The organism is Micromonospora chalcea, from assembly GCF_002926165.1.
Taxonomy (GTDB): domain Bacteria; phylum Actinomycetota; class Actinomycetes; order Mycobacteriales; family Micromonosporaceae; genus Micromonospora; species Micromonospora chalcea.
This window is the reverse complement of sequence record NZ_MAGP01000080.1, coordinates 57177-103412: the sequence shown is the minus strand read 5'-3', so window position 1 is coordinate 103412 and position 46236 is coordinate 57177. Positions and strand designations below refer to the sequence as shown.

32 protein-coding genes, 1 tRNA gene and 1 other RNA gene (1 of these 34 cut by a window edge) are annotated in these 46236 nt (G+C 71.5%); 11 read left to right on the top strand and 23 right to left on the bottom strand.

Features of this window, described 5'->3' with window-relative positions; all coding sequences use genetic code 11:
• Positions 1 to 1060 precede the first annotated feature (1060 nt).
• Genes BAW75_RS08565 through BAW75_RS08555 form a run of 3 tightly spaced genes read right to left on the bottom strand, consistent with a single transcriptional unit; the run spans position 1061 to position 5536 of the window.
• Positions 1061 to 3016: a vWA domain-containing protein gene (locus BAW75_RS08565; protein ID WP_104113207.1), complete on the bottom strand. Its 1956-nt coding sequence runs from the start codon at positions 3014 to 3016 to the stop codon at positions 1061 to 1063.
• A 2-nt stretch (positions 3017 to 3018) separates the two neighbouring features.
• Positions 3019 to 4509 carry a magnesium chelatase ATPase subunit I gene (locus tag BAW75_RS08560; protein ID WP_104113206.1) on the bottom strand — a complete coding sequence of 497 codons (1491 nt, stop codon included), beginning with the start codon at positions 4507 to 4509 and terminating at the stop codon, positions 3019 to 3021.
• Between the two features lie 58 nt (positions 4510 to 4567).
• On the bottom strand, positions 4568 to 5536 hold the full coding sequence (locus BAW75_RS08555) for an aldo/keto reductase (protein WP_104113205.1): 969 nt from the start codon (positions 5534 to 5536) through the stop codon (positions 4568 to 4570).
• A gap of 57 nt (positions 5537 to 5593) precedes the next feature.
• Here BAW75_RS08555 and mgrA point away from each other — a divergent pair, with 57 nt between their 5' ends.
• Entirely contained in the window at positions 5594 to 6583 is a 990-nt protein-coding gene (gene mgrA, locus BAW75_RS08550; protein ID WP_064447745.1) for an L-glyceraldehyde 3-phosphate reductase, read from the top strand.
• A gap of 1 nt (position 6584) precedes the next feature.
• Here the strand turns inward: mgrA and BAW75_RS08545 are convergent, their stop codons facing one another.
• A complete protein-coding gene (locus BAW75_RS08545; RefSeq protein ID WP_104113204.1) occupies positions 6585 to 7490 on the bottom strand; it encodes a lytic polysaccharide monooxygenase auxiliary activity family 9 protein in 906 nt (301 codons plus the stop codon).
• A 155-nt stretch (positions 7491 to 7645) separates the two neighbouring features.
• On the opposite strand from BAW75_RS08545, the gene BAW75_RS08540 reads away from it, so the two are divergent.
• Positions 7646 to 10054, top strand: coding sequence for a DUF4153 domain-containing protein (locus BAW75_RS08540; RefSeq protein WP_104113213.1), 2409 nt, complete (start codon positions 7646 to 7648; stop codon positions 10052 to 10054).
• Between the two features lie 35 nt (positions 10055 to 10089).
• On the opposite strand, the gene BAW75_RS08535 is transcribed toward BAW75_RS08540, so the two are convergent.
• The gene (locus BAW75_RS08535; protein WP_104113203.1) at positions 10090 to 10431 is read right to left on the bottom strand and encodes a VOC family protein; all 342 of its coding nucleotides are present in this window, start codon (positions 10429 to 10431) and stop codon (positions 10090 to 10092) included.
• Positions 10428 to 11372 carry an AraC family transcriptional regulator gene (locus BAW75_RS08530; protein WP_104113202.1) on the bottom strand — a complete coding sequence of 315 codons (945 nt, stop codon included), beginning with the start codon at positions 11370 to 11372 and terminating at the stop codon, positions 10428 to 10430. The genes BAW75_RS08535 and BAW75_RS08530 overlap by 4 nt, the downstream gene beginning before the upstream one ends.
• A gap of 70 nt (positions 11373 to 11442) precedes the next feature.
• On the opposite strand from BAW75_RS08530, the gene BAW75_RS08525 reads away from it, so the two are divergent.
• Complete coding sequence (locus tag BAW75_RS08525) at positions 11443 to 11931, top strand: anthrone oxygenase family protein (RefSeq protein WP_167435537.1); 489 nt, start codon at positions 11443 to 11445, stop codon at positions 11929 to 11931.
• A 78-nt stretch (positions 11932 to 12009) separates the two neighbouring features.
• On the opposite strand, the gene BAW75_RS08520 is transcribed toward BAW75_RS08525, so the two are convergent.
• The 3 genes from BAW75_RS08520 to BAW75_RS08510 all read right to left on the bottom strand — a co-directional run bounded on the left by BAW75_RS08520 (position 12010) and on the right by BAW75_RS08510 (position 24298).
• Entirely contained in the window at positions 12010 to 13137 is a 1128-nt protein-coding gene (locus BAW75_RS08520; RefSeq protein ID WP_146074811.1) for a hypothetical protein, read from the bottom strand.
• 63 nt (positions 13138 to 13200) lie between these two features.
• Complete coding sequence (locus BAW75_RS08515; RefSeq protein ID WP_104113199.1) at positions 13201 to 19866, bottom strand: polymorphic toxin-type HINT domain-containing protein; 6666 nt, start codon at positions 19864 to 19866, stop codon at positions 13201 to 13203.
• A gap of 79 nt (positions 19867 to 19945) precedes the next feature.
• A complete protein-coding gene (locus BAW75_RS08510; RefSeq protein ID WP_146074810.1) occupies positions 19946 to 24298 on the bottom strand; it encodes a LamG-like jellyroll fold domain-containing protein in 4353 nt (1450 codons plus the stop codon).
• A 419-nt stretch (positions 24299 to 24717) separates the two neighbouring features.
• Here BAW75_RS08510 and BAW75_RS32280 point away from each other — a divergent pair, with 419 nt between their 5' ends.
• Positions 24718 to 24939 (top strand): type II toxin-antitoxin system prevent-host-death family antitoxin, encoded by a 222-nt coding sequence (locus tag BAW75_RS32280; RefSeq protein ID WP_167435536.1) that lies wholly within the window; start codon positions 24718 to 24720, stop codon positions 24937 to 24939.
• Between the two features lie 642 nt (positions 24940 to 25581).
• Here BAW75_RS32280 and BAW75_RS08495 read toward each other — a convergent pair.
• Together BAW75_RS08495 and BAW75_RS08490 are read right to left on the bottom strand one after the other, a co-directional pair.
• Positions 25582 to 25654, bottom strand: a tRNA-Ala gene (locus tag BAW75_RS08495).
• 90 nt (positions 25655 to 25744) lie between these two features.
• The gene (locus BAW75_RS08490) at positions 25745 to 26335 is read right to left on the bottom strand and encodes a YqgE/AlgH family protein (protein ID WP_043330624.1); all 591 of its coding nucleotides are present in this window, start codon (positions 26333 to 26335) and stop codon (positions 25745 to 25747) included.
• 148 nt (positions 26336 to 26483) lie between these two features.
• On the opposite strand from BAW75_RS08490, the gene BAW75_RS08485 reads away from it, so the two are divergent.
• On the top strand, positions 26484 to 27284 hold the full coding sequence (locus tag BAW75_RS08485; protein ID WP_064447741.1) for an S-methyl-5'-thioadenosine phosphorylase: 801 nt from the start codon (positions 26484 to 26486) through the stop codon (positions 27282 to 27284).
• 109 nt (positions 27285 to 27393) lie between these two features.
• The gene (gene mdlC / locus BAW75_RS08480) at positions 27394 to 28986 is read left to right on the top strand and encodes a benzoylformate decarboxylase (RefSeq protein ID WP_104113196.1); all 1593 of its coding nucleotides are present in this window, start codon (positions 27394 to 27396) and stop codon (positions 28984 to 28986) included.
• A gap of 3 nt (positions 28987 to 28989) precedes the next feature.
• Here the strand turns inward: mdlC and BAW75_RS08475 are convergent, their stop codons facing one another.
• The 9 genes from BAW75_RS08475 to pruA form a co-directional block, all read right to left on the bottom strand.
• Positions 28990 to 29934, bottom strand: a complete 945-nt coding sequence (locus BAW75_RS08475; protein ID WP_104113195.1) for a hypothetical protein — start codon at positions 29932 to 29934, stop codon at positions 28990 to 28992.
• A 41-nt stretch (positions 29935 to 29975) separates the two neighbouring features.
• Entirely contained in the window at positions 29976 to 30398 is a 423-nt protein-coding gene (locus BAW75_RS08470; RefSeq protein ID WP_043326371.1) for a hypothetical protein, read from the bottom strand.
• A 175-nt stretch (positions 30399 to 30573) separates the two neighbouring features.
• Positions 30574 to 30949, bottom strand: a transfer-messenger RNA (tmRNA) gene (ssrA, locus tag BAW75_RS08465).
• A 103-nt stretch (positions 30950 to 31052) separates the two neighbouring features.
• Positions 31053 to 31532 carry an SsrA-binding protein SmpB gene (gene smpB / locus BAW75_RS08460; protein ID WP_030501421.1) on the bottom strand — a complete coding sequence of 160 codons (480 nt, stop codon included), beginning with the start codon at positions 31530 to 31532 and terminating at the stop codon, positions 31053 to 31055.
• 131 nt (positions 31533 to 31663) lie between these two features.
• Complete coding sequence (ftsX, locus tag BAW75_RS08455; protein ID WP_030501420.1) at positions 31664 to 32539, bottom strand: permease-like cell division protein FtsX; 876 nt, start codon at positions 32537 to 32539, stop codon at positions 31664 to 31666.
• A gap of 65 nt (positions 32540 to 32604) precedes the next feature.
• Positions 32605 to 33285 carry a cell division ATP-binding protein FtsE gene (gene ftsE / locus BAW75_RS08450; RefSeq protein WP_013284225.1) on the bottom strand — a complete coding sequence of 227 codons (681 nt, stop codon included), beginning with the start codon at positions 33283 to 33285 and terminating at the stop codon, positions 32605 to 32607.
• A gap of 118 nt (positions 33286 to 33403) precedes the next feature.
• On the bottom strand, positions 33404 to 34525 hold the full coding sequence (gene prfB, locus BAW75_RS08445) for a peptide chain release factor 2 (RefSeq protein ID WP_043326373.1): 1122 nt from the start codon (positions 34523 to 34525) through the stop codon (positions 33404 to 33406).
• 45 nt (positions 34526 to 34570) lie between these two features.
• On the bottom strand, positions 34571 to 35086 hold the full coding sequence (locus BAW75_RS08440) for a PadR family transcriptional regulator (protein WP_043326375.1): 516 nt from the start codon (positions 35084 to 35086) through the stop codon (positions 34571 to 34573).
• Positions 35087 to 35220: 134 nt separating this feature from the next.
• Positions 35221 to 36849, bottom strand: coding sequence for an L-glutamate gamma-semialdehyde dehydrogenase (gene pruA / locus BAW75_RS08435; RefSeq protein ID WP_104113212.1), 1629 nt, complete (start codon positions 36847 to 36849; stop codon positions 35221 to 35223).
• 567 nt (positions 36850 to 37416) lie between these two features.
• Here pruA and BAW75_RS08430 point away from each other — a divergent pair.
• Positions 37417 to 38535: a hypothetical protein gene (locus BAW75_RS08430; protein ID WP_104113211.1), complete on the top strand. Its 1119-nt coding sequence runs from the start codon at positions 37417 to 37419 to the stop codon at positions 38533 to 38535.
• A 9-nt stretch (positions 38536 to 38544) separates the two neighbouring features.
• Here the strand turns inward: BAW75_RS08430 and BAW75_RS08425 are convergent, their stop codons facing one another.
• Positions 38545 to 39054, bottom strand: coding sequence for a DUF6912 family protein (locus tag BAW75_RS08425; RefSeq protein ID WP_043326377.1), 510 nt, complete (start codon positions 39052 to 39054; stop codon positions 38545 to 38547).
• Positions 39055 to 39249: 195 nt separating this feature from the next.
• Here BAW75_RS08425 and BAW75_RS08420 point away from each other — a divergent pair, with 195 nt between their 5' ends.
• Both BAW75_RS08420 and BAW75_RS08415 read left to right on the top strand, forming a co-directional pair.
• Positions 39250 to 39477, top strand: a complete 228-nt coding sequence (locus BAW75_RS08420; RefSeq protein WP_030501414.1) for a helix-turn-helix domain-containing protein — start codon at positions 39250 to 39252, stop codon at positions 39475 to 39477.
• Positions 39478 to 39572: 95 nt separating this feature from the next.
• Entirely contained in the window at positions 39573 to 40151 is a 579-nt protein-coding gene (locus BAW75_RS08415) for an Rv3235 family protein (RefSeq protein WP_043326379.1), read from the top strand.
• A 217-nt stretch (positions 40152 to 40368) separates the two neighbouring features.
• On the opposite strand, the gene secA is transcribed toward BAW75_RS08415, so the two are convergent.
• Positions 40369 to 43266 carry a preprotein translocase subunit SecA gene (secA, locus tag BAW75_RS08410; RefSeq protein ID WP_104113194.1) on the bottom strand — a complete coding sequence of 966 codons (2898 nt, stop codon included), beginning with the start codon at positions 43264 to 43266 and terminating at the stop codon, positions 40369 to 40371.
• 169 nt (positions 43267 to 43435) lie between these two features.
• Here secA and BAW75_RS08405 point away from each other — a divergent pair, with 169 nt between their 5' ends.
• Together BAW75_RS08405 and BAW75_RS08400 are read left to right on the top strand one after the other, a co-directional pair.
• Positions 43436 to 44593 (top strand): GNAT family N-acetyltransferase, encoded by a 1158-nt coding sequence (locus BAW75_RS08405; RefSeq protein WP_104113193.1) that lies wholly within the window; start codon positions 43436 to 43438, stop codon positions 44591 to 44593.
• Positions 44590 to 45696, top strand: coding sequence for a GNAT family N-acetyltransferase (locus tag BAW75_RS08400; protein ID WP_104113192.1), 1107 nt, complete (start codon positions 44590 to 44592; stop codon positions 45694 to 45696). The genes BAW75_RS08405 and BAW75_RS08400 overlap by 4 nt, the downstream gene beginning before the upstream one ends.
• Positions 45697 to 45741: 45 nt before the next feature.
• Here the strand turns inward: BAW75_RS08400 and hpf are convergent, their stop codons facing one another.
• Positions 45742 to 46236, bottom strand: partial view of a ribosome hibernation-promoting factor, HPF/YfiA family gene (gene hpf, locus BAW75_RS08395; RefSeq protein ID WP_064447737.1) — the 3' portion only. The gene runs 150 nt beyond the window's last position; 495 of the gene's 645 nt are visible here — the last part of the coding sequence; its start codon lies beyond the right edge, outside the window — the gene reads right to left on this strand; the stop codon is at positions 45742 to 45744.

The window sequence follows — 46236 nt, the reverse complement described above, 5'->3', positions numbered from 1 at the left end:
ACGCCGTGCGGGATCAGCTTGTCACCCTGCACAGTCACGCTGACGGGCTTGACCGCGTGGGTGGTGTCGGCCGCGTGGGCGGCGACCGGGCCGGCGAACACGCCACCGGTGAAAGCCAGACCAGCAATACCCAGAACGCTCTTACGCAGAATCGTGTTCATGATGGGGGCTCCATTCGGGGGTCGACACACCCCCCGGGGGGACCGGGGGTGCGTGGGCACCGTCAGGCGCTCAAAGAAGTCTCAAGGGATCTCGGCTGCTCGCGGGGCGGGGGGCCTCTACGCGGCGCCGGAAGCAGGTCCAACGACCATCGGCCCGACATCATTCCCGGGCGCCTCACACCACCGGGGGGCGGCGCGGGGGCTCACGTCGCCGGAACCATGCTCAACGACCGGCCGGGCGGGATGATTCCCCGCGGCTCACGCCGTCGCACGTACTCAACGACCGGCACTGTTCCCACAGCCCGCACCCCCTCGCTCCGGGGGCGCGGCCTTGCTCGGTCGTTCACCCGGTTACAACGCCACCGGCCCGCCCACGATTCCGCCACCAGAGTGCCGCCCACCACCCCCAAACCCGACACCCCGCCCACACACGCCAAACCTCACCGAGTCCAGCTCGGGCGCCTCGCCCTGCGCCCTGTTGATCAAGGATTTTGCGGCCCTTTCCGGCACCCACGAGGACACAAACCCCTTGATCACCCTCGAAGAAGCCTCCCCGGGCACCCACCACAGGGTTGATCATGAGGTTAGCGGCGACATAACGGACACCAAGTGCCGCCAAGTTCATGATCGACGCGAGCGGGCAGGGCGGTGCGCTGGGCGGGAGCGAAGCGGCCGCGACCGGCCCCGCGATCTTGCAGTTCGCGCCCTCCAGGCACCCCATTTGCCCGGTTTGCGGGGTACCAAAGTGCAAGATCGCGCACACTCAGGGGGCCTGGGGTCGGGGATCTTGGAGTTGTGGTGCCTCGCGAAGAGTGCGAACCCGGGCATCCTGGGCGCCACAACTCCAAGATCGACGAGAACATGCGGGGACGCGGGCGGGAGGACGAGGGAGCGCGGGGTCAGCGGCGGCCGTGGCGGGCTCGTAGGTAGTCGGACACCACGTACTCGCCCAGGTCGTCCAGGTCGGGGGTGAACATCCGGCCACCAGAGCGCCGCGCCACCGCGTCCACGAACCGGCGCAGCCCCGGATCGTCGCCCAGCATGAACAGGTTGAGCGTCGCGCCGTACCGGGTCAGCCGGTCCACCTCCCGGATCGTCGCCGAGATGGTCTCCGGCAGCGGCGGCCAGTGGAAGTACGCCTCGCCGTCCTCCGGGTCCAGGTGCGCGGTGGGCTCGCCGTCGGTGACCACGAGCACCACCGGCTCGGCACCAGGGTGGCGGCGCAGGTGCCGGCCGGCGAGCCGCAGCGCGTGCTGGAGGTTGGTTCCCTGCTGCATGTCCGGCTCCACCGCCGCCAGTTCCTGCTGGGTCAGCGGCATCGCCTCCCGGCCGAAGCCGACGATCTGCAACGCGTCCTGCGGGAACCGGGTGGCCATCAGGTGCGACAGGGCCAGCGCGGTCTGTTTCATCGGGCCCCAGCGCCCCTGCGAGATCATCGAGTACGACAGGTCGACGCAGAGCACCACGGCCGCCGACGCCCGCCGTTCGGTCTCCACCACCTCGAAGTCCTCGACCGCGAGCGGCACCGGCACTCCGGGGCCGGCCCGGCGTACCGCGCGGGTGAGTGTGCGCACCACGTCCAGCGGCTGCTCGTCGCCGTACTCCCAGGGGCGGGACGCCCCGCTCACCTCGCCGGCCGCGCCCGCGGTGCGGAGGTCGTGCTGGCCGCGCGGGCCGGCGGTCAGGTCGGAGAAGACGCGCCGCAGCGCGGTGCTCGCGAGCCGGCGCAGCGCCTTCGGGCTGAGCGTCAGCCCGTCCGCGTCGCGGGTGACCCAGCCCTGGCGGCGCAGTTCGCGTTCCAGTTCCTGCAACCGGCGTACGTCGGCGGCGGCGTCGCGGCCCAGCGTGCGGGCGACCGCCTCCACGTCGACGTCGTCGAGCGTGGCGCCGGGCTGGTCCTGGTCGAGGGAGTCCAGCAGCTCGTCGAGTTCGGCGATCTCGTCGAGCGCACCGGTGGCCTCGCCGTAGCCGAGCGGCTGGTCGCCGCGTACGCGCTCGCCGCGCTGCCAGTTCAGGTCCGGCCGCAGCGACCGCAGGTGCGCGTCGAGCTGGGACAGCTCACCGGCGAGCCGGTCGCCGAGCGACTGGCGCATCAGTCCGGCCAGTTCCTCGCGCTGCCGGTCGGACAGCGACCGCATCAGTCGCTCACCTGCAGCCGCCCGCCGGGCCAGCACGTCGATCAGCTCGTCGACGTTCCTGGGCCGCTCCGGGAAGAACTCCCCGTGCCGCCCCATGAACTCGGCGAACGCGTCGGTGGTGTCCTCCGAGCGGGCGTGCCGGGCGAGCAGGTCGTTGAGGTCGCGCATCATCTCGGCGAGCTGCCGCTGGGCGGCCGGGTCGGCGGCGGCCCGCGCCGCGTCGCGCAGCCCGGCGAAGCGCTGCTCCAGCACGTCGCCACGCAACCCGTCGAGGATGCGCTGGTAGGTCTGCCGGGCCTCGGCGCTGGCCCAGTCGTACCCCGAAAGCTCCGACACCGCGCGGGCGGTGGAGCGGGGCAGGTTGTCGAGCACGGCCTCGGCGAACCGGGCGTCGTCGCCGTCGCGGCCGCGCAGCTCGTCGCGTTCGGCGGCGAGCGCCTGGTCGAGCAGCGCGCGGGCCCGGGTTACGGCGCCGTCCAGGTCGCCGCGGCGCAGCGCCTCCCGCCGCAGGCGTCGGGCGCGGGCGGCCAGGTCGTCCAGGCCACCCCGCCCCTGCGGGCCGCGCCGCAGCAGCTCGCGCAGCGACTCGCGCAGGCTGCCGCCGGCGAGCACGTCCGAGCCGACCGCGTCCACAGCGGCGCGCACGTCGTACGGCGGGGCGAGCGGGTCGGGTCCGCCGCGCCACTGCCCGTACCGGAAGCGGTTGCCGCCGGCCATTGTCAGTCCCGGTCCCCGTAGACGGTGCGCCCCGATTCGGTGACGTCCTTGCCGAGCCGGCGGGTCAGGTGCAGCCCTTCCAGCACGAACTCGATGCCGGCGGCGGCGGCCTCCGGGCTGGGCGCGTCGCCGAGCCCGAGCCGGTCGAGCACCTTGGCCAGCCCCGGTACGGTGCCGACCTGGCGCAGCAGCTCGGCCGAGGAGACCAGTTCCCCGGTCTCGACGGCGCCGCCCTCGGCGACGATCGCGGTGAAGCCGGACAGGTCGAGCCCGGCGAGCCGGGCGCGGAACGTCTCGGCGGTGGCGGTACGCAGCAGGTGCGCGAGCACCTCGATCTCGCGTCCCTCCTCGCCGCTCTCGAACTCGACCTTGCCGCGCAGCGTGGAGGTCACCGACACGGTGTCGCCGATCCGGGCCACCGGCGCCTCCGGCCGGGACGCCGACCCGGCCCCGCCAGCCGAGGCAGCAGCAGAGGCCACGGCACCTGACAGCAGACCGGAACGACGCAACGCGGCGGCGGCCACCGTCTCCGCGGCGGCGATGGCGAACCGGGCGGACACACCGGAGCGCGGGTCCACCGACGGGGACTCCCGCACGTCGCGGGCGAACCGGGCCAGCACCTCCAGCACGTGTTCCGGCACGACGGCGACCAGGTCGGCCTCCTGCCGGATCAGCGACAGCTCCAGGTCGAGGTCGAGCGGGTAGTGGGTACGGATCTCCGCGCCGAACCGGTCCTTGAGCGGCGTGATGATCCGGCCCCGGTTGGTGTAGTCCTCCGGGTTGGCGCTGGCCACCAGCAGCAGGTCCAGCGGCAGCCGCAGCTGGTAGCCACGGACCTGGATGTCGCGCTCCTCCAGTACGTTGAGCAGCGCCACCTGGATGCGTTCGGCCAGGTCGGGCAGCTCGTTGACGGCGAAGACGCCCCGGTTGGTACGCGGTACGAGCCCGAAGTGGATGGTCTCCGGGTCGCCGAGCGTGCGCCCCTGGGCGAGCCGGATCGGGTCGACGTCGCCGATCAGGTCGCCGACGCTGGTGTCCGGCGTGGCGAGCTTCTCGCCGTACCGCATCGAGCGGTGCAGCCAGCCGATCGGCAGGTCGTCGCCGGCCGAGTCGACCAGTGCCCGGGAGGCGGGGGTGATCGGGTGCATCGGGTGCTCGTTGAGCACCGAGCCGGGAATCACCGGGGTCCACTCGTCCAGCAGCGCGCCGAGCGAGCGGATCAGGCGGGTCTTGCCCTGCCCGCGCTCGCCGAGCAGCACCATGTCGTGCCCGGCGAGCAGCGCGCGCTCGACCTCGGGCAGCACCGTGTCCTCGTAGCCCACGATGCCGGGGAAGCGGTCCTCGCCGGAGCCCATCCGGGCGAGGAGGTTGTCTCGGAGTTCCTGCTTGACCGTGCGGTACTGGTGGCCGGTCGCGCGCAACGCGCCGAGCGTGCTCGGCAGCTCGGCGGGCGGGACCGGGAGAACCTGGTTGGGAGCGGTCACCCGATCCACGCTAGCGCGCTCCGATGACCGGCGGCGCCCGTCGCCACTGACGCCGCCGGAGCGCCGCTCACCTCCCGAGGCGGGCGCGGACCATCCGGGGCACCGCGGCCAGGCCGGTGACCGGGCGGAACGCGCGCGCGGCGGCGACCAGCGCGGCGTACTCGTCGTCGGTCAGGTCGATCTCGGCGGCGGCCGCGTTGCGTTCCATCTGCTCGACCCCGGACGCGCCGGGGATGGCCACCACGTTCGGGTGCCGCAGCACGTACGCGAGCGCGATCTGGCTCGGCGTGGCGTCGTGCGCGTCGGCCACCTCGCGCAGCGTGGCGATCAGCGCGGTGCCGCGTTCCAGGTTCTCCGGCAGGAAGTACGGGTTGGCCCGGCGTACCGCCCCGGCGGGCGGGTTCGTGGCGTCGTAACGGCCGGAGAGGAAACCCTGCGCCAGCGGCGAGTACGCGATGACGATCCGGCCGGCCTGCTCCGCGTACGGGATGAGGTCTTCCTCGGGGCCGCGGTCGATCATGCTGTAGCGGACCTGGTTGCTCAGCACCCGGCGGCCCAGCGCGGCCTCGGCGAACCGCCACCGGCGCAGGCCGTAGTTGCTGACGCCGACCTCGCCGACCAGTCCGACGTCCTGCAGCGAGCGCATGCCGCGCATGGTGGTGGTGTCGGCGACCACCGGGTTGGCCTGGTGCACCTGGTAGAGGTCGATGCCGTCGACGCCGAGCCGGGCGGCGGAGGCGACGGCGCGCTGCTGCACCACGGGGGCGACCGGCAGCAGCGGGAAGATCTTGCTGGCGACGACGACCTTGCTCCGGTCGCCGCCCAGCGCCGAGCCGAGGATGCGCTCGCTGCGGCCGAAGCCGTACAGCTCGGCGGTGTCGAACAGGGTGACGCCCAGGTCGAGCGCCCGCCGGACGATCTCGGCGGCGCGGCGCTCGTAGTCGGGGCCGTAGCCCCACTCCTTGGAGCCGAACTGCCAGGTGCCGAGGCCGATCTTGGAGATGGGCTTGGGGGTGTCGAGCTGCACGTAACGCATGTGGCCGAACGTACCCGCGCCGCTGCGGCCGCACTCCGCTGCGGACAGAATGACCTCGTGACATACCTCGCCAGCGACGACCGTTACCACGAGATGATCTACCGGCGCAGCGGCCGGAGCGGGCTGAAGCTCCCCGTCATCTCCCTCGGCCTGTGGCACAACTTCGGACCGGACCGGCCCTTCGAGCGGCAGCGCGACATCGTCCGCCGCGCCTTCGACCTCGGCATCACCCACTTCGACCTGGCCAACAACTACGGTCCTCCGCCCGGGTCGGCGGAGGAGAACTTCGGCCGGCTGCTCGCAGGCGACCTGAAGCCGTACCGGGACGAGCTGGTGATCTCCAGCAAGGCCGGGTACCTGATGTGGCCCGGCCCGTACGGCGAGTGGGGCTCGCGCAAGTACCTGATCTCGTCGCTGGACCAGTCGCTGCGCCGCCTCGGGCTGGACTACGTCGACATCTTCTACTCGCACCGCTTCGACCCGGAGACCCCGCTGGAGGAGACGATGGGCGCGCTCGACGCGATCGTCCGCTCCGGCAAGGCGCTCTACGTGGGCATCTCCAACTACGACTCGGAGCAGACCGAGCGCGCCGCCGAGATCCTGCGTGACCTGGGCACGCCGCTGCTGATCAACCAGCCGTCGTACTCGATGATGAACCGCTGGACGGAGAGCGACGGCCTGCTGGACACGCTGGAGGGCGTCGGCGCCGGCTGCATCGCGTACAGCCCGCTCGCCCAGGGCCTGCTCACCGACCGTTATCTCACCGGCATCCCGGCCGACTCCCGGGTACGCACGAGCGTCTTCCTCAACGAGGCCGACCTCGACGAGGAGACGATGGCGACGGTCCGGGGGCTCGCCGCGGTGGCCGAGCGGCGCGGTCAGACGCTCGCCCAGCTCGCCCTGGCCTGGGCGCTGCGCGACCCGCGCATGACCAGCCTCATCATCGGCGCGAGCAGCGTGGCGCAGCTGGAGGGCAACGTGGCCGCGCTGGACAACCTCGACCTCGCCGGTGACGACCTGGCCGAGATCGAGGGCCTGCTCGGCTGACTCACCAGACGCGGCGCCGCCCGGCGCGGTGGTTGCGGACACCGCACGGCCGCCCGGGCGGAGGGCCGCCGGCCCGGCTCAGCCGCCGTCCGACCACCGCCGCGGCGAGCAGCGCGACGACGAGCGCCGCCGCGCCGAGCACGAGCGGCCGGGACAGCGGTCCGCCGTCGGTCACCGTCGCCACCGGCCCGGCCGGCTCGTCGTCGGTCGCCGCCCCGGCGAGGGTACGCGGAGGCGACGCGCTCGCCTCCGGCGCTGCCGGTGTCGCGTCCGGCTCACCGCGTGCCGCCCGGAAGATCACGTCCGAACAGGAGTAGTAGGTGTCCTGGGTGTCCGAGTTCTGCCAGATGACGTAGACGATGTGCCGGCCGGTCCGGTCGGCCGGCAGCCGCCCCCGCATCTCGTACGCCCCGGAGCGGATCGGCGGGTCGGTGACCTGAAGGAACGGCTTCTTCTCCAGGTCCGCCCAGGTCAGCCGCCGCTGCGGCGAGTACGAGCCGGTGGTGACGTAGAACCGGAACGTGCCCTGGTGCGGGATGGTGGTGCGGTAGCGGAACGTGTGCCGGGCGCCGGCGGTGAGCGTGGTGGCCGGCCAGTCCGCGCGCGGCAGGTCCAGCCCCCGGTACGCGGACAGCCCGCCGCTGCACAGTTCCCCGTCCGGGATGCGTTCCCGGTCCCGCCCGTCGACGCCGCCGACCCGGATGTTGTCCCACTCGCGTACCGCCGCTCCGGCGGCGATCGCGGCCCGGCACGCGGGCGTCCGCGCCCGGCCACCACCTTCCGGCCCGCACGTGGCGGCCCGGCTCAGCGGGCTGGTCGGCGCACCGTGCGCGCCGGCCGGCGTGGCGGCGAGCGGCACCGTCACGGCGACGGCGGCGAGCGCGACGAGGGCGCGGCGTGCGGCCATGTGATCGACCTCCCGCGCACTGGTACGGCCGCGAGACGTCAAAGGTTCGATCCGCGCCGATCGGCCGGGCCGACGTGACCGAACGGACAGACGGGGCGGCGGGGCGCATGTGGGGGGACCTACAGTGACGAAACCCTGTGATCGAGGAGCGTCCCTTGCCCGAGCCGGAACCGTCCCCCGAGCCCTCCCGCGCCGCCCCGGCGAACGGGCCTCCCGCGGGCGACGTCCCACCTTCCCAGCCCTATCTGCTGGTGATGCCCAGCATGGAGGGCGCGCCCCCACCGGTGCCGTGGCCCGGCGCGGAGGGGCAGCCCGGCTGGGCGATTCCGGTCACCGTCCCGCCCGGCACCCAGGGGTACGCGCTGTTCCTCCCGCTGGTGCCGGCGGCCGGCCAGCCGAGCGCGGTGCCTGCCCAGGCGACAGCACCGGCCGTCGAACGCTCCCCGGTGGAGGATGCCGCCCTCTCCCCCACCACCGGCGACGTCGCCAAGACGCCGCCGGCTTCCGCGGGCGCGGGCGTGTCCCCGGCCGGGGACGGTTCGACGGGGGCGGCTGATCATGGGGAGCCCGCCACCGCACCGGCCTCCCGTCCGGCGGAGCCCGTCGCCGCCACGCCGGACACCGCTCCGGCGGCCCGGCCTGCCGCCACCCGAGCCGACGGAACCCCTTCGGCTGCCGAGGACGCCGCATCGGCGGGTCCGTCCACCTCGGGCGCCGGCACGACGGCTCCGGCCACCGGTTCGCCTGCCGCCCCGGGTTCGTCCCCGTCGGATGCGCCGAACCCGCAGGCCGGCTCCGGCACACTGGCCAGTTCGGGCGCACCGGGTGCGCACCCGCAGGCCGGTTCCGGCGCGCCCGGCACGCCGCACGCTTCCGGCCGGCCCGGGACCCCGAGCACGCCGCCGATCCCCGGCGCGTCGCCCGCGCCGGTCACACCGCACGCTCCGGGGATGCCGCAGCCTCCCGGTCGGCCGGTGGGCGCGCCGCCGTACCCCGGTGTCGGGTGGACCGGCCACCCGCAGGCGCCGGTCTGGACGCCGCGACCGCCGACGCCGCGGACCTCGTTCCTCGGCGCGCGGTGGCCCGGCCCGAAGGCGGCGACCGGCCGGGCCGTGCCGCTCGCGGTGCTGGCCGGCGCGGTCGGCGGCGCGGTCTTCGTGCCGCTGGGCCGGGTCGGCGTCGGCTGGTTCCTGGGGTGGCTCACGCTCACTGTCGCGGTGGTGCTGGCGATCCGGTCGAAGACCGCTGACCTGCCGCGCGCCGACCGGCTCATCCGGGCCGGGTGGGCGGCGGCCGCGCTGGCGCTGATGGCCGTGCCGGCGTTCCGCAACGCCTGGTGGCTCGTGACGTTCTGCGTGCTCGGCGCGCTGGGCTGCGCCACCCTCGCGATCGTCGGCGGACGGTTGGTGCGATCGATCCTGTTCGGCCTGGTCGCCACGCCGTTCGCGGCGCTACGCGGCCTGCCCTGGGTACGCCGGCACGTCACCGCCTCGGCGTCGGCGGCGACGGTGAGCAAGGTGACTGTCTCGGTGGTCGCCACGGTCGTGGTGCTCGTGGTCTTCGGCAGCCTGCTCGCCTCCGCCGACGCGGCGTTCTCCGAGGCGCTCGGCTCGCTCGTTCCCGAGACCGACATGGGTTCGGTGTTCAGCTGGGTGTTCCTGGCCGTGGTGGGCGGGCTGATCGCGGTGGCCGCGGTCTACACGCTCGCCGCGCCGCCCGACCTGTCCACCGTGGACAGGTCCGGCGAGCGGCGGATCGGCCTGCTGGAGTGGGCCCCGGCCATCGGCGCGCTCGTCCTGCTGTTCGCCGGGTTCGTGGTGGTGCAGTTCACTGTGCTCTTCGGCGGGCAGCAGCACGTGCAGCGGGTCGCCGGTCTCAGCTACGCCGAGTACGCGCGCAGCGGCTTCTGGCAGTTGCTCTTCGTCACGCTGCTGACGGTGGCGGTGCTCGGCGGCGTGGGCCGCTGGGCGCGCCGGGAGCGGCCGGTCGAGCGCGTCCTGCTGCGTGTGCTGCTCGGGCTGATCAGCGCGCTGAGCGTGGTGATCGTGGCGTCGGCGTTGTCCCGCATGTGGACGTACCAGAAGGTCTACAGCTTCACCGGCGAGCGGATCTTCGTGATGGCGTTCGAGATGCTGCTCGGCACGGTCTTCCTGATGATCATCCTGGCCGGCGTCCGGTTCAAGGGCCGGTGGATTCCCGGCGCCACCGTCGCGCTGGCCGTGACGATGCTGCTCGGCCTGGCGGTGCTCAACCCGGAGGACTACGTCGCCCGCCGCAACACGCTGCGGTACGAGCAGACCGGCAAGATCGACGCCTGGTATCTGCGGGCGCTGTCCGCCGACGCGACGCCGTCGCTGGCCAAGCTTCCCGACCCGGTACGCCGGTGCACGCTGAGCTGGATCGCCGACGACCTCGCCGAGCCCGACCCCTGGTACGCCTGGAACCTCGGTCGGCAGCGCGCCCGTAAGGCACTGGAGGAGGTCGGCCCGCAGCCGGTCGGCGGCCCGAAGGACTGCCGCCGGGCGGACCAGTTCGACCTGCCGAAGACGCGCGGCCCACGCTGACGTCGCCGACCGGGCCGCGGATCGCCGCGGCCCGGTCAGGCGGGGCCGCCGCCGAAGCCGATCTCGTTGCCGGCCGGGTCGTGGAAGATCGCCTTCCGGACGCCGTTGTCGTAGGTCTCCTGCGCAGCCGGCTCCAACCCTCGGGCGGCGATCGCCGCGAGACGGGAGTCGAAGTCCTCGACGAAGACAGTCTGCATGGCGTGACCGGCGTGGTCGGGCCGCACCTCGATGTAGAGGTAGCGGTGCTCGGCCAGCTCCCACACCGCCTCGTGGTCGTTGGGCAGGAACTGCGGCGGAGCGCCGAGCAGCCGCTCGTACCAGGCCGTCGACACGGCGATGTCGTGGATCGGGACGCCGGCGAACAGGTCGACAGTCATCCGGTCAATCTAGCCCCGTCGACGTGCCGACGAGGGCTCGTGCCGTACCGGCGTTTGAACGCGGTGCTCAGCGCGAACGAGCTGCCGTAGCCGACCCGGCGGGCCACCGCGCCGACAGTGGCGCCGGGCTCGCGGAGCAGGTCGGCCGCGAGCCAGAGCCGCCAGCCCGTCAGGTACGACATGGGCTGCTCGCCCACCAGGGCGGTGAACCGCCGGGCCAGCGCCGCACGCGACCGCCCCACCTCGGCGGCCAGCGACGCCACCGTCCACTGCCGGGCCGGGTCGTCGTGCAGCATCCGCAGCGCGCGGCCGACCACCGGATCCGCATACGCCCGGTACCAGCCGGGTGCGGCAGCACCGGGGCGGGCGAACCACTCCCGCAGCGCGGCGATGAGCAGCAGGTCGAGCAGGCGATCCAGCACCGACTCCTGGCCGGGGTCGTCCTTGACGATCTCGTCGGCCAGCAGCGGCACCAGCGGCGTGTCCCAGGACTCGCGGCGGACCACCGCCAGCGGCGGCAGCGCGTCCAGCAGCCGCCGCCCGACAGTGCCCCGCACCGGGTACGTGCCGGTGAGCAGCACGGTCCGGCCGTCCGGCCCGTTGCCCCAGGTGCGTACGCCCCACCGCGTCATCGCGAACAGCTCCCGCCCGTCCGGCGTGGTGCAGCGCTGACCCGGGTGCACTACCACCTGCGGCGCCGTGGCCGGGTCGTCCGCCACGGTGTACGGGCCCGGGCCGCGCACAATCGCCACGTCACCGTCGCAGAGCCGCGCGGCCTCCCCCTCCTCCGGCACGATCCAGGCGTCCCCGCGCACCACGGCGACCAGCGTGAGCGGCGCGCCGTCCCGGATCAGCATCGACCAGGGCGGGGTGAGGATCGAGCGCAGCAGGAAGGCGCCCCGCGCCCGGGGACCGTCGAGCAGGCCGGAGACGGCGTCCACGAGACGATTGAACACAGGATCGCGCGTCCTGGCCATGGGCCGTCTCACCGCGCGGCGGTTCGATGGACACATGCGACTCGTACAACAACTGACGCTGGTCGGCGCCACAGTCGGGGCCGGGCTGATGGCGGGCCTGTTCGCCGCGTTCGCGTACGCGGTGATGCCGGCGCTGCGCGGCGCGGACGACCGCACGTTCGTGGACGCGATGCAGCGCATCAACGTCACCATCGTCAACGGCTGGTTCCTACTGGCCTTCCTGGGTACGCCGGTGCTGGCCGCGCTCGCGGGGGTGCTAGCGTCGCGCGGGGCGGTCCGGCCGGCGCTGCCGTGGATCGTCGTCGGGCTTGCTCTCTACCTGGTGATGTTCGTCGTCACCGTGGCGGTGAACGTGCCGCTGAACGACGCGCTCGCGGCGGCCGGTACGGCCGATCCCGGTGCGGCTCGGGAGCGCTTCGAGTCCGCCTGGGTCACCTGGAACGTGGTCCGGGCGGTGGCGAGCACGGCCGGGTTCGGCGCGCTGTGCTCGGCGCTGGTCCTCGCGGGCCGCGCGTCCGGTTGAGCGGATTCCGGCCGGTTCAGCCCATTGCCGGCCGGCACCACCCGGATTGCTGGCACACCGCCGGTGGGCCGGCGGTCATCAGCGGGGGCCGAAGACCGTACCCAGCTTGGACAGCCGAGCGTTGTCCAGCTCCCACTGCAGCACGGTATCGAGCGTGTCGAGTGCCCGCCCCTCGACCAATGCCTTTGTGCTCTGCAGGCCGTCGACCACCTCGGGCAGGGCCGCCACCACCGCTGCGGTGGCAGTCCGCATGGGCTCTTCGACGCCGTCAGCCACGGCCCGGATCAGGTTCACCACCGGGATGCGGGCGGTGCCCGCGTACCGCCGAGCGATCCGCTCCAGGCCGGCTGGCATTCCGGCCCCCGCCTCCCGCGTGGCCGCGGACAGCCCAGCGAGGAGGAACTCGGCCAGTTCGCTGCGGCCCACGGCGAGACCGGGCAGCACCGCCGCGACCGCGGCCCGGGTCGCCGTCTCCGCGGGTGTCTCGGCACCACCGTCTTCCGGGGCGTCCGCTTGGTAGGCCAGCCGCCGCCGACCCGCGGTGCTCATCTGGAACAGCACCATGAGCGTCATCGCCCGGTAGAAGTCGCTCACCCCGTCGGCACCTGCGAGCGCGGCCAGCCGCGGCACCGCCCCCGGGGTGGCGGGCACCACCGAGCCCTGCGGGAACGCGTCGCTCGCGATCGCTGCGATCAGGTCGCCCACACCGTCGAAGGTGCGGCCCTCGAAGGGCACCACCTCGGCGGCCGCACGAAGATCGGCGGCAGGACGACGGAAACCACCGCACTTGAGTCCGGGAGGGGCGGGCAAGGACGGCGCGACGGCTGTCTGCCCGCCGACGAGCTCCCCGCGGATCCGGTCGGCCTCGGCCCGGTCGAGCTCGTGCGCGAGGCCCTCCCGGGAGAAGCGCTCGATCGCCTTGTCCGGAAACTGGCCGCACGCCGAGTTGACCTGCCCGCCGTACTTCCGGGCAATTGCCGCAACGGCCTTCTTCTCGGCCGGTGAGACCTCCAGCGGACCCTCGTAGGGCGGGTCCACGACCAGCGAGTGAACTCGCCACCAGCCGGCGAAGCGACCCTCCAGCGGGTCGGTCGGCACCTCCCGTACCGCGACCAGCAGGTGGCCACGCTCGGCCAGCTTCTCGGCGACGGCATGGGCCGAGACCTCATCCGGCACCGACACGACGAAGCGCATCTCACGAATCACGGCGGCATTCTATCGACGATGGGTCGGGCTGCCCGGCGCCACAAGCGCCGGGCAGCCCGGTGCTCAGAGCAGCAGGGTGCCGCCGTTCACCTTGATGCCATACAGTGAGCCGTTGCGGTAGATCTCGAAGCCGCGCTGCCCCTTCGGGTATTTCTTCTTGCCGCCCGCCGCGGGAACCGCCTGCCGCCACTTCGAGCGTCCGGTGAGTCGGCCGCCGCGATCCCGGATCGAGTTTTCACACCAGGGACAGACGTTGCGGCTCGCCGCGCCGTGCAGCGGCTCGTACTTCGAGTCCACAGCGTGCTTCAGGGCGTTCATCTCGGCGTGCAGGTCGTCGAAGTTGACCGCTTCTTCCTCGTTGCCGCGCAGCGCCGCCCTCTGCGCCGCCGTCAGTCCCTTGCCGTTGGCCGCGACCACGTCGACGTAGGTGACCGTGCCGTCCGGCAGCACCTTCTTGCTGCGAACGATCGCCGTCGTGCCGAGCTTCCACTGGAAGTAGCCAGCCGCCGTGCCGTCCCGGCGCAGGTCGTGCAGCTCCTTGGCTCGGTGCTCGAGGATCGAGCAGGCTTCCGCGTTGTGAACCAGGACCGGCGTGCCACCGGCGACGACGTAGTACGTGTCGATGTCGTCGACGTCGAGGTTGTGCACCGTGGCGACGGCACCGTAGGCGACCACCGCGATGACCGTGACGCGGGCGCCGTCCGGCGTGAGCAGCTGCATGCCCGCCTTCAGCACGCCGGCGTCCAGCCACTTCCGCTCGTCTTCCACCCAGATCGGGTGGCCGTCGGTGGCGGTCACGGTGCCGTCCTCGACGCCGTCGCCGTCGGCGTCGATGGTGATCTTCACGAGCTGCTTGTCACCGGTGCCCGTGATCAGTGACGTGACGGGGCGGATGCCGTCCTCACCGGTCTCCGGGTTCCGCGCGACGACCTGATCATCCAGGTCGACGTCCTCGATCGGCTTGGTGCTGCCGTCGGCCATCAGCACCCGCGTGCCGGGCAAGAAGCTGTTGCAGCCCTTGGAGAAGACACCCTTCGCGGCGTTCTTCAACGACCCGATACCTCGTGCGGCGTTCTTGGCCTGCCGGACGCCGGGAACCATGCCGGCGATGCCCGACGCACAGCCGCCGACGTCACCACCCACACAGGACTTGGCCGTGTCGATCGCTCCGGCGACGGCCGCCACCGCACCGGCCGCCGCAGCGACCACCTGCGCGGGCGGGGGCAGCACCGCCGCGACCATCGCCACGGTGCCGGCCACCGACGCGATCGTGCCGGCGTTGTCGACCACCGCCTTGGTGGCCGCCTTGGCGCCGTTCGCCACCGCACTGGCCGTCTTCTGGATGCCATTCTTGATGGCACCCCAGAACAGGCCGTCCGGGTCGGAGAACGTCGTCGGGTTGTTGTTCGAGTACGCGTACGGGTGAAGCCGTTGCGGGTCGTGCTCGTCGATCTCGGGGTCGACCGAGATGAACGCGCCGGTTCTCGGGTCGTAGTACCGGGCGCCGAGCAGGGTCAGTCCGGTCGGATCGTTGATGCCGCCCACGAACCCGCGCTGGCCCGAGGGCCACTGCGGGGTCGGCGATCCGTCGCGCGGGTTGCCGTACGGGTCGTTGTACTTGATCGTCGCGGCCCGGGTGACCGAGTTGACCGCCCAGGTCGCGGAGTCCTGGGCGTCCGACGCCAGCCAGATGATGTCGCCCTTGCGGCTGGTGGTGTCGGTCCGTGACGCGATCGTGTCACCCGCGTGCTCGTAGTACCGCGTGGCGCTGGTGTTCGCCGGCGACGAGGTGTACTCGTTGCCGAACAGGAAGGCGGTGGCCGCCCCCGTCGGGTCGATCCGCGCGATGCGGTTGCCGTCGACGTCGTACACCATCGTGGTGTCGCCCTCCGGCCCGCTGATCTTGGTCAGCTTGCCGTGCGGACTCCACTGGAACGTCTCGGTGCGGTCGCCCACCTTGCGGTACTTCAGGTTGCCCCGCTTGTCCCAGTCGTAGTGGTCGACCTGCTCACCGGTCGTAATGGTGCGCACGCCGTGCGGCTGGGCACCGGCCGCGTACCCGTAGATCGAGCTCTTGTCGGTGAGCTTGTCGCTGGTGGTGGTCCGCGACCCGTGTTCGTCGAACGCCCAGGTCTTCCAGTACGGCGCCTTGCCACCCGCAGCGGTCGGGCCGGCGCACTCGGTGGCCACCTGCGTCCAGGCCTCCGTCAGGCGACGCAGGTGGTCGTAGGTGAAGCACTGGACGTCTTCCTCGCCCGCACGCGGGTTCTTGTCCGCGTCCACCGGCCGGTTGGCGACCGAACGGACGTTTCCGACCTCGTCGTAGTCGTACGTGACCGCGGCCACGTTCGGCACGCTGCCGTCGCGGTCGAACCGGAACTCCGACAGCCGCCGGGTGGCGTCGTCGTAGACGTAGTTCTGGTACGCCTGCGGCTTGTCCCCGACCGGAGTACCGAGCCAGCGGTTGAGCACCTCGCCGTACGGCGAGTAGGTGGTCCGGTCGACGTACGTGCGGGTGGTGCCGGACGGCGAGGAGGTGCCCGCCAGCTTGACCACGTTGCCGAGGTCGTCGTACGTGCGGGTCAGGCCCTCCTTCTCCATCGGGCCGATCTTCGGCAAGCTGGAACGCAACGGCAGGCCGTTCGCGGTGTACGTGTACGTCGCGACGTAGGTGCCGGCGAGCCCTGTCAGCCCCGGCATCGCCGGGATGATGACCTCTTCGTCGACGACCTGGTACGCGTCGCTGTACTCGAAGATCTCCTTGGTGAAGGAGTGCCCGCCGACGATCGAGGTCGACTTGCTGAGGTGTCCCTTCGCGACAGTGTCGTAGGTCCACTCCGCCGCCTTGACGCCGTTGAACAGGCGCTGCTTCTGGCGGCCCAGGTCGTCGTAGGTGGTCGAGACCACGTCGCCCTCGGCGTCGGTCGACTTGGTGACGTCGTCGCCGTTGTTGTACTCGAGCACCGTGGTGCCCTTGTCCGGGTCGACCGTCTTGATCTCACGACCGCGCAGGTCGTACTCGTACCGCCAGGTGAGGGCCCCCTTCACCACGGTCTCGACGTCGCCGCGCGGCGTGTATGTGTACGACGTCTTGTCGAACGCGCCCTCCGGCTCGGGCCCGTGGAACTCCCGCTCCTCGATGACGTCGCCGTCGACGTTCTCGATGGTCGCGGTCGCGGTGCCGCCCTTCGGCGGCGTGACGGCCACCTGCCAGCCCGCCGAGTTTCCGCCGTACGCCGTGGTGGTGCCCCACTTGCGGACATTGTGCGACCAGAGCGCCTCCTCCACGACGCGCCCCAGCCGGTCGTAGGTCGACACGGTCCGGCTGCGGTCCTCGCCCGGTGTGATGTTCACCAGTCCGGTGCCCGGCCTGCCGAGGGCGTAGTTGCCGTCCGACTTGTACTCGACCTGGCCGCGGTCGTTGTAGCCGGTGCCGGTGACCAGGCGGGCGTCCTTGCCGTCCTTGTCCTTCTGCGCGTCCTCCTGGACCTGCACCGACCGGTAGAGCGAGTCGAACAGGCCGATCTCGCTGATCTGGTTGTTGTTCGGGCCGAGCCGCTTGGTGGTCACCGCCAGCGGCCCGTTGTTGCGGACCAGGTAGGAGAACTCCAGGTTCGGCGTGGCGGTCCTGGCTCGACCGGGCAGCCAGACCTTCGCCAGCCGGCCCATCGGGTCGTGCTCCAGGTCGGTGCGCTTGTTGTTGGCGTCCAGGATCGAGGTGGGCGTGGCCCACGCCGGGTTCTGGTCGGTGATCACCTCGTGTTCGAGTGGGTTGCGCGTCCGGGTCTGGGTGACCGGGCCGGGACCCGCCGGGGTGTAGTACGTCTTGCTGGTCTTGCCGAGCGAGTCGGTGTTGCTGGTCGGCCGGCCCAGCGCGTCGAAGGCCGCCCGGGTGGTCACCGTGTACTTCGGCGCGCCGTCCATCCACTCGTCGAGCGTGTCGACTCGGGTCGCCCTGCCCTTGCTGGGCACCGCGCCATGTGTGTCCGACCCGTCGTAGTAGGTCTTGACGTCGGCGACGACGTCGGCCGGCCGGGACACCGTCGCGCCACAGGCCTTGGACACGGTCTCGCTCCGCGACACCAACCCGCGCAACCAGAGGGCGTCGTTCTGCACGTACGTGTTACGGGTGCACGACTCGTCGCCGGTCTTGCTTGTGTCGCCCAGTTCGTACGCGACCTCGGCGTAGCCCTCGTCGTCGTACGTCGTCCGGGTCTCGCTCTGCTCCCAGGTGCCGGGGGCGAGCAGGCGGCGCTCCTTCTTCACCGACGGGGCGATCTTGTACGCCCGGTCCGATCCGCCGGTACGCGTGCGGGTCGCGGTCTGCTTGACCCAGTACGACGTGATCGACGATTCGACGACCGCGGTGCCGTCGAGCGAGGCCACCTCGAGCGTAGAGCCGGCGAGCGCGGGCTGGTCGGTGTAGCTGTTGCCGGCCGAGTCGATGACCTGCACGCTGCGGGTCTTGTCGCCGGGCAGCGGCTGGTCGTCGAGGCCACGGAAGAACTGCTTGCGGGTGACCAGCGGAGCCTGCGTGCCGCCGACCGTGGCGGTCACCCGGGAGTAGCCCCGCCACTGACCGTAGGTGCGGTGCTTCTTCTTGGTGAACTCGCCGTCGTCCCAGCCCCAGAGCACGTTGGTATTGGTGCCCTCGTTCGAGTACGCGTAGCGGGTGGTCACCGGCGGCTGGCCGGCGGTGTTCTCGTACGTGGTGACCTCCTTGACCACGTACTTGCGGAACCAATCCCTGGTCGGGTCCCAGTAGCCGTCCGGGGTCCAGTACACCGGGTAGCAGAGCCGGCTGTTGTTCTCCACAGCCGGCAGGTCGTTCGCGTCGCAGTCGGCGTCCGAGTAGCTGACGAAGATGTCCGCGCCGGACTCGGTGCGGATGTTCTGGACCCGCCAGCGGGAGAAGAACTCTGTTCCGGCGATCGCGTTGACCTGGTTGGCCAGCTCGACGCCGGTGAACACCACCGGCGGGTCGGTGACGGTGCCACCGACGTGCCCGGCGTGCGTGATCGACTTGAGCCACAGCGACGCGGAGCGCGCCGCCTTGGGCGCCTTGAACTCCTGGTCGAGCGTCCATGACTCGACCGGGTCGAACCCGGTCGCGCTCGTGCGGATCTGAGTGGTGATCTTGGTGAGCCGCTTGATGGAGTAGAAGACCGGCGCGAGCTTGTCGGTGCACGGCTCGGCGGTGCACTCCTTGTCCCACGGCACGTCGGGCCAGTTCGCGGTGACCGGCTTGCCGTCGGAGTAGCACTCGGTCGCAAAGCACCGGTCCGCTGTGCTGAAAATGATCCGGCCGGTGGCCGCGACGTCCGGGTACGCCGTGTGCAGGCCGTACTCGATGCGCTCGAGGTTGCCGCCGCGGTCGAACGAGACGCGGTTGCTCTTGTCGCCGGCCGCGCCGTAGTGCCCGGTCTCCTTCTTGTAGAAGTAGCGGGTCATGTTGCCGTGGACGTCGATCTGCTTGTCCAGCAGCCAGCGCCAGACCTGCTGACAGGACGAGTCCTTGAACACGTCGGCGTGGCAGTCCTCGCCGTCGTGGTTGCCGAAGACCGGCACCGACCACCGCGAGTTGGACGTGGCGACCTCGGCGGCGAAGAAGTTACGGGTGCCGTCCGGGGTCGTGATGATCCACCGTTCGGTGGTCGCGGTGCCCTTCTTGGCGGGCGAGCCCTCCAGCTGCACCTTCCAGTTGGCGTCCGCGGCGGGCCGCCAAGTGCCCGTCGCGTCGTCCTTGACCAGCGCCGTGTTCGTTCCGCTCAGCGAGACGGTGATGTTCGGCGACTTGTCCTTCCAGCACTGGTCGAGAGTCTTCTTGTCCTTGTTGTTCGGGTCTTTGCCGGCGACCTTGTCCACGTCGTCCTGGCAGGTGACGTAGCTGCGCTCGATGTAGCCGGGGGTGTAGTCCCAGCCGTCGCCGGCCCAGGACGCCTGGTTGTTGTTGCCCGCCATCCGGCCGTCGACCATCTGCGACGAGTAGTTCAGCGCGACGTCCGGCACCGGGCCGGGCGCCGGAGGCACCTTGATGGCATTCGAGTAGTTGAACGCCCCTGAGCTGTCGCCGGCCGTCCACGAGCCGGACGCCTGCAGGTCGCTGGCCTTGTAGTCGCCCTCACCGGACTCGGTGTCCGCGGAAAGGGCGAGCATGGTCGGCCCCGCCGCCGTCAGCGCCATCGGCGCCGCCAGCGTCGTCGCCTGCTTCGCCGTCTTCAGCGGCACCGCGTCCTGGCACTCCGCCTTCTGCGGGGTCGTCGCCGCGCACGCCGGCAAACGGCTGAGGTTGAGTCGGCCCGCCCAGCCGCCGCCGTACATCTGGCTGAAGCTGTCGATGTCGACCTCGGTCTCCACGTCGCCGGGCTGGTCGCCCTCGACCGCGAGCACCGGGCCGCTCAACCCCAGCTTGGTGGACTGCTCCTCGGGCAGGGACGTGACCCGCACCCGGTCCGGCGCTTTCTTGCCGGGTATGGCCTTGACCCGCACCGTGATCGAGCCAGCCTTGCCCTCGACCGCGCGGCCGGCGGCGCCGGCCAGGACGATCTCGGTGGAGCCGGCGGCGGGCCAGCGGCCCTTCTCCGGCCCCTTCCAGGCGCCGCCGTCGGCGGGCAGCGGGACCGGGTCGACCTTGACGGTGCCGAAGTTGGTGGCGGCGACGGACTGGCTGTCCCGCTCGCCGTCCAGCGCCTCGGCGACCCAGTTGTAGGTCAGGAAAGAGGTCAGCATCAAAGCCGAGGCAGCCAGGGCGAACCCGCGCCGGTCTGATGAGAAGAACTTCTTTTTCTCAGTCATGAACGTTCTCCGGTCAGGCGTGGGCGAAGGTGCCGAAGAGGTCGGGGTCGACCGTCGAGGTCCAGACGCGGACGTCGTCGACGATGCCGCCCAGGTAGTTGGAGCGGGTCCCGCCGGTCAGGGCGAGACAACCGACTCGAAGCGGGGAGGATCCAGACCACAGCGAGCCGGTCAGCGTGGTGCCCTCACCCTGCGGCTCGCCGTCCACATAGAACGTGAGCTTGTTCGTCAGCCCATTGAAGACCGCCGCCACGTGCGTCCATGCGCCAGCCGCCGGGGCGGCCAGCGAGCGCACCTCCGCGGTCGGCGCGTCAGCGGAGTCACCGCCGGTCATCACCACCCGCAACCGGCCGACGCCGGCCGCGTACTCGATGAGGAAGCGGTGCTTGACGCTGCCCGACTGCGACAGCACGGTGCGGTCGCCGGTCAGGTCGTCCAGCGATACCCAGGCGGCGACCGAGAACGACTCGTTCGCCTGAATCACCGGCGCATTGGTCTCGGCGCACGAGCCCTCGTCGAGGGCCAGGCCCAGCGCGCCGTTGCGGCTGGCGAACCGGTCCTGCTCCCAGTGCGGCTCACCGGAGGCCATCGAGAGGTGCCTGGCGTTGCCGGAGCGGTCTTCCAGGTTGGTCGGCTCCTCGGCACGCGGCCCCTCCAGCGGGTACCAGGCCTGCACACTGACCGGCGGGTTGGCGTTCTTCACGGCGGCAGCCGCGGCGTCGGTGAGCGCGCCGCGCCACACTTTCACATCGGTGATCGCGCCTCGGAAGAAGTCGTTGCGCGCGCCGGCGTACTTGGCGCAGCCGAGGCTGAGCACACCGGACGCGTTCCAGTTCGCGCCGGTCGACCGCACCACGGACGCCGCCTTCGCGCCGTTCACGAACAGCGACATCGTCTTGGTGGTGGCGTTGTAGGTGGCGGTCAGGTGCGTCCACTTGCCCACCGTCGCGGCGAACGCGTCGGTGCTGCCGCCCGCCCACTCCGAGGTCGAGGTCTCGGAGTCGGAGGCCTTCATCATGAGCGCCCAGAACGGTACGCCGGCAGCGTTCGTGCGGGCGCCGAGAAACAAGCCGCTGACCCGGTTGCCGTCGGTGCCGATGATCGTCTGGTTCATCGCGCTCGGGTCGTCCAGACGGGCCCAGACGGCGAGCGTGAACGACTCGTCGCTGCGGATCACGCTGTGCTGCGTGGTGGCGCACCGGTCACCGCTGACGTACCAGGCGGAGCCCGGCCGGCCGTACGCGTCGTCGGTCCACTCCATGGGAACCGTCGGTGCCGGCGTCGGCTCGGGGGTCGGTTCCTCGGACGGATCCGGCGACGGCTCCTCGGTCTCCTCAGGCACCTCGGGACTACCGGTCGGGTCCGGCTCGTTCGGGTCGCCGGTCTCGGTCGGCTCGGGCGTCGGCTCCTCGCCCGGCGGCGGGGTCGGGCCACCGCCCGGGCCCGGATCGGGTGCCGGGTCGTCGGTGACCTCGGGCTCCGGGGTTGGCTCGGGCGTAGGCGGCGTCGCCGGGGCGGGCACGGTCAGCGTGTGGCCGTGGTTGCTGGCGTCGTCACCGGTGCCGCGTAGCTTCCAGGCCGCAGCGACACCGGCCGGCAGTTCGTCGCGCGCCGCGGCGATCTGCGCGTCGCTGAGCAGGCCGCTCCACATCGCGACGTCGTCCACCGCGCCGATCAGATGCTCATTGATCACACCGGCGGTACCGCCGCAGCCGACCAGGGTGCGGGCGGTGCCGCGCCACGGCAGGGCGCCGATCGCGGTGGTCGCCTGTACTGCGCCGTCCACATAGAGCCGCATCGTCTTGCCGACCGGGTCGACCGTGGTCGCCACATGCTGCCAGCCGTTGAGCGGCGGGGAGGTGGTGCCGCGGGCGATCGTTGAGGTTCCCGTAGCCGAGTCGGCGTTGGTGATCGCCGTCTGCCAGCGGTCACTGGCCTGGTCGTAGGAGAGCGCGAAGGCCGGCGCGTTGGTGCCGGCGACGGCCAGCACGGTGCGGTTCGACCCGGCCGCCTTGCTGGTCAGCTTGACCCAGGCCGTGGCGGTGAACGCCGCGTCACTGCGCACCACCGGAATCGTGGTGGCGCAGCCCGTACCGGTCAGGTCGAGCGCGGTGCTGCCGTGGTTCAGCCGGTCCGCCGAGTACGTCGGCGTGCCGGAGACCGTCCACCGCAGGTCCTTCGCGGTGGACGCCTCACTGGTGTTGCCCTCGTCGTCGATGGTGCCGGAGTCGTCACGCAGGTTGCTGGTCATCCGCCAGACGGCCATCGGCTCGACCGGCGTGACCCGACCGGTGAAGATGTTGTAGATCGCCCGCGACGAAGAGTTGAGGGCGTTGTCCCGGGCCCACACGTAGATCTGTGTCAGCCCGCTGTCCGCGGTGAAGGTGACCTCCGCCTTGCCGGCCGACGCCGTGACGTTCGACGACTTCACGTCGACGCCGATGCCGTAGTCGAAGCGCTCGACGCCGGAGAGCGCGTCGGTCGACGAGAAGGTGAGGGTCACCGGCTTGCCCAGCTCGGGCGTCGGGGTGCCGGCCTTGCGGGCGATCACCGGCAGGGTGGGCGGCGTGTGATCCTGCCGGAAGTAGCAGGTCTTGCTCCAGCCGGTCTTGTCCGTGCCGTCGGTGGCGTAGACCCTCCAGTTGTAGCTGCCGTCCGCGAGCACCGGGGTGGTCCAGGTCGCTTCCTTGCCCGAGGCCACCGCGGCGGAGGTGTAGTCGGCCGGCGCCGTCGGGCCGTTCACGTCGAAGACGAGCCGCACCGAGTTGTCGGCGTCGGTTGCCGTGGCGTACAGGGCCGGGGTGCTGTCGTTGATCCAAGGACCGGGCGAGGCGGCGCAGTTACCGCCCGGCGCGGTGCGCACCGGCACCGGCGAGGTCGGCTTCGACTGGTACTCGACGACCAGCTTGATCTTGCCGCGCTCGGCCTTGACCCAGTGGCCGCCGCTCTCGGTGGGCACCCGCAGGCCGAACGTGATGGTGCTGTAGTTCTCGTCGGCATGCCGCTGCACGTGGGTCTTCACACCGCCCGCGTTGAACTTGACCCAGGCCGGCTTCTGGCCGCTGCAGCCGCTGTTCACCTTGACTGTCTTGGTATGGATCGCCTTGCCGTGCAGCCACTTGCCCTTCATGCCGTTCCAGGTCGGGGTGTTGCCGTCGATGGCGTTGGTCTGCCAGAGCGCCAGCGACTCACCGGCGCACCAGGCGCTGTGCGTCAGGTAGGCGTCGACGCTGGGCGTATTGATGACCCGCTTGCCCCTGAGCGCGCTGATGTCGAACTGCATGTGCGCGCGCCACACGTCGCCGTAGTTGTCGTAGTTGGACCCGATCCGGATGACCTCACGCGGCCAGGCGTCGCCGGAGACCCACTTGGTGTCCGGCCGGGAGTCGTTGACCGGAATCCACTTCGCGTAGTACTTCGAATAGGTCGGGTCGATGTAGACAGGGAACGTCGACTGCGCGGACAGCAGATCCTCGTCGACGCTCACCGTCAGCCTCTTGCCGGCAACCCGTACGTCCAGGTCGGACCGGCGGGCGAACTCGCTCGGAGCCTCGGCGGTGGACGGCTCGGCCACCCGCGGTGGGGCGAGGCCCTCGGGATCCTCCCGGCGCAGCGCGGCGGTCTGCGGGTCACGGACCTGCCGGGTCGAATCCCAGGCCATCGCCTTGGGAGCGCCGGCGATCACACCGGCCGGGCCCTTGATGACGATCTCGTCGTTGGTCTCGGTCACGGTCGCCGAGCCGCCGATGACGTAGGCCGTCTCGCGCACCTCGGGGTTCGCGGCAGCCTCGGCGTTCTTCACTACGAGCACGTGCGAGAAGCCGCCGGGCACGGCACGCACCACCAGGTCCACGCCCGGGTGAACCTCCGGGTACGTGACCGAGTCCTCGCGCACGACGCCGGCCGGCAGCGGCGCGGGCCAGGTCAGCGTGAAGTCGGCGCCACCCTCGCGGTAGGTCGCCAGCGGGCCGGTGCCACCGGTCGAGAACGACACGTCGGCCGCAGCCCTGGGCCGGAATCGGCCGTCCGCGCCGCGCTCGAGGTTCGTGTCCAGCGCGATCCAGCGGTCGTTTCGCTCGACGCGCTGCGGCTCGAGGTAGGTCTCCATAGAGAAGTCGCCGCTGGGCAGGGCGACGACCTTGGTGGTCTCATCGGCTTCGGCGAGGACCTCGACGGGCTTGTCACAGAGCTCCGCGAGGCGCTGTGCCGCCGCCTCGGTCTCGGCAGCCGGCTCACTCTCGGCGACCACTCCGGACGGACAATCCGCAGCATGAGCGGCGGTAGGTGGTGATGTAACGACTGAGAGTAACGTCGCCAGGATCGCCAAAGTGGCGCCCTGCGCGATGCGGGCGTGCGCCATCGTCATTTGTGTTGCTCCCCCGTGAACCATGCGATGAAGTCGTTCTCGCGCAGGGTTCAGCGGTTGCCCATCTGCCCCCGTACGGCAAAGCGCGTGGGCAGATGGTAGGAGCCAATGGTGACCTTGGTCAATGAGCTTTCACCTGACTGGCGCTGCCCCTCGGTCAGATCCTCGCCCAGGCAAGTCGTGACAGTGTCTGACGTGTGGGGCTTGAGGTAGAAGCGCCGCTGTTGGTGGCAGCAAGGCCGCGCTGCCATCATCGCTGGTCTCGTCACCGTCCTGCGTACCGGCTCTGCTACCTGCGACACCGACCGCAACACCGACCGCCGCCAACCGGCATCACGCCCGCGACAGCACCCGCCCGCTGGCATTGTTCGGCACCTAACGACTTTGCCGGGGCCGTGGTCCCAAGCCGGGCAACACTCGTGCTCGACGACGTCTTCGACGACTCGCAGCTCCGTCACGGGGCTTCCAACGCCGTACGGGAACTGCACAAACGCAGCAGCGAAGTGACCATGCATGGTCGGCCGTCCGCTGTGCTGGTCTCGGTGGAGGACTTGAAGCGTCTGGAGGAACGGGTCGCGGTTCTCGGGGATGCGGGCACCCTGTGGCGGCCGGCCGACTCGACGCGGAACGTGCCGAGGTGAAGAGGTGTCTGCCCGCCCTCGCGCGGAGATCATTCGCGCCCGTCGCGCCTCGGTCGCGTAAGGCCCCGGCCGCCACTGTGGCCTCGTACGAGTTCATGACCGGGCCGTTGGCGCGAAACCCTGCCGGGTCGGGAAGCGTCTGCTGCCGCCATTGTCAGATCGATTCAGCGCCCGGCGAGGCACCTATCGGATCATCTACCGCATTGACGATGACATTCACACCGTCACTGCTGTGGAAGTGCTTATCGAATTGACGTGTACCGCCCATGACGCCCCTGGCTCCGTGCCCGATCGCGACAGGCATTCAGTGCGGTAGGTGCCGTGTCGATGAGTGTGGCTGACCAGGCTGCGGTCCTTGAGGCTCAGGTGGCGCAGCATCCGGACGAGCCACCGAAAAACTCGATCGACCGCTACCACACGGCAAATCGAAAACGGCACCATGGACGACGCCACCGCCGGACCCCGCATCCGCGAACTCCGCCAACGACTCGCTCAATTCCAAGCCCGTCATCGCCGAAGTCCGATTCACCGACCAGGGAGTCGTACCCGCGTTCAAGATCCCCGCCGACACGACAATGCCCCCGCCCGAAACGGACGGGGGCACCTCAGGAGTACCACCGGTTCGCACAACGGTGCGATCGGTGGAGCCGAGGGGACTCGAACCCCTGACCCCCACACTGCCAGTGTGGTGCGCTACCAGCTGCGCCACGGCCCCTTGCGATCGTCCCCGGTCGCCCGGGCACGGGAAGAACTATACACACGCCGCCCCGCATGGTCATCTCGCGGGGGTCCCCCACCGAGGGGGTCAGTTCAGTGCCACATCCGGCGGGAAGTGGGCCACCGCCGCCATCATGCCGCCCTGCCGGCGCAGCACCATCGGCCAGAGATCATCCGGCCGGTCGACGAAGGCGTCACCGGGCAGCGCGTCGAGCACGAACCAGGAGCCCTCCTCGATCTCGCGCTCGACCTGTCCGGCGCCCCAGCCGGAGTAGCCGGCGAACACCCGGATCCCGCCGACCGCCTCGCGCAGCTTCTCCGGGTCGACCGAGAGGTCGATGGTGCCGACCGCGCCGGAGACGCGGTGGAAGCCCTTGACCGGCCGGACGGGGTGCCGCATCCGGGCCAGGCAGATGGCGGAGTCGGGCTGCACCGGGCCACCCTCGAACAGCACGGCCGGGTCGCGGGCCAGGTCGCTCCAGTCGCCGAGCACGTCGGCCACCGAGACCTCGGTGGCGCGGTTCAGCACCACCCCGAGGGCGCCGCCGGGTTCGTGGGCGACGAGCAGCACGACCGTACGGTCGAAGTTCGGATCCTTGAGCCCTGGTGTCGCGACCAGCAGTCGTCCGGTCATCGACTCCATGGCTCGGCCACCGATCGCCTGCCCCTCACTCTGCATGTCCGACACCCGTCAGCCGTGCGCCCGTACGGGCCCGAGGCCGTCGACCGTCCATCCTGTCAACGCCATGTCACGCACCATAGCCTGCGTCCGGCCCGCTGGTTAAGGTCTGACGGCGGGTGATCACGACGGATCGAGGGAGGGTCGGATGGCGGCGCAGGCCGAACTGGCGGTGATCGGCGGGTCGGGTCTCTACGCCCTGCTCGACGGGGTGGAGCACGTGGTGGACACCCCGTACGGCGAGCCGTCGGGCCCGATCACCGTCGCCGAGGTGGGCGGTCGCCGGGTGGCGTTCCTGCCCCGCCACGGGCGTGATCACCGCTACCCGCCGCACCTGATCCCCTACCGGGCGAACCTGTGGGCGCTGCGGTCGCTGGGCGTACGCCAGGTGCTGGCGCCCTGCGCGGTGGGCGGCCTGCGGCCGGAGCTGGGTCCGGGCACGTTCGTGGTGCCGGACCAGTTGATCGACCGCACCAGCGGGCGCGTGCAGACGTACTACGACCGGGGCGCGGTGCACGTGTCGTTCGCCGATCCGTACTGCCCGGTGGGACGGCGCACGCTGCTCGACACGGCGGCCGGGCGGGGCGTGCCGGCGGTGGACGGCGGGACCGTCGTGGTGGTCGAGGGTCCGCGCTTCTCGACCCGGGCGGAGTCGCGCTGGTTCGCCTCGATGGGCGGCACGATCGTCAACATGACCGGCCACCCGGAGGCGGTGCTGGCCCGTGAGCTGGCCCTCTGCTACACGTCGATCGCGCTGGTCACGGACCTGGACGCGGGCGTCGAGGCGGGCGAGTCGGTCACCCACGAGGAGGTGTTCCGGGTCTTCGCGGAGAACACCGACCGGCTGCGCGGGCTGCTGCTGGACGCCGTCGCGGCGCTGCCCGCCGAGCGGGAGTGCGGGTGCGGGCACGCGCTGGACGGGATCAAGCTGCCGTTCCCGCTGCCCTGAGCGCGGGAAGCGCCCGAAAAGTCGGCCTCGGCCCGATAGATTCGGCTGGTCGGGGGACCGGGCACCGGGCCGTCTCCGGCATCCGCGTGGAGGACGGAGGCAGCCGGCGATGGCGACGGTGCGGGAGGCGACCTACGACCTGCTGCGCGCGCTCGGGCTGACCACGGTCTTCGGCAACCCGGGCTCGACCGAGGAGCCGTTCCTGCAGGAGTTCCCGGCCGACTTCCACTACGTGCACGCGCTGCAGGAGGCGTCGGCGGTCGCGATGGCCGACGGCTACGCCCAGGGCACCGGCCGGCCCGCGCACGTCAACCTGCACACCGCGCCGGGCACCGGCAACGGCATGGGCAACCTGGTCACCGCCTGGCACAACCGGACGCCGCTGATCGTCAGCGCCGGCCAGCAGACCCGCGAGATGCTGCTGATCGAGCCGCGCCTGGCCAGCCCCCGGGCGGTCGAGCTGGCCCAGCCGTACGTCAAGTGGGCCCACGAGCCGGCCCGCGCGCAGGACATCCCGGCGGCCTTCATGCGGGCGTACGCCTCGGCGGTGCAGCCACCGGCCGGGCCGGTCTTCCTCTCCCTGCCGATGGACGACTGGGACCGCCCGGCCGACCCGCCGCCGCAGGTGCGTACCGTCGCCCCCCGGATCGCGCCGGACCCGGACCGGCTGCGGAGCTTCGTCGACGCGCTGGCCGCCGCCCGTGCCCCGGCGCTGGTGCTCGGCGCGGCGGTGGACCGGTCGGACGCCTGGGCGGACGCGGTGGCGCTGGCCGAGCGTCTGGCCGCCCCGGTCTGGGCCGCCCCGGCCCCGGAGCGGGCCGTGTTCCCCGAGCGGCATCCGCACTTCCGGGGCGTGCTGCCGTACGCGATCGGGCCGCTGTCGGAGGCGTTGCGCGGCCACGACGTGGTGCTGGTGGTGGGTGCGCCGGTGTTCCGCTACTACCCGCACGTGCCGGGCGACTACCTGCCCGGCGACGCGCGGCTGCTGCACGTCACAGACGACCCGGACGAGGCGGCCCGCGCCCCGGTCGGGGACAGCCTGCTCGGCGACGCCCGCCTGACCATGGCCGCGCTGTGCGAGCTGCTGCCGGCGACCGACCGTCCCGCGCCGTCACCGCGCCCGCAGCCGGCCCCGCCGGAGCAGGCTGACCCGCCCAGCGCCGACGCGTTGTTCGCCGCGCTGGCCGCCGCGTGGCCGGCGGACGGGGTGCTGGTGCAGGAGTCGCCGTCCAACCTGGCCGCGCTGCGCCGCCGGCTGCCGATCGAGCGGCCGCTCTCGTACCTGACGATGGCCAGCGGCGGGCTCGGCTTCGGGCTGCTGGCGGCGGTCGGCATGGCGCTCGCCGAACGCGACACCGGGCGCGGCCGCCCGGTGGTCGCGGTGGTCGGCGACGGCTCGTTCCACTACTCGGTCCAGGCGTTGTGGACGGCGGCGCGGCTGCGCCTGCCGCTCGCCGTCGTGGTTCCGGTGAACCAGCAGTACGCGATCCTGAAGGCGTTCGCCGAGCTGAAGCACACCCCTGGTGTGCCGGCGCTGGACCTGCCCGGGCTGGACGTGACGGCGGTGGCGCACGGCTACGGCTGCGCCGGTGCGGTGACCACGCTGGACGGGCTCGGCACCGCGCTCGACGCCGCGTCGGCCGCGGACCGGCCGACGGTGCTGCCGGTGCCGATCAGCACCGACGTGCCACGGATCCTCTGAGACTCAGCCGGGCTGGACGATCAGCGGGGCGCCGCTGGCGGCGTCCAGCACGGCCCGGCCGCCGAGCGGCGCGTCGAGCGTGACGCTGACCGGCTTCAGCACGAGCTGCGCGGTGCAGACGCCGGTGGAGGCGATCACGGCGCCGCCGATCACCACCACGTCCGGCCGTTCCAGCACGAGCGGGGTGGGCGGGCCGTCGCAGGCGCCGACGCCGAGCACGTAGTCGATCCGGTTGCCCTCGACCGCCCGCAACTGCTGAGCGGACACCAGGCCGGCCGGGAGCGGCCGGGTGGGCACCGCGCCGCCGGGCGCCCGGCCGGTCACGCGCGGCGCGACGGCGATCCGGGCCACGGGTACGGCCAGCTCGTCCACGGTGAACAGCCAGGCGGGCACGTCGGCGCGGCCCCGGCTGGTCCACACCGGCGCGCTGCCCAGCCGTACCTCGGTCACTGTGAGCGGGACGCACGGCGTCGGCGCCGAGGTCGACACCGGGTCGTTCGGGCCGGGCCGTTCGGTCGGTGCCGGGTCGGGCGCGGCGGGGCGCCCGTCGCAGGGCGGCGGGTCGCCCTGGCGGAGCTGGGCGTACGCGTCGGCGGCGCTGACCAACGGCACCCGCAGCGTGCCGTCGGGGAACCGGATCGTGCCGTCCTTCGGCACGGCGGCCGGGATCGGGATCTGGTCCCGGTACCAGCCCGCCCCGAACGCCACTTTCGTCTCGTCGGTGAAGCCCGGGTCGCCGGTGAGCACAGTGGCGTCCTGGAGCGGCACGTACCCGTCGCGCCAGCCCGGCCCGGGCCGCCAGCCGGCGGCGACCAGCTCGGCCCGCTCGGTGAACGCGGGCCGCTGGTCCGGGCCGGTGGGCGGCGTCCGGACGGGAGCGGCGCCGGGCGTGGCGCAGGCGGAGAGGGTCAGCAACGAGATCCCGAGCAGGGCGAGCACGCGACGCATACCGGTTGGACGCCGGCCCGTCCCGGCCGGTTCCCCCGGGCTCAGTCCTCGCCGCCGAGGTCGGCCTGGTACGCCTCCCAGAGCAGGTCGGCACCGTGGCGCCGGTGCCGGTCGAGCGCGCGCAGCAGGTCCACGGTGCGGGCCCGCACCTGGGCGGCGGACGCCCCGGGCAGCCGGACCGTGTGCTGGAGCGCGGCCAGCGCCGCCAGGATCGCGGCGTGCTCGGCGACCAGCAGGCGTACGCCCCGGTGCAGCCGCGGCGCGGCGCGCACCAGGTCGGCGTAGTGGCCTCCCGGCCCTTCGGTGACGCGGACGTGTTCGGTGAAGCCCCGCCGGACCGGGTCGAGGTCGGTGAGCAGGCGCTCCCGCCAGCGCGGACCGCCGGTGGCCCGGGCGAGGGCGCGCAGGTCACCGGGAGCGGTGGGGAGCACGGAGATCGGCTGCTGGATCGGACTGGTGACCATGGGACACCTCCCGCTGCTGGGCGAACCCGTATGGCGATGGTGGACCCGGTACGCGGCGCTGTCCAGCGCTGCGACGCGCCTCATCTGCCGCATTGGCACCATCTGCCCCGGCTGGCTCAGAGGCCTCAGACGACTGTGCGCCCCGGTCCTCGTGGACCGGGGCGCACAGGCCGTGTGGTGGAGGTGCCGGGAATCGAACCCGGGTCCTTCGCCGGTTTGTCAGGGCTTCTCCGAGCGCAGCTCGCTGTGCCTCTACTCGGCCCCACCGCTCACGCGAGCAAGTTGGTGTGACGGGCCCAGTCGCTGATTGATCTCGCCGCACGGACCCCGCGACCGGGTCCGATTGGCCAGCCTTCTAGCTGATGCCGGCTAACTGGGTCGAAGGCGCTCCCAGGCCGACAGACTTGCTACTCGCCTCAGGCGGCGAGAGCGAAGTCAGCGCGATTGTTCTTGGCGCTTATTGGTTTCCGACGACCGATTCTCGAGACGACGTCGGCTTCCTCGGCTCGCTTCCCCTGTCGCTGCGTACGAAGTCGAAACCAGTCACCCCCTCGAAGCGCTGCCCCTGTCGGCAGCACACCAAGCCTAACGCCTGGCGCAACCGGATTCATCCCGAGGCCCGCCCGACGCGGGCAGCCGGACGAACCGGACGTATCACTCAGCCATGCCCTTGCCGCGCCGGCCGACCGCCCGGGCGATCTCCTTGGCGGCGTCCCGCTTGGCCAGGTCCTGGCGCTTGTCGTACGACTTCTTACCCCGGGCCAGGCCGATCTCCACCTTGGCCCAGCCGTCGGAGAAGTAGACCTGCAACGGCACCAGCGTCAGGCCGCTCTCCTTGAGCTTGCCCAGCAGCCGGTCGATCTCGATCCGGTTGAGCAGCAGCTTGCGGGTACGCCGGGGCTCGTGGTTGGTCCAGGTGCCCTGGGCGTACTCCGGAATGTGCATGGCGTGCAGGTAGATCTCGCCGTCACGCTCCTGGGCGAACGCGTCGACCAGCGACGCCCGCCCGGCCCGCAGCGACTTCACCTCGGTGCCGGTCAGCGCCATGCCCGCCTCGTACGTGTCGAGGATGGCGTAGTCGTGGCGCGCCTTCTTGTTGGAGGCGACCACCTTGCGACCCTTTTCCCGTGGCATCGGCGCCACCTCCCTCCCGGTCCGTCGCCGGCCACCGGCCGGCGAGCGAAGATCATGCTACCGGAACCACAAGGGCCCTCCCGCGCGGTTTATTCCGCGCGGGAGGGCCCTTGCCGGAGCCGGACGGGTGACTAGACCCGCAGGTAGAAGCGGAGCGTGACCCAGGCGGTGACCGCGCTGACCACGCCACCGACGGCGGCCATCAGCGGGAAGGTCAGGAAGATGTCGGACCAGGAGATCGGGGTGATCAGACCCTCCAGGGCCGCCATCGAACTGCCGGCCGCGAGCACCTTCACCGCGATCAACGCCAGCAGGCCGAGGATGGAGCCGAACAGACCGGCCACCACCGCCTCCAGCACGAACGGCGCCTGGATGAACCAGTTCGACGCGCCGACCAGCTTCATGACCGCCACTTCACGCCGCTTGCTGTACGCGGCCACCTGGATGGTGTTCGCGACGAGCAGCAGGGCGGCGACGGCCATCACCATAGCGATCGCGAGCGCGCCGTTCTGGAAGCCGCTGAGCACGCCGAAGACCTTGTCGAGCAGCTTGCTCTGGTCGACGATCGTGTCGATGCCCTCGGCGGTCTTGTACTTGTCGTAGATCGCCTTGTACTGCTCGGGATCGTTGAGCTTCACCCGGTACGACTCGGGAAGCTGGTCCGGCTTGACCGCGCTGACCAGGTCCGGGGCGTCGGCGTACATCTGCTGGAAGCGCTCGTACGCCTGGTCCTTGTTGACGTACGTCGAGTCCTTGACCAGCGGGTCCTGGTCGAGTTGCTGACCCAGCGCGTCGACCTGTTCCTTGGTGGCGTCGGTCTTCAGGAAGATCGAGACCTCGACGTTCTCGTAGTAGAGGTCCTTCATGTCGCCGACCTTCTGGTACAGAAGGCCGCTGCCGCCCAGCATGAACAGCGACACCGCCATTGTGATGATCATGGCGATGGTCATGGTGACGTTGCGCCACAGCCCGACCAGTACTTCGGACAGGACGTACTTCATCCGCATCGGGATATTCCTCCGGCTCTCCGGCGTGAGGGTTCGTCGTCAGGGTCTACGGAACGTCGTACGGCTCAGCCGTAGACGCCGCGGGCCTGGTCGCGCACGATGCGGCCGCTCTCGATCTCGATCACCCGGCGCCGCATCTGGTTCACGATGTTGGAGTCGTGCGTGACCATCACGACGGTCGTGCCGGTGCGGTTGATCCGGTCCAGCAGGCGCATGATCTCGATCGAGGTGTCCGGGTCCAGGTTTCCGGTGGGCTCGTCGGCCAGCAGGATCAGTGGCCGGTTGACGAACGCCCGGGCCACCGCCACACGCTGCTGCTCACCACCGGAGAGCTCGTGCGGGTAGCGGTGCTCCTTGCCACCGAGACCGACCAGCTCCAGCACCTCCGGCACGACCCGGCGGGCGACCGCCTTCGTCTTGCCGATCACCTCCAGCGCGAACGCCACGTTCTCGTACGCGGTGCGGTTCGGCAGCAGCCGGAAGTCCTGGAAGACGCAGCCGATGGAACGCCGGAAGTGTGGTCGCTTCCAGGAACGCATCGACGTCACGTCCTTGCCGTTGACGACGACGCGACCCTTGTTGGGCGTGACCTCGTGCAGCAGCAACTTGATGATGGTGGACTTGCCGGAGCCGGATGGACCGATGAAGAAGACGAACTCGCCCTTCTCGATCGAGACGGACACGTTGTCGAGCGAAGGCCGGGACGCCTTCGGGTACGTCTTCGTCACTTGCTCAAGCTGAATCACGGGTCGGTAGTCTACGCGGTGTAACCGCAGAGCCAAGCCCCCAGGCCCGCCGAAGCGGTGCGCGTCATCGATTTACCCGGTCAGAACGGGATCGATGACGCGCTCAGTCCGAACGTGATCACGCACCGTCAGCGCTGAGCTGCTGCTGCTTCCGCCAGCGGATTCCCGCCTCGATGAAGCTGTCCAGGTCACCGTCGAAGACCGAGGACGGATTGCCCGTCTCCTGTTCGGTACGCAGATCCTTCACCATCTGATACGGGTGCAGGACGTACGAGCGCATCTGGTCGCCCCAGGAGCTGGTGCCGCCGCTCTTCAGGCCGGCCATCTTCTCCTCCTCCTCCTGCCGCTTGCGCTCCAGCAGCCGGGCCTGGAGCACCCGCATCGCGGAGGCCTTGTTCTGCAGCTGGGACTTCTCGTTCTGGCAGGTCACCACGATGCCGGTGGGGATGTGGGTCAGCCGCACCGCCGAGTCGGTGGTGTTGACGCTCTGCCCACCCGGCCCGGACGACCGGTAGACGTCCACCCGGACCTCGTTCTCCGGGATGTCGATGTGGTCGGTCTGCTCGGTGACCGGCAGCACCTCGACGCCGGCGAAGCTGGTCTGCCGGCGGCCCTGGTTGTCGAACGGGCTGATCCGCACCAGCCGGTGCGTGCCGGACTCCACGCTGAGCGTGCCGTAGGCGTACGGCACCTTCACCGTGAAGGTGGCCGACTTCAGGCCCGCCTCCTCGGCGTACGAGGTCTCGTAGACCTCGGTCGGGTAGCCGTGCCGCTCGGCCCAGCGCAGGTACATCCGCAGCAGCATCTCGGCGAAGTCCGCGGCGTCCACGCCGCCGGCCCCGGCCCGGATCGCCACCAGCGCCTCCCGCGAGTCGTACTCGCCGGAGAGCAGCGTGCGGACCTCCATCTCCTGGATGGCCTTGGTCAGCCCGGCGATCTCCGACTCGACCTCGGTCAGCGCGCCCGGGTCGTCCTCCGCCTGGGCCAGCTCCAGCAGCACCCCGGCGTCGTCGAGCCGGGAGCGCAGGTCGCCGAGCTTGGTGATCTCGCCGTTGACGTACGACAGCTGCGACGTCACCTGCTGCGCCTTGGCCTGGTCGTCCCAGAGGTCGGGCGCGGAGGCCTCCTGCTCCAGCCGTGCCTTCTGCTCGCGCAGCTTGTCGAGGTCGAGCACGGCCTCGATGTTGCGCAGCGTGGCGTCGAGTTCCTTGAGCTGTTCGGCGTAATCGGCAGCGGTCACGACAGACAAGACTACTGCGTCGTTCCCTCAACCTGCTGCAGGTGGTCAGCCGACCGGCGCGGTCTTGAGCCAGGACAGCGCCGCTTTGTGGTAGGCGACGGCGAACTCCAGCGCGCTGGCGTCGTAGCTCTCGCCTTCCTTCTTGGCGTTCTTGACCTGCTCCCGCACCGCCGCCAGCGCCTCGGTGTGGTACTCGTTCGCCGTCGCGTAGAGGTTCTTGAGCTGGCTCGCCGAGTGCAGGTTGCCGAACGCCATCCGTAGCGCTATCGGGTTACGGATGGTGTCCTTGCCGGGATTCTCCGCCAGCCAGCGGGAGAATGTCCGTTTACCGGCAGCTGTCAGCGCGTACGGCTGACTCATGCGCGGCCCGGGCTTGCCGAGACGCACCAGACCCTTCTCGGCCAGGACCGGTAGCTCCCGGTAGACCTGACTGCGGGTCATCGACCAGTACGGCGCCAGCCGGCGCTCAGCCGCGGCCATCAACTGGCCGCCAGTCATCGGGCCGTCGTGCAGCAGGCCGAGCAAAGCTGCCGCCGTCGGGTTGACTCCGGAATCCGCCATGCCCTCTAAGCTGCCACTTTGTCGGCTCTGGCGTCCAGGATTTGCCTATTTCGGCACCCGCGGACCGGTCCGATGTGCACTGTCGGATGAGGAAGAGGGCCCGTCCCGGCCGGGACGGGCCCTCTTCGAGCGTCTCAGCCCATGTGCGGGTAGGTGTGATCGGTCGGCGGAACGAACGTCTCCTTGATCGTCCGAGGCGACATCCAGCGGACCAGGTTGTGCCAGGAGCCCGCCTTGTCGTTGGTGCCGCTGGCCCGGGCGCCGCCGAACGGCTGCTGCCCGACCACCGCGCCGGTCGGCTTGTCGTTGATGTAGAAGTTGCCGGCCGCGTACCGCATCTTCTCCGCCACCTGGTCGACCACCCGGCGGTCGGTCGCGAAGATCGACCCGGTCAGCGCGTACGGCGCGATCGACTCGGCCTGGGTGACCACCTCGTCGAAGCGGGCGTCGTCGAAGACGTGCACGCCGAGGATCGGCCCGAAGTACTCGGTGGTGAACGTCTCGTGCGCCGCGTCGGAGCACTCGAACAGCGTCGGCCGGACGAAGTAGCCGACCGAGTCGTCGGCGGTGCCGCCGGCCAGGATGCGGCAGGAGTCGTCACCCTTGATCAGCTCCAGCGCGGCGGTGTGCCGGCCGAACGCCTTGTCGTCGATCACCGCGCCGCCGAAGTTGCTGAAGTCGGTCACGTCGCCGTAGGTCAGCGAGTCCGCGGTGGCGGCGAGCCGGTCGCGCAGCCCGCCCTCCCAGATCGACCGTGGGACGTACGCGCGGGAGGCAGCCGAGCACTTCTGCCCCTGGTACTCGTAGGCGCCCCGGATCAGCGCGGTGTGCAGCGCGTCCACGTCGGCGCTGGTGTGCGCGACCACGAAGTCCTTGCCGCCGGTCTCGCCGACCAGGCGGGGGTAACCGCGGTAGCGGGCGATGTTGTCGCCGACGGTCTTCCACAGGTGCTGGAACACCTTGGTCGAGCCGGTGAAGTGGATGCCGGCCAGGTCCGGGTCGGCGAGCACCACCTCGGAGACCTCCTCGCCGCGGCCGGTGACCATGTTGATCACGCCGGGCGGCAGGCCGGCGGCCTCGAACAGGCGCATCGTGAAGTGCGCCGCGAACTGCTGCGTCGGGGACGGCTTCCAGACCACCGTGTTGCCGAGCATGGCCGGCGCGGACGGCAGGTTGCCGGCGATCGCGGTGAAGTTGAACGGGGTGATCGCGTAGACGAAGCCCTCCAGCGGCCGGTGGTCGAGGCGGTTCCAGACCCCGGGCGAGGACAGCGGCTGCTCGGCCAGGAGCCGCCGGGCGAAGTGCACGTTGAAGCGCAGGAAGTCGATCAGCTCGCACGCCGAGTCGATCTCGGCCTGCACGGCGGTCTTGGACTGGCCGAGCATGGTGGCCGCGTTGAGCGTGTCCCGCCAGGGGCCGGCCAGCAGCGCGGCGGCGCGCAGGAAGATCGCGGCCCGCTCCTCGAACGGCAGCGCGCGCCACATCGGCGCGGCGTCCTTGGCGGCCTGCACCGCGGCGCGGGCGTCGTCGTGGGTGGCGTGCCCGGTGACGCCGAGAACGTGCGCGTGGTTGTGCGGCTGCACCACGTCGATCGACGCGCCGCCGGCCATCCGCCGCTCGCCGGCGATCGTCATGGGCAGCTCGATCCGCTCGGCGGCCAGTTCGGCCAGCCGCCGCTGGAGCCGTTCCCGGTCGGCGCTGCCGGGCTCGTAGGAGTGGACCGGCTCGTTGAGCGGCTCGGGTACGGAGAACACGGCGTCCATCAACAGGCTCCTGGCGATCTCGACGGCGACGGCGAAACCGGACCCGCGGGCGCCGGCCGGGCGGCCGGACACCGGGGCGCCGCGGGGTGGGCGGCGGCGGGACCTGGCCCGATTCTGTCACGACAAGCCCTCGCCGGACGCGCCTCCCTGGCACACCGGACGGCCGGTTCATCTCCGGACCGTCGGCCCCAACCCACCCGGATCCGACGAAACATCGGATCGCGCCCCCAGTTCGTCGACGATTCGTCGGCGCTTACTCGACCTTTGATCCAGCCCACCTCGGGGTGGCGGTGTTCCGGGCCTCCGGGCGGCACCTCCCCGAGCTGGAGTCGACCAACGGCATCACACGGCCCGCCCGGCTGGCGGTTATCGGCCATTGATCCACTCCACCTCGGGGAAATGGCGGTATCCGGGCCCTCGGGATGCCACCACATCGCCGTACTGCAGTCGATCAACGCGCACACGGCACACGGCCCGCCCGAGGAGTGGTGATGCGCCGCGTACGCTGGATGACCGGTGACCTGCCCGGCCCGGCTCGGGGATCCGGCGACCGTCGAAGGGAAGACGATGAGCAACCAGCCCGGCAGCTCCACGGCCGCGGAGACGGATCAGCCCGAGACCGTCGGGCCGACCACGGGCGACGGGGCCGCCGTCGAGACGTCCTCCGTCAAGGCGTCCTCGGGAGAGGCACCGTTGGCCGAGGCACCGGCGGGAGAGGCAACGCCGGCCGAGGACGCAGCCGGACACGCTCGTGCGGACGAGGGGACTGTCACCGGCGGGCGGGCGGAGTTCGCCCCGGGCGCGCTCGTGCTCGCCCTGCTCTCGCTCGGATGGCTGGCCGCCATGCTCTGGTCGACCCGCGAGGCGATCCACTCGACCGCGGCCGGCGTCACCGCGATCAGCCTCTCCGCGTACGCGCTGCCCGGCGTCATCACCGCGGCGCCGGCCACCGGCGCCACCGTCGCCCTGGCCGCGACCAACCGGCTCGGCCGGGCCACGCTGCGGTTCCTGGCCGCCGTCGGGACCGGCCTGGTGGTCGGGCTGCTCGCCGCGGTGGCGATCAACCTGACGTACGCCGACAACGCCACCACGAACACGATCGCCGGAACCACGGCGGCAGCCGCGATCATCGGCGGCGCGATGGCGGGCGCGCGTCAGGCCCGGGTGGTGGGTGCGATCACCGCTGCGACGCTCGCCGCGCAGATCTTCGTGGTGCTGTTCAGCCGCGCCCGGGACCCGCTGTCCGACCTGTTCGGCGCCGGGGAGACCCAGCAGTCGGTGCTCGACGCCGCCAAGTGGGTCTCGCGTACCGAATCGCTGCTCGCCGGCCTGCTCGCCGGCCTCGCCGCGTACCTCTATCTGACCTGGTCCCGTCGCCGGGCGGAGCGCCGTGACGGCGTGGCGTCGCCGCTGCGCTGGCCGGCGTACCTGGTGGCCGGCGCGGGCGCGGGCCTGCTCCTGCTGCTCACCGAGGTGATCATCCGGATCGGCGGCCGCGGGCTGCTCGACCTGGCCGCCGCGCTCAGCGAGGCCGACGAGGTCGCGCAGACCGCGCTCTGCACCTCGCGGGTGGACAACGGGATCTGGGTGCTCTTCGTGGGCGCGCTGACCACGCTCATCGTGTTCGGCCGCACGCTCGGCCCCCGCCCGGTCGAGGACGAGACGGACGAGCCGGCGGCGTCCTGAGCCGCCGGCTCAGCCGGCCTCGCGCAGCAGCAGGTCCAGCTCGGTCACGTCGTACCACTCCAGTTCGTGGTCCTCGGCGCCGTCGACGGTGAACTGGGCGTCCGGGTCCCCGGCCTGGGCCTCGGCCACCACCTCGACGGCAGCGGCCACGTCCTCGACCGCCTCCGCGCCGTCGACGTGCAGCGCGGCGACCGACTTCACCGGCACCGGTCCGGCCGGCCGGACCACGCTGGACCCCAGCTCGCCGCCGACCCGTCCGACCGCCCGGGCGGGCAGGTCGGCCGAGACGACAACCCGTCGCCGGGGCGCGGCGGGGTCGCTCCGGAGCAGGAACAGCGCGTCCTGGGCGGCCCGGGTGAAGGCCACGTACTCCAGTTCCTCCTCGTCGCCCTCGGCGTACCACTCGCGCAGTTCCGGGGTGACCGCGTGCGCCGCCTCGGCGGTCAGCCCCTCCTCGCGCAGCCGGGCGAGCATGGGTACGGTCGCCGGCAGGTACACCCGGACAAGCTCGTCGGTCACCGGTCACTCCCGCATTCAGGCCACTCACCGGCGGACGCCGGCTCCGGGCGCCGATCATGCCGTACGCCAGGACCGTCATACACCCGGCATCCGCGCGGGTGAAGTCTCCCGCCGGTGTGTCAGGCGAACGGGCATGGGGCGATGTCAGCCGGTGATGGCAAACTAAGGCAAACGAAGCCAACCCCGGGAGTCACCGTGGAGTCGAGGTTCCTGCTGCTGTCCGACGTCGCCGCCGAGCTGAACGTCTCGGACTCGCAGGTCTACCACATGGTTCGCAGTGGCGAGCTGCCGGCGATCAAGATCGGCGGTCGGGGGCAGTGGCGGGTCGAGCGCTCCCGGCTGGAGGAATACATCGAGCGGAAGTACGCCGAGACGGCGGAGTGGGTACGCGGGAACCCGCTCGGTGAGCGCGACGAGGAGTGACCACCCGAGGACCGTCGGCCATTGACGCCGGTGACGCCATTCCGGGAAGATGAAGCTCTGTCGGAGGCAAACGAAGGCAAACGCAAGGATTCGAGATGGTCGACACCCGCCGTCCCCGCGCACCCCGCCCGCCGGTCCGTCTCCGGCCCGCCCCGCCACTCGACCCGCCGTGCGTCGACGAGGAGCCGCTGTGGAGTCCCGTCGGGCAGCTCACCCTCGACCTGAGCGATCCGCGCCGCGGTGCCGCCGCACGCCCCGCCGGCCGCGCCCCGGACCCGGCACCCGCCTGGCCACGCTGGACCGGCACCCCCGCGTCAGCCCTCGCGTCCGCCGCACCCGAGGGAACGCGGGCCGCACACCGGTTCGTCCGCACCTTCCTGGAGATCGTCAACGGCTTCCGGCCGCCCGGCCAGCTCCGGCCGCTCTGCGTGCCCGAGTCGGCCGGCCCGGTCGCGGCCGAGCTGACCCGAGCAGCCCGCCGGGTGACCCCGGTCCGCCGCCGTACCGCCCGGCCGACTCTGCTCCTGCGGCGTCTGCGGGTCTGCGAGCCCCGCGCGGGCGCGGTCGAGGCCACCGCCGTGTTCGCCGGCGTCGGAGGCACGAGCTGGGCCGTTGCGATACGCCTGGAACGCCGCCGAGGCACCTGGCTGTGCCTCGTCCTGGACGTCCTCTGAGCCCGGTCGTGGCCCCCCGACCTGGCTCGACCGCGCCGCGGCCACCCGCGCCTCCACCGGCGCCGATCTTGCACTTCCGTCCCGTAGACAACGGCATGAATCGGGCATGATGGGGGCCGAAACTGCAAGATCGCGGGAGAGAGCGATGGCCCTGGGGGAACCCAGGGACGGCGACGGGCCCCGGCCGGGAGGCCGGGGCCCGTCGTGGCGTTCGGGGTCAGTTGCCGCCGTTGGGCGAGCCGTGGCAGCGCTTGTACTTGCGGCCCGAGCCGCACGGGCAGGGCGCGTTACGGGACGGGCCCTCGCCGCGGTCGACCTGGCCCGGGGCGGCCCGCCGGGCGGTGCTCGCCGCGACCGCCTGGCCGCTCGCACCGGCCGGAGCCCGGCGCGGCCCGGCGGCGGCAGGGCGCTCCGACTGCTGGCCGATGCCGAGCGCCGGCGCCTGCTGCTCGGGCCGCTCGATCACCGGAGCGCCGCGACCGGCCTCGCCGTCCACGGCGGGAGCGGAGTACTGCAGGCCCTGCTGCTGTGGCGCGCGGTTGAGACCCTTCGCCCGGATCTCCACCGGCTTCTCCAGCAGCTGCACCTCCTCGGCCTCCGGCTCGGCCTCCTCGACCTGCACGTCCAGGTTGTAGAGGAAGCCGACCGTCTCCTCCTTGATGCCGTCCATCATGGTGGCGAACATGTCGAAGCCCTCGCGCTGGTACTCGATGACCGGGTCGCGCTGGGCGTACGCCCGCAGGCTGATGCCCTCCTGCAGGTAGTCCATCTCGTAGAGGTGCTCGCGCCACTTGCGGTCGATCACCTGGAGCAGGACCATCCGCTCGAGCTGGCGGACCGCCTCCTCGCCGAGGCTCTCCTCGCGCCTGTCGTACGCGGCGTGCGCGTCCTCCTTCAGGCGGGCGAGCAGGAAGTCCTGGTCGATGCCCGAGCGGGAACCGACCTCCTCCTCCAGCTCGTCGACTGTGACGCCGACCGGGTACAGCTGCTTGAGGCTGGACCACAGCTGATCGAGGTCCCAGTCCTCGGCGTAGCCGTCGCTTGTCGCGCCGACCACGTACGCGGTCACCACGTCGTCGATCATGTTGCGGACCTGGTCGGACAGGTCCTCGCCGTTGAGCACCCGCAGACGCTCGGCGTAGATCACCTGGCGCTGCTTGTTCAGCACCTCGTCGTACTTGAGGACGTTCTTGCGGATCTCGGCGTTCTGGCCCTCGATCTGGGCCTGGGCGCTCTTGATCTGCCGGGTGACCATCTTCGACTCGATGGGCACGTCCTCGGGGATGTTGAAGCGGTCCATCACGGCCTCGACCGCGCCGGCCCGGAAGCGCTTCATCAGCTCGTCCTGCAGCGACAGGTAGAAGCGGGACTCGCCCGGGTCACCCTGCCGGCCGGCGCGACCGCGCAGCTGGTTGTCGATCCGGCGGGACTCGTGCCGCTCGGTGCCCAGCACGTAGAGGCCACCGGCGGCGGCGACCTCCTCCGCCTCGACGTCGCACGCCTGCTTCCAGGTCGGGAGGATCTCCTCCATCGCCTTGGCGTACTCCTCCGGCTGCTCGACCGGGTCGAGCCCGCGCTGGCGCAGCTCGTTCGCGGCGAGGAACTCGGGGTTGCCGCCGAGCAGGATGTCCGTACCGCGGCCGGCCATGTTGGTCGCGACGGTGACCGCGCCCTTGCGCCCGGCCTGGGCGACGATCTCCGCCTCCTTGGCGTGGAACTTCGCGTTCAGCACGGAGTGCGGGATGCCGCGGCGGCGCAGCATGTGCGACAGGATCTCGGAGTTCTCCACCGAGACGGTGCCGACGAGCACCGGCTGGCCCTGCTCGTGCCGCTCGGCGATGTCCTCGACGACGGCGTTGAACTTGGCCTTCTCGGTCTTGTAGATGACGTCGGGCCGGTCGAGCCGGACCATCGGCCGGTGCGTCGGGATGGTCACGACGCCGACCTTGTAGACCTTGTTGAACTCGCCCGCCTCGGTCTGGGCGGTACCGGTCATGCCGGAGAGCTTGTCGTAGAGGCGGAAGTAGTTCTGGAGGGTGATGGTGGCCAGGGTCTGGTTCTCCTGCTTGATCTCCACCCCCTCCTTGGCCTCGATCGCCTGGTGCATGCCCTCGTTGTAGCGGCGGCCGTGCAGGATGCGGCCGGTGAACTCGTCGACGATCAGGACCTCGCCGTCGTTGACGATGTAGTCCTTGTCGCGCTTGTAGAGTTCCTTGGCCTTGATGGCGTTGTTCAGGTAGCCCACGAGCGGGGTGTTCACCGACTCGTACAGGTTGTCGATGCCGAGGCGGTCCTCCACCTTGGCCACGCCGCGCTCGGTGATCGCGATGGTGCGCTTGGCGTAGTCGACCTCGTAGTCGCCCTCGCCGTCGGTGCCGGGCTGGAGCCGGGCCACCACGGTGGCGAACTCCTGGTACCACCGGGCGGAGTGCTCGGCCGGACCGGAGATGATCAGCGGGGTACGCGCCTCGTCGATGAGGATCGAGTCGACCTCGTCGACCACGGCGAAGAAGTGGCCGCGCTGGACCAGTTCGTCCTTCGACCAGGCCATGTTGTCGCGCAGGTAGTCGAAGCCGAACTCGTTGTTGGTGCCGTAGGTGATGTCGCACTCGTAGGCCGCGCGGTGCTCGGTGGCGGGCCGGTTGGGCAGCACCACGCCGACGCGCAGGCCGAGGAACTCGTGCACCCGGCCCATCCAGGCGGCGTCGCGTTCGGCCAGGTAGTCGTTCACGGTGACCACGTGCACGCCCTTGCCGGCGAGCGCGTTCAGGTAGACCGGCATGACCGAGGTGAGCGTCTTGCCCTCACCGGTCTTCATCTCGGCGATGTTGCCGAAGTGCAGTGCCGCGCCACCCATGACCTGGACGTCGTAGGGACGCTGGCCGAGCACCCGGGAGGCCGCCTCACGGCACACCGCGAACGCCTCGGGCAGCAGGTCGTCGAGGGTCTCGCCGTCAGCGAGCCGCTCCTTGAACTGGTCGGTCATGCCGCGTAGCTCGTCGTCGCTGAGGTTGACGTAGTCGTCCTCGATCGAGTTGACGGCGGCCGCGATGGCCTTGAGCCGACGCACCATGCGCCCCTCGCCGGCGCGAAGGACCTTTTCCAGAATCGACACGGATCAACGCTCCCCTAGACGGTCTCGAACCATCGTAGGCGCTCGGAGGCGACGATGGTCACTGGTGGCGGCGGTCCGGGCTCCGGAACCCGACATAACGCCGCGACCGTGCGCCACCGGCCGCTAATCGGGTTACGCCGTGCGCGAACGATCCGGCACGATGGCTCGGATGGAGCCTGTGGAGATCATCGAGGACGGCCTGCTGCTGCGCCCCTGGCGTGCGGAGGACGCCGACGCGGTGCACCGTGCCTGCCAGGATCCGGACATCCAGCGCTGGACCACCGTACCTCGCCCGTACCTGCCGGAGCACGCCGCCGAGTTCGTGACCACGTTCAGCGCGACCGCCTGGGCCGAGGGCGCGGGCGCACCGTTCGCGGTCTGCGACGCCGGCACCGGGGAGCTGCTCGCCTCGTGCGGCCTGGTCTCCGTGGACCGCGAGCTGGACTCGGCCGAGGTCGGCTACTGGACCGCGCCGTGGGCCCGGGGCCGGGGCGTCGCGGTCCGCGCCACCCGCGCGGTCGCCCGCTGGGCGTTCGACGCGCTCAAGCTGCGCCGGCTCACCTGGCAGGCCGAGATCGGCAACCACGCCTCCCGGCTGGTCGCGCTGCGCGCCGGCTTCCGCGTCGAGGGTGAACTGCGGCTGGCCCACCCCAGCCCCGGCGGCCGTCCGGAGGGCTGGATCGGCTCCCTGTTCCCGGCCGAGCTGGCCGCGCCCGGCGACCCGGTCCCCTACGGGCCGGACACGCTGCAGGCCCGCCGCGCGGCGGTCTTCGGCCGCCCGCAGCCGGTCCTGTTCGCCACCGCCGGGGACACCGAGCTGCGGCTGCGCGCGCTGGAGGAGCGCGACCTGCCCGCGGTGACCCGCACCTGCCAGGACGAGCAGACGATCCGCTGGACCACGGTGCCGCACCCGTACCGGCCGGAGCACGCCGAGGGCTTCCTGCGCGACCTGGTCCGCCCGGCCTGGGCCCGGGGCACCGCCGCGACGTTCGCCGTGGCCGACCCGGACGACAGCTACGTCGCCTCGATCGACCTGCGCATCCTCCCCAACGACCCGCTGGTGGCCGACGTGGGCTACATGACCGCGCCGCACGCACGCGGCCGGGGTTACCTGCCGGCCGCGCTCACCGCCGTGTGCGCCTGGGGCTTCACCACGCTCGGCCTGGCCCGGATCGAGTGGCGGGCCAACGTGGGCAACACCGCCTCGCGGCGGGCCGCCGAGAAGGCCGGCTTCACCGTCGAGGGCACGCTGCGCGGCGGCGTCCAGCACCGCGGCGAGCGCCAGGACGCGTGGATCGGCGCGCTGCTGCCGGAGGACCTGGTGTGACGCCGGAGACGATCGAGGGGTACGGCCTACGGCTGCGGCCGTGCCACCTCGCGGACGTGCCGGACATGGTGGCCGGGTGCGCCGACCCGGAGACCCGCCGGTTCATGCCCCTGCTGCCCGATCCCTACGACTCCGACGCCGCCCGCTGGTGGATCACCGAGGGCTCGCCGGCGGCGTGGGCGGCGGGTGGGGCCGCGTACACGATCGCCGACCCGGCCACCGACCGGCTCCTCGGCAGCATCGGTCTGAGCCGGCTCAGCGCGGAGCGGGCGAGCTACGAGATCGGTTACTGGGTGGGTCCCGCGGCGCGCGGCCGGGGCGTGGCGAGCGCCGCCACCCGGCTGCTGACCGAGCGTGCGTTCACCGCCGGGGCGGCCCGGCTGGAACTGCTCACCCGCGTCGACAACGTGCCGAGCCAGCGCATCGCCCTGGCCTGCGGCTACCGGCACGAGGGCGTACGCCGGGCGGCGGGCGCGAGCGCGGGCGGCGTACGCGAGGATCTGATCGCCTGGGTGCGGCTGGCCGACGATCCGCCGGGACCGGTCGCCCGTCTGCTGCCGGACCTGCCCGGCGGCCGGCTCACCGACGGCGTGGTGACGCTGCGCCCGGTGGGGCCGGCGGACACCGGCGTGCTGCACCGGCTGCACTCGCTGCCGGAGGTGGTGGCGAACCGGGTGCCGCCGGTGGCGCCGGAGCGGGCCGCGATCGCGCGGCGCTGCCGGCTGGCGGCGAGCCGCTGGCTGGCCGGCGAGGCTGCCGACCTGGCGATCGTCGACGCGGTGACCGGCGCTGTCGTCGGCGGGTGCGCGCTGTTCTACGACGAGCCCGCCACCGGCCAGGCGATGATCGGCTACAGCCTGCTGCCGGAGGCGCGCGGGCGCGGGCTGGCCGCGCGTACGGTCCGGCTGGTCGCCGGGTGGGCGTTCGGCATCGGGGTGGCCCGGCTCTGGGCCGGCACCCGGCCGGACAACGTGGCCTCGCAGCGCGTGCTGGAACGGGCCGGCTTCCGGCGGGAAGGGCTGCTGCGCGGGCGGCTGCCCGGCCCGGACGGTGCCCGGGTCGACTCGGTGGTCTACGGCCGGCTCGCCACCGACGAGAACTGAGACGGGCCCCCGCGCGTGCGGGGGCCCGTCTCACCGGTCAAGGGGTCACGTGTCGAGCTGGATGATCCCGTAGTCGTACGCGTGCCGCCGGTAGACCACGCTCGGGCGGCCGGACTCCTTGTCCTGGAACAGGTAGAAGTCGTGGCCGACCAGTTCCATCTGGAACAGCGCGTCGTCGACGGTCATCGGATCGGCGGGGTGGACCTTCGCCCGGGCGATGTGCCACGGCTGGTCGTCGGGTTCGACGTAACCGTCCTCGTCGGGACGTTCGGCGACGGCGGTGGCGGCGCCGTGGCCGTCGCGCGCCGCCAGGCCGGGCCCGTCGAGTTCGGCCACCGGCAGTCCGGCGGTCGCGGCGGCCACTGAGATCGGCGCGTGCCGCCCCCGGTGCACCCGGCGGCGGTCCGCCGCGCGGCGGAAGCGGGTGTCCAACTTGGCGATTGCGGCGTCGAGCGCGCTGTAGAAGTCGCTCGTGCAGGCCTCGGCCCGGATCACCGGGCCGCGCGTGACACAGGTGATCTCCACTCGCTGGCAGTGGTC

Coding starts and splice junctions, on each gene's coding strand:
- BAW75_RS08565 (WP_104113207.1), bottom strand. CDS start 3,016: ATGGCCGGCGGCAACCGCTTCCGGTACGGGCAGTGGCGCGGCGGACCC.
- BAW75_RS08470 (WP_043326371.1), bottom strand. CDS start 30,398: ATGGTCACCAGTCCGATCCAGCAGCCGATCTCCGTGCTCCCCACCGCT.
- BAW75_RS08415 (WP_043326379.1), top strand. CDS start 39,573: ATGGTCGACACCCGCCGTCCCCGCGCACCCCGCCCGCCGGTCCGTCTC.
- BAW75_RS08525 (WP_167435537.1), top strand. CDS start 11,443: ATGCGACTCGTACAACAACTGACGCTGGTCGGCGCCACAGTCGGGGCC.
- BAW75_RS08545 (WP_104113204.1), bottom strand. CDS start 7,490: ATGGCCGCACGCCGCGCCCTCGTCGCGCTCGCCGCCGTCGCCGTGACG.
- BAW75_RS08510 (WP_146074810.1), bottom strand. CDS start 24,298: ATGACGATGGCGCACGCCCGCATCGCGCAGGGCGCCACTTTGGCGATC.
- BAW75_RS08490 (WP_043330624.1), bottom strand. CDS start 26,335: ATGCAGAGTGAGGGGCAGGCGATCGGTGGCCGAGCCATGGAGTCGATG.
- BAW75_RS08555 (WP_104113205.1), bottom strand. CDS start 5,536: ATGCGTTACGTGCAGCTCGACACCCCCAAGCCCATCTCCAAGATCGGC.
- BAW75_RS08515 (WP_104113199.1), bottom strand. CDS start 19,866: ATGCTGACCTCTTTCCTGACCTACAACTGGGTCGCCGAGGCGCTGGAC.
- BAW75_RS08405 (WP_104113193.1), top strand. CDS start 43,436: ATGGAGCCTGTGGAGATCATCGAGGACGGCCTGCTGCTGCGCCCCTGG.
- smpB (WP_030501421.1), bottom strand. CDS start 31,532: ATGCCACGGGAAAAGGGTCGCAAGGTGGTCGCCTCCAACAAGAAGGCG.
- BAW75_RS08485 (WP_064447741.1), top strand. CDS start 26,484: ATGGCGGCGCAGGCCGAACTGGCGGTGATCGGCGGGTCGGGTCTCTAC.
- BAW75_RS08535 (WP_104113203.1), bottom strand. CDS start 10,431: ATGACTGTCGACCTGTTCGCCGGCGTCCCGATCCACGACATCGCCGTG.
- mdlC (WP_104113196.1), top strand. CDS start 27,394: ATGGCGACGGTGCGGGAGGCGACCTACGACCTGCTGCGCGCGCTCGGG.
- BAW75_RS08440 (WP_043326375.1), bottom strand. CDS start 35,086: ATGGCGGATTCCGGAGTCAACCCGACGGCGGCAGCTTTGCTCGGCCTG.
- ftsX (WP_030501420.1), bottom strand. CDS start 32,539: ATGCGGATGAAGTACGTCCTGTCCGAAGTACTGGTCGGGCTGTGGCGC.
- pruA (WP_104113212.1), bottom strand. CDS start 36,849: ATGGACGCCGTGTTCTCCGTACCCGAGCCGCTCAACGAGCCGGTCCAC.
- BAW75_RS08475 (WP_104113195.1), bottom strand. CDS start 29,934: ATGCGTCGCGTGCTCGCCCTGCTCGGGATCTCGTTGCTGACCCTCTCC.
- BAW75_RS08430 (WP_104113211.1), top strand. CDS start 37,417: ATGAGCAACCAGCCCGGCAGCTCCACGGCCGCGGAGACGGATCAGCCC.